The sequence below is a fragment of the Thermogemmatispora sp. genome (genome assembly GCF_042408735.1).
Lineage (GTDB): Bacteria > Chloroflexota > Ktedonobacteria > Ktedonobacterales > Ktedonobacteraceae > Thermogemmatispora.
Genome location: NZ_JBHOQV010000208.1, coordinates 1 through 57,671 on the forward strand (window position 1 = coordinate 1; position 57,671 = coordinate 57,671).

General features: G+C 62.1%; 43 protein-coding genes, 1 tRNA gene and 1 riboswitch (1 of these 45 running past the window's edge). Of the genes, 20 read left to right on the forward strand and 24 right to left on the reverse strand.

Going from position 1 to position 57,671, the window contains the following annotated elements:
• On the reverse strand, positions 1-1,566 hold a 1,566-nt coding region (locus tag ACFMO7_RS21870), incomplete at its 3' end, for an NB-ARC domain-containing protein (protein WP_376797604.1).
• 472 nt (positions 1,567-2,038) lie between these two features.
• Between ACFMO7_RS21870 and ACFMO7_RS21875 the strand changes: the two genes are divergently transcribed.
• Positions 2,039-2,566, forward strand: coding sequence for a hypothetical protein (locus tag ACFMO7_RS21875; RefSeq protein WP_376797605.1), 528 nt, complete (start codon positions 2,039-2,041; stop codon positions 2,564-2,566).
• A gap of 407 nt (positions 2,567-2,973) precedes the next feature.
• On the opposite strand, the gene ACFMO7_RS21880 is transcribed toward ACFMO7_RS21875, so the two are convergent.
• Positions 2,974-3,459, reverse strand: a complete 486-nt coding sequence (locus tag ACFMO7_RS21880; protein WP_376797606.1) for an NUDIX domain-containing protein — start codon at positions 3,457-3,459, stop codon at positions 2,974-2,976.
• Positions 3,460-3,701: 242 nt separating this feature from the next.
• Positions 3,702-4,286 (reverse strand): hypothetical protein, encoded by a 585-nt coding sequence (locus ACFMO7_RS21885; RefSeq protein ID WP_376797607.1) that lies wholly within the window; start codon positions 4,284-4,286, stop codon positions 3,702-3,704.
• Between the two features lie 529 nt (positions 4,287-4,815).
• On the opposite strand from ACFMO7_RS21885, the gene ACFMO7_RS21890 reads away from it, so the two are divergent.
• Positions 4,816-5,505, forward strand: a complete 690-nt coding sequence (locus ACFMO7_RS21890; RefSeq protein WP_376797608.1) for a hypothetical protein — start codon at positions 4,816-4,818, stop codon at positions 5,503-5,505.
• Positions 5,506-5,860: 355 nt separating this feature from the next.
• Here ACFMO7_RS21890 and ACFMO7_RS21895 read toward each other — a convergent pair whose 3' ends face one another.
• The 3 genes from ACFMO7_RS21895 to ACFMO7_RS21905 form a co-directional block, all read right to left on the reverse strand.
• The gene (locus ACFMO7_RS21895) at positions 5,861-6,103 is read right to left on the reverse strand and encodes a hypothetical protein (protein ID WP_376797609.1); all 243 of its coding nucleotides are present in this window, start codon (positions 6,101-6,103) and stop codon (positions 5,861-5,863) included.
• Between the two features lie 333 nt (positions 6,104-6,436).
• A complete protein-coding gene (locus ACFMO7_RS21900) occupies positions 6,437-6,814 on the reverse strand; it encodes a DUF488 domain-containing protein (RefSeq protein WP_376797610.1) in 378 nt (125 codons plus the stop codon).
• A gap of 31 nt (positions 6,815-6,845) precedes the next feature.
• Positions 6,846-8,366 carry a gluconokinase gene (locus ACFMO7_RS21905; protein ID WP_376797611.1) on the reverse strand — a complete coding sequence of 507 codons (1,521 nt, stop codon included), beginning with the start codon at positions 8,364-8,366 and terminating at the stop codon, positions 6,846-6,848.
• Positions 8,367-8,856: 490 nt separating this feature from the next.
• On the opposite strand from ACFMO7_RS21905, the gene ACFMO7_RS21910 reads away from it, so the two are divergent.
• On the forward strand, positions 8,857-11,211 hold the full coding sequence (locus ACFMO7_RS21910) for a xanthine dehydrogenase family protein molybdopterin-binding subunit (RefSeq protein ID WP_376797612.1): 2,355 nt from the start codon (positions 8,857-8,859) through the stop codon (positions 11,209-11,211).
• Between the two features lie 303 nt (positions 11,212-11,514).
• Here the strand turns inward: ACFMO7_RS21910 and ACFMO7_RS21915 are convergent, their stop codons facing one another.
• From ACFMO7_RS21915 to ACFMO7_RS21925, 3 genes are all read right to left on the reverse strand, one after another.
• On the reverse strand, positions 11,515-11,850 hold the full coding sequence (locus ACFMO7_RS21915) for a hypothetical protein (RefSeq protein WP_376797613.1): 336 nt from the start codon (positions 11,848-11,850) through the stop codon (positions 11,515-11,517).
• A gap of 269 nt (positions 11,851-12,119) precedes the next feature.
• Positions 12,120-12,695, reverse strand: a complete 576-nt coding sequence (locus ACFMO7_RS21920; protein WP_376797614.1) for a thiamine pyrophosphate-dependent enzyme — start codon at positions 12,693-12,695, stop codon at positions 12,120-12,122.
• Positions 12,696-12,793: 98 nt separating this feature from the next.
• Positions 12,794-13,318, reverse strand: a complete 525-nt coding sequence (locus ACFMO7_RS21925; protein ID WP_376797615.1) for a thiamine pyrophosphate-binding protein — start codon at positions 13,316-13,318, stop codon at positions 12,794-12,796.
• A 484-nt stretch (positions 13,319-13,802) separates the two neighbouring features.
• Between ACFMO7_RS21925 and ACFMO7_RS21930 the strand changes: the two genes are divergently transcribed.
• Both ACFMO7_RS21930 and ACFMO7_RS21935 read left to right on the forward strand, forming a co-directional pair.
• On the forward strand, positions 13,803-14,600 hold the full coding sequence (locus ACFMO7_RS21930; RefSeq protein ID WP_376797616.1) for an SDR family NAD(P)-dependent oxidoreductase: 798 nt from the start codon (positions 13,803-13,805) through the stop codon (positions 14,598-14,600).
• A gap of 420 nt (positions 14,601-15,020) precedes the next feature.
• Positions 15,021-16,379 (forward strand): hypothetical protein, encoded by a 1,359-nt coding sequence (locus ACFMO7_RS21935; RefSeq protein WP_376797617.1) that lies wholly within the window; start codon positions 15,021-15,023, stop codon positions 16,377-16,379.
• Positions 16,380-16,433: 54 nt separating this feature from the next.
• Here ACFMO7_RS21935 and ACFMO7_RS21940 read toward each other — a convergent pair whose 3' ends face one another.
• The 3 genes from ACFMO7_RS21940 to ACFMO7_RS21950 form a co-directional block, all read right to left on the reverse strand.
• A complete protein-coding gene (locus tag ACFMO7_RS21940) occupies positions 16,434-17,651 on the reverse strand; it encodes an acyl-CoA dehydrogenase family protein (protein ID WP_376797618.1) in 1,218 nt (405 codons plus the stop codon).
• A gap of 79 nt (positions 17,652-17,730) precedes the next feature.
• Complete coding sequence (locus ACFMO7_RS21945) at positions 17,731-18,447, reverse strand: dienelactone hydrolase family protein (RefSeq protein ID WP_376797619.1); 717 nt, start codon at positions 18,445-18,447, stop codon at positions 17,731-17,733.
• A 1,076-nt stretch (positions 18,448-19,523) separates the two neighbouring features.
• Positions 19,524-19,739, reverse strand: coding sequence for a hypothetical protein (locus tag ACFMO7_RS21950; protein ID WP_376797620.1), 216 nt, complete (start codon positions 19,737-19,739; stop codon positions 19,524-19,526).
• A 225-nt stretch (positions 19,740-19,964) separates the two neighbouring features.
• Here ACFMO7_RS21950 and ACFMO7_RS21955 point away from each other — a divergent pair, with 225 nt between their 5' ends.
• On the forward strand, positions 19,965-21,200 hold the full coding sequence (locus ACFMO7_RS21955) for a tetratricopeptide repeat protein (protein ID WP_376797621.1): 1,236 nt from the start codon (positions 19,965-19,967) through the stop codon (positions 21,198-21,200).
• 163 nt (positions 21,201-21,363) lie between these two features.
• Here ACFMO7_RS21955 and ACFMO7_RS21960 read toward each other — a convergent pair whose 3' ends face one another.
• Entirely contained in the window at positions 21,364-23,898 is a 2,535-nt protein-coding gene (locus tag ACFMO7_RS21960; RefSeq protein WP_376797622.1) for a DNA polymerase domain-containing protein, read from the reverse strand.
• A 431-nt stretch (positions 23,899-24,329) separates the two neighbouring features.
• Entirely contained in the window at positions 24,330-25,817 is a 1,488-nt protein-coding gene (locus ACFMO7_RS21965) for a hypothetical protein (RefSeq protein ID WP_376797623.1), read from the reverse strand.
• Positions 25,818-26,750: 933 nt separating this feature from the next.
• Here ACFMO7_RS21965 and ACFMO7_RS21970 point away from each other — a divergent pair.
• Entirely contained in the window at positions 26,751-27,158 is a 408-nt protein-coding gene (locus ACFMO7_RS21970; RefSeq protein WP_376797624.1) for a zinc-ribbon domain containing protein, read from the forward strand.
• Between the two features lie 237 nt (positions 27,159-27,395).
• Here ACFMO7_RS21970 and ACFMO7_RS21975 read toward each other — a convergent pair whose 3' ends face one another.
• Both ACFMO7_RS21975 and ACFMO7_RS21980 read right to left on the reverse strand, forming a co-directional pair.
• Positions 27,396-28,571, reverse strand: coding sequence for a phosphatidylserine/phosphatidylglycerophosphate/cardiolipin synthase family protein (locus ACFMO7_RS21975; RefSeq protein WP_376797625.1), 1,176 nt, complete (start codon positions 28,569-28,571; stop codon positions 27,396-27,398).
• 291 nt (positions 28,572-28,862) lie between these two features.
• Positions 28,863-31,142 carry a protease pro-enzyme activation domain-containing protein gene (locus ACFMO7_RS21980; protein ID WP_376797626.1) on the reverse strand — a complete coding sequence of 760 codons (2,280 nt, stop codon included), beginning with the start codon at positions 31,140-31,142 and terminating at the stop codon, positions 28,863-28,865.
• Positions 31,143-31,816: 674 nt separating this feature from the next.
• Here ACFMO7_RS21980 and ACFMO7_RS21985 point away from each other — a divergent pair.
• A complete protein-coding gene (locus ACFMO7_RS21985; RefSeq protein WP_376797627.1) occupies positions 31,817-33,088 on the forward strand; it encodes an MFS transporter in 1,272 nt (423 codons plus the stop codon).
• Between the two features lie 23 nt (positions 33,089-33,111).
• Here the strand turns inward: ACFMO7_RS21985 and ACFMO7_RS21990 are convergent, their stop codons facing one another.
• On the reverse strand, positions 33,112-35,616 hold the full coding sequence (locus tag ACFMO7_RS21990; protein WP_376797628.1) for a hypothetical protein: 2,505 nt from the start codon (positions 35,614-35,616) through the stop codon (positions 33,112-33,114).
• 758 nt (positions 35,617-36,374) lie between these two features.
• Between ACFMO7_RS21990 and ACFMO7_RS21995 the strand changes: the two genes are divergently transcribed.
• Positions 36,375-38,486 (forward strand): serine/threonine protein kinase, encoded by a 2,112-nt coding sequence (locus ACFMO7_RS21995; RefSeq protein WP_376797629.1) that lies wholly within the window; start codon positions 36,375-36,377, stop codon positions 38,484-38,486.
• A gap of 34 nt (positions 38,487-38,520) precedes the next feature.
• Here ACFMO7_RS21995 and ACFMO7_RS22000 read toward each other — a convergent pair whose 3' ends face one another.
• The 7 genes from ACFMO7_RS22000 to ACFMO7_RS22030 form a co-directional block, all read right to left on the reverse strand.
• Positions 38,521-41,778: an FtsX-like permease family protein gene (locus tag ACFMO7_RS22000; protein WP_376797630.1), complete on the reverse strand. Its 3,258-nt coding sequence runs from the start codon at positions 41,776-41,778 to the stop codon at positions 38,521-38,523.
• A 118-nt stretch (positions 41,779-41,896) separates the two neighbouring features.
• Complete coding sequence (locus ACFMO7_RS22005; RefSeq protein ID WP_376797631.1) at positions 41,897-42,748, reverse strand: SGNH/GDSL hydrolase family protein; 852 nt, start codon at positions 42,746-42,748, stop codon at positions 41,897-41,899.
• Between the two features lie 358 nt (positions 42,749-43,106).
• Positions 43,107-43,469 carry a 4a-hydroxytetrahydrobiopterin dehydratase gene (locus ACFMO7_RS22010; RefSeq protein ID WP_376797632.1) on the reverse strand — a complete coding sequence of 121 codons (363 nt, stop codon included), beginning with the start codon at positions 43,467-43,469 and terminating at the stop codon, positions 43,107-43,109.
• A 389-nt stretch (positions 43,470-43,858) separates the two neighbouring features.
• Positions 43,859-44,335 carry a flagellar biosynthesis anti-sigma factor FlgM gene (locus ACFMO7_RS22015; protein ID WP_376797633.1) on the reverse strand — a complete coding sequence of 159 codons (477 nt, stop codon included), beginning with the start codon at positions 44,333-44,335 and terminating at the stop codon, positions 43,859-43,861.
• A gap of 259 nt (positions 44,336-44,594) precedes the next feature.
• Complete coding sequence (locus ACFMO7_RS22020; protein ID WP_376797634.1) at positions 44,595-45,578, reverse strand: ABC transporter substrate-binding protein; 984 nt, start codon at positions 45,576-45,578, stop codon at positions 44,595-44,597.
• Between the two features lie 146 nt (positions 45,579-45,724).
• Positions 45,725-46,010, reverse strand: a riboswitch (cobalamin riboswitch).
• Positions 46,011-46,138: 128 nt separating this feature from the next.
• A complete protein-coding gene (locus ACFMO7_RS22025) occupies positions 46,139-46,906 on the reverse strand; it encodes a DUF72 domain-containing protein (RefSeq protein WP_376797635.1) in 768 nt (255 codons plus the stop codon).
• Positions 46,907-47,243: 337 nt separating this feature from the next.
• Complete coding sequence (locus ACFMO7_RS22030) at positions 47,244-48,800, reverse strand: protein phosphatase 2C domain-containing protein (RefSeq protein ID WP_376797636.1); 1,557 nt, start codon at positions 48,798-48,800, stop codon at positions 47,244-47,246.
• Positions 48,801-49,105: 305 nt separating this feature from the next.
• On the opposite strand from ACFMO7_RS22030, the gene ACFMO7_RS22035 reads away from it, so the two are divergent.
• From ACFMO7_RS22035 to ACFMO7_RS22085, 11 genes are all read left to right on the forward strand, one after another.
• Positions 49,106-49,196, forward strand: a tRNA-Ser gene (locus ACFMO7_RS22035).
• Positions 49,197-50,399: 1,203 nt separating this feature from the next.
• Complete coding sequence (coaD, locus tag ACFMO7_RS22040) at positions 50,400-50,915, forward strand: pantetheine-phosphate adenylyltransferase (protein WP_376797637.1); 516 nt, start codon at positions 50,400-50,402, stop codon at positions 50,913-50,915.
• A gap of 462 nt (positions 50,916-51,377) precedes the next feature.
• On the forward strand, positions 51,378-52,043 hold the full coding sequence (locus tag ACFMO7_RS22045) for a hypothetical protein (protein ID WP_376797638.1): 666 nt from the start codon (positions 51,378-51,380) through the stop codon (positions 52,041-52,043).
• Between the two features lie 162 nt (positions 52,044-52,205).
• Complete coding sequence (locus tag ACFMO7_RS22050) at positions 52,206-52,745, forward strand: DUF177 domain-containing protein (RefSeq protein WP_376797639.1); 540 nt, start codon at positions 52,206-52,208, stop codon at positions 52,743-52,745.
• Positions 52,746-52,822: 77 nt separating this feature from the next.
• Positions 52,823-53,014 (forward strand): 50S ribosomal protein L32, encoded by a 192-nt coding sequence (gene rpmF, locus ACFMO7_RS22055; protein WP_376797640.1) that lies wholly within the window; start codon positions 52,823-52,825, stop codon positions 53,012-53,014.
• A gap of 199 nt (positions 53,015-53,213) precedes the next feature.
• The gene (gene fabD, locus ACFMO7_RS22060; protein WP_376797641.1) at positions 53,214-54,251 is read left to right on the forward strand and encodes an ACP S-malonyltransferase; all 1,038 of its coding nucleotides are present in this window, start codon (positions 53,214-53,216) and stop codon (positions 54,249-54,251) included.
• A gap of 130 nt (positions 54,252-54,381) precedes the next feature.
• Positions 54,382-54,717 (forward strand): Asp23/Gls24 family envelope stress response protein, encoded by a 336-nt coding sequence (locus tag ACFMO7_RS22065; protein WP_376797642.1) that lies wholly within the window; start codon positions 54,382-54,384, stop codon positions 54,715-54,717.
• A 305-nt stretch (positions 54,718-55,022) separates the two neighbouring features.
• Positions 55,023-55,475, forward strand: coding sequence for a transcription antitermination factor NusB (gene nusB / locus ACFMO7_RS22070; RefSeq protein WP_112431198.1), 453 nt, complete (start codon positions 55,023-55,025; stop codon positions 55,473-55,475).
• On the forward strand, positions 55,475-55,735 hold the full coding sequence (acpP, locus tag ACFMO7_RS22075; RefSeq protein WP_376797643.1) for an acyl carrier protein: 261 nt from the start codon (positions 55,475-55,477) through the stop codon (positions 55,733-55,735). The genes nusB and acpP overlap by 1 nt, the downstream gene beginning before the upstream one ends.
• A gap of 944 nt (positions 55,736-56,679) precedes the next feature.
• The gene (locus tag ACFMO7_RS22080; RefSeq protein ID WP_376797644.1) at positions 56,680-57,510 is read left to right on the forward strand and encodes an RNA polymerase sigma factor; all 831 of its coding nucleotides are present in this window, start codon (positions 56,680-56,682) and stop codon (positions 57,508-57,510) included.
• A protein-coding gene (locus ACFMO7_RS22085) for a hypothetical protein (protein WP_376797645.1) crosses the window boundary here: on the forward strand, positions 57,488-57,671 show its 5' portion. It continues 122 nt past the right edge of the window; the window shows 184 of its 306 coding nt (coding positions 1-184); the start codon lies at positions 57,488-57,490; its stop codon lies beyond the right edge, outside the window. The genes ACFMO7_RS22080 and ACFMO7_RS22085 overlap by 23 nt, the downstream gene beginning before the upstream one ends.

A 57,671-nucleotide genomic window follows, 5' to 3' on the forward strand; every position in this document is an offset into this window, starting at 1 on the left:
CTGGCGTCCCAGCATATAGGCCGCCTCCAGGCCCGCCACGATCACCGCACTCTCTCGCTCCAACAGCTCATAGTCCGCTCGGTGCTCCTCAGCATAATCGATCGCATACTCCATCAGGCGCACAAAAGGGGCCTGGATCGCCTCCTCACCCTGAGCCTCCAGGCGCGTCCGCGCATAGTCCGCAATCACCTGGTGTAACAGATAACGATCGCCCCCATTGCTCTCCAGCAAGCCCGCATCCACCAGCGCATCCAGGTCATCCGTCGAGCAGGCCGCCACCGCCAGGGCCGCCTCCTCTGAAAAACTCGCCGGCTTCGGCGGAAAGACCGCCAGCGCATAGAGGGCTGCCCGCGCCGACGGACTCAGCTGTTCGTCCGAAACCGCGATCACCGACTGCAGCGAGAGGGCCGGCTCGCCAGGCAGACTCGAATGCCCCTCTACCGGTCCCCGCGACTCCGTCAACCCCAAACGCACCCGCGCATCTCGCAAGCGCTGCAGCGCCGCCCGAATGCGCCGCACCTGCCCTGTATAGCTCTCCTTGCGCAAATAATTGCCAATCAGCGTCAAAGCCAGAGGCAGCCCACCGACAGCCCGCACCAAAGCCCGCACCTGTTCCGGCTCCTGATCCACCGCCGCCGGCGCCAACAAGCGCAGCAACTGCACACTGTCCTCCTCCCCCAGCTCAGCGATCGCCGCGGCACCCTCCACCGCGAACTCCGTCGCCACATGCGCAAAGCGCGTCGTCAACAAATGAGCGCACTGCGCGCCGCCCACCTTCAGGGCCAGCGCCTCCTCAATGCGCCAGGCATCATCGATCACCAGCAACATCCGTCGTGGGCCGATCGCTGTCCGCAAAGCTCTTGCCCAGGCCTCCAGGCTCGTCAGGCTGGCCACCTCCGTCGCCGGCAAACCCAACAACGCCCCCCAGCGGCTCAGCAAGCCCGTCATATTGGGGCGCGGCCCCAAAGCCGCCCAGAGAATACCATCGCAGAAATAGGCCCGCACCTCGGGATCGTGGGCCAAAGCCACCGCCAGCGAGGTCTTACCCACGCCCGGCAGCCCGTTCAGAGCGCTCAGAGCTACCGCCTCCCCGGCGAACAAACGCCCCTTGATCCGTTGCAGCTCCTCATCGCGTCCCACCAGGCGCACCGGTGGCGGCAGAGGAATCATCGGATCAACAATCGCCTCGGTTGTGTGTCCGCCCGCAGCCCCGCTCAGAGGACCAGACTCCCCAGCACGGCGCGCTGCCTGCTCATCCTGCCTCGCCCCGTCCTCGCCGCGGCCCTCCCCTTCGGCCTCCCCAGCCATCTCCGCTCTGCGCTGCGGCGTCTCAGGAAGAGCGGGCGCCAGATCCAGCTCCTCCTCAGTCAAGCCAAAAAGCCGACACAACTTGCGCCGAAAATACGGATTGGGCTTCGTCACCCCGCGCTCCCAACGGCTCACATTCACATGCGTCGTCCCCAGGCGCTCAGCCACCTCCTGCTGTGACCAGCCATGGCGCATACGCGCCTCGACCAGACGCATACGTGGCCGTGGTAGCTCTTCCACCGGCCTAGTGCTGCTCATGGGCAGGCCTCCCCCAATGCCCAAAAGAAGAGAACCCCTCGAAATGATAAAGATGTCTAGAGAAATGATAACATAAGTACTTTCTGATGTACATGGCCACTCGGCATAATATAGTAAAGAACACGTAGGGAACGGTGGACGCCCTTTCAGGGACGGGGCGCCCGCCGCCAGGTGAGGCCAATGCCACCCGCCGCAGGACCACGGCGCGTCTCACCCCAGGGACCCTACCATTGACCTCGCCCCCTGCGTGCTCTTCTTTCTTACTTACTTAACTTGCACTCTCGCTCAGCTTCTGGTCGAGAACCGACCAGCCAGCAGGAGCGGAAGCGGATCGCATCCAGGCTCACGGCCATCAGCTATGGCCCACCAAGTCCTTTTTGGTCAGTCACAAGCGCGATGGATCGCCGTCGTGACACCAACGCTGTAACGTCACGATCCGCGTGTCCAGCGGTCAGGGAGTACTGTCAGTCATATGCAGCAACGAACGAGGAGAATCGCCATGCAAATGATCGCCTGCCGAGAAGAAGCCCGCATCGCGCGTAAACTTATCCACGATCGCGAGCACATCACGCATTATACGTTGCATGGCGTGCTCCCAGAAGGGTATGTGCTTGCCCTCAACAGGACCTTTGGCACCCTCTCCTGCCTTACCTATCTCGACAAACAGCCAGCCCTGGTGCTCCAGCAGCAGTTCACCAACAACGAGATGAATGTTCTCCGCCCGCTGTTGGATTCCTACCCCTACTACTGCCCATACGAGGTGCTCTTCGCCCACTTCTACCACGGCGAGGTCACCGAGCACACCATCGAGCGCTGTCGGGCCGACCTCCTCAAGGCCCTTGAAGAGGGCACCTGGGAACAGGCCACCCGTCCCATCCGCAACGTGCTCTCGCGCGTCCGCATCAAGCTACGCATCTTTGGCATCAACATCGTCTCCATCCTGGAGACTGGCTACATTCTCAAAGCAGCACCAGCACCAGCTTCAAGCACGGTGGCCTGAGTAATTCATACATAAATCTATACGTATAGATTGGGATCCAACACTGGCATTTAGGGGAGAGAAGGCAAGGCGCCCAGCAGAGCGGGAAAACCGCTCGCATCCGCCGTGCCAGGCAGATACTTCTCCCTTCTCCCCCGACGACCCGAGGCAGAAGGCTGCTCACCTGGCGTTCGGCCCCCCGCCGAACCAATGGGGAAGGTGAGCAGCCTTCTGTTAGTTCGAACAGTTCGAACAGTCCTGGCCAGGCCGACCCGCTTGCCGCACACGCTCTGCCTCTCACCCACCTATGGCCCTTGCCTGCCTGGGCAGGCGGTCCGTCTTCCCCAGCCCAGACGAGCAAGACGCCAGCCGCCGCCATCGAGCAGGCTCACCCCAGGAGCGACCTCAACACGCGTCAGAGCAAGGCACTACACACGCACGTACGACCAGCCCTGCGGCTGGCCGTTGTGATAAGGCATACAGCCATGAAAGGAACGCGGATCATCGTCGAAAACCAGCGGTAGAAAGTAGCGATCGCCCGGCCAGAGCGGCAGCCTCTCCAGCTCGGCCAGCGGCACCCAGACCAGCGTCCCCTCATGGTTACCCGCATGCGGCTGCCCCGACCAACGCTCAACGAGGAAAATAAAGCCAAACCAATCCTCGCCGTTCTTACCAAAACCTGGCCAGGAGATCGTTCCCCGCAAGACCAACTTTTCCGCCTCCAGACCCGACTCCTCGCGGATCTCGCGCCGCATGCCGCTTACCACATCCTCATGTGGCTCCAGTCGCCCCCCAAGACCATTGTACTTGCCGAAGTGCAGATCATCGGGACGCTTGTTGCGCTGAATCATCAAGACCTGCTGACGATCGGGCGACAGAATATAGCCGAGCGTTGCCAAAACCGGTCTAAACAAGGCCTACTAGCTCCTTTACTCCTGGTATAGTGGTAGTAGTCAAGCCGAATGGAGGGTAGCGCCGCGAAGCAACAGCCAGGCCAGTCGACCGGCCTGATCCCAGCCCTGACCCTTCCACTCAACCAACCCACGCAGACCAGGATCGTCCTCAGCCCTCTCGCTCCGCCCTCTCCCCCTCACCCACCACCACGACTGGCCTGGCCCGGCCCAGACCTGGAGGCCGGCAAGAGCGCCATCCCGGCTTAGATTCTATCAAGCGAGGCAATCTTCCAACTCCCACCCAGGTCCTTAAAGACCAAATGCGAGTGGTAGGCAGCCAGATTGCTGCGAGAAATCGTCATAATAATGACCGCGGGGCTATTGGCATCGACCTCCGCCGAAAAGGCCGTCACCTTGCCCATCGTCTCATCCAAGGAGCGAGCCGTCTGGACAAAGAGATCCCTGGTCAAGGGCTGAGGGCGATCGCCAGTAGGATTAATGGTAACGTCGTTGGCCAGGTAGGTATAGGCCCGAGTATAGTTCTGCGCCTGGACAGCGGCATAAAAGCTGAGAGCCAGGCCGATCAACGAGGTCTGAGCCGGCCTGGTTGGCGCCGCCGTGGCCGTAGGAGAAGCCAGAGGAGCCGAAACAGGAGCCGCGCTCGGCGTAGGTGTCTCACCCCCAACGGGAGCCGAGGCCACAATCTTCGGCCTCAGACCTGGCCCCGCCGTGGGAGAAGCCCCTCCCGTACCAGAGCCACGCAGGGCCGCACCCCCACAGCTGCTCAAGAGCAGAAGGCACGCCGTCCACCAGAAGAGGATCGCCAAGGACAAATTCCACCGTCGCATCTCTCTTTTCCACCCTTCCTTCCTTAGAGTCACCGAACCAGACTGACGCCCCCTGGCCCCAGTCCCGGGAGCGTCTTTCACTTCCAACCATAACACGATTTTCTCACAAAATACTGCTAAAATACAATATCTTCGCCATGCCCGGTACCTCCGGAGAGGCAACAGAGAAGAAAAGAGCCATTTTCGGCGGACAGCCTTCGCTTGACAAGCTCTAGCACATTCGGTTATTCTCGAAGAAAAGCTCTGTTGCTAACTCGCGAAGGCCGGAGCAGGAGCAGGGTCGTCGTCCTATCTGTCTTATCCTTGATCGTTCTCCAAAGCTGGGGTGAGGCTTCTCCAGCCACAACGGAGGAGCGCGGTGGCATGGCTGAAAGGGTCTTCAAGAAACTCTCTATCCGTCAATGCAGATCTTTGTTACCGGTATGTATACCCTCGAACTCAAGCAAGCGAACCGGCCAGGCAGAGACTGCTGACTTGGAAAAGTGTCGTACTGTAGGGTTGTTGAGTCAAGAACAGTGGGGACAAAACGATGGAAGAAACGCTCAGCGAACTCAGCCTCACGGTGCTGGCCAGCTACTGCACCCTCGAGCTGCAGCGCTCGCGCCGACCCAATTCAGGGGATGAGGGCTATTGCCTCGAGCTATTTCGCCGCGCGGTTGAGCAACAGACAGACCAGGCCTGGACGCTGCTACAGCAATGTCTGAGCGAGACGGTGCACCTCTGGCTGCGCACACACCCCAGCATGAGCCAGGCGCTCCAGCACGATTCAGAAGAAAACTATGTTGCCTTGACCTTCAGCCGCTTCTGGCAGGCGGTCCAGGATCGTCCTCCCGAATTTCCCAACCTGAAGGCCGTCCTGAGCTACTTGCACGCCACGCTCCACGGCGTAATCATCGACGTCCTGCGCAGCTATCAACGCCGGCCAGAAATCGCCCTGCCCCAACCAGAAACCTGGCTCCCGCCGCAAGACGAGAAGGGGTCTGACAGCGAGGAAGATGAAAACCAGACCTGGGAATCGATCCAGAGCCTCCTCCCCCATGAGCGCGAACGGCGCCTTGCCTACCTGCTCTACTACTGCGGCCTGAAACCCCGCGAGATCGTGGTGCGCTGCGCTGACGAATTCAGCGATATCAAAGAAATCTATCGCCTCAACCATAATCTGATTGACCGCCTGCGTCGCAACCGTGAACGGCTACGCTGGCTGCTCAGGATCGATTAAGCCCTACCTGTCTGCCTCCCTATCCGTCTGCCAGCAGGCTCACGGCGGTCGCTCCTTTCTCCCGCCTGCGATCCAGTCTCCGCTATCCGGCTGCCCAACCGATCCAATCCAACCCTCGGCCATCAGCTCCTGGCTGGCACGCGCTATGGCCCGAAGCGAGCAGTGCTCTCATGCCGATCGGCGGGCAAGCCCGACAGGAGGCAGCTTCATAAAAATAGGAGACGCGCAGGACCGGGCGCTCAGCCCTGCGCGTCGGCTGTGTGGCCAGAAGTGGGTGTGGTGGGGCGTCTGTGATGGATGGGTGAGTGAAGCCTTCTTTGCCCTGGCTCTTCTCTCAAGCGTTAAAACCTGCTCCTCACTCGTCATCCAGCAGACTCTGCATGATCAGGCCATTCATATCAGAGGAAAATACGTGCTGCCCTCCCATGCAATAGTAGAGTACGTTTCCACGCTCATCCGTGACCGGAATTGACTCGGTCTCCGGATCCACCAGAATAATGCCCTCTTCATGGTCCTCTGAGCAGTGGAGGTACTTGAATTGCTGGATTTTCATATTTTTCTCCCTTTCGTGCTGTTGCTTCACCAGTGCATCAACCACATTCTCTCTGGCGCTACTCGTGAGTCTACCGAGAGAAATTCCAGATTCCAACATTTGACTGGCCAGAGGGATAACAGTACTACCTCCTTCTCAGAAGGACGTTCTTGGGAGACCAATCTATAAGATAGAACGAGGGGGGTGCCCTGGCCAGCGCCAGGGGCGCCAGCCGGGGGCGTCAGACACCCGCCAGCGTGGAGGAAGCGAGGGAAGCAAAGGCCCGCGCTGCTGGCCAGGGGCAGAGGCCGTAAAGGGCATCAGAAGCCGGCCCACACCTCTGAGCAAGAAGCTGAGCCGGAAGAGAGCTTTGGCGAGCGATCGTGGTCAGCAAGACGATCAGCGACCGCCACCTTCTAAGAGGTCGCGCAGAACCACGGCGTTGTTATGCTCGTTATCGCGAGCCGAGTAGAGGAGGGTCAGGGGTCCGCGCGCAGCCAGCTCGCGGAGCTGCTCCAGGGCTGCACGCGCCGCCTCGTGCTGGCGCAGCTCCTGCTCATAGCGTCGGCGAAATTCGGTGAATTTCTGGGGATCATGGGCGAACCAACGACGCAACTCATCGCTGGGAGCCACGTCCTTGAGCCAGAGGTCGATATGTGCCCGTTCCCGCGAGAGACCGCGCGGCCAGAGCCGCTCAACAAGCACCCGCGTCCCGTCGCTTTCCTGCGGCTCCTCGTAGATGCGCTTGAGGTGAACAATCGGCCTCGCACCAGACATGGTAGCCTGCTCCTTTCCCTTCTGATCTGAGTCACGCCTTGCCATCGTCGGACAGGAGGCGATCATAGAGCTGCTGCTGGCGGGCGATGGCCTGGCGATAGCGCTCACCGCGCGCGCTGTCCGGCAGTACGGGAGCAGCCAGCGGAGGCGGAACCTGCGCCACATCGGGGAGCAGCCCGAGGGCTTCCAGGGCCAGCAGGGACACGCCGCGCACGGCGGCCTCGCGCACGCGCAGCGGATAGAGAGGCTCCCCCAGAACATCGGCAATGATCTGCTGCAAGGTCGGAGAGCGCAGGAGGGCCCCGCCGCTGCCAATGAGCTGTCTCCCTCCCTCACGGAGCCGCGGCTGACCTTTGAGGCGCTCATAGACCACAGCCAGGCGGTAAGCCAGAGCCTCCATTGCCGCCCGCAGCAGGTCGATGGGGCGCAGCTTCAGATGCATGCCCGTAATCGTCATACGGGCCTCGGCATGCCAGCCGGGGCTGCGCTCGCCCGCCAGGAATGGCAAGATGGTTAGCCCGTGGCTATCAGGCGGCACAGCCGAGACCAGCGGCTCCACCTCGTCCAGCGGCGGAAGGCGCAGCAGCTCTGTCAGCCAGGATAGGAGGTTACCGCCCTCGCTCAGTGCGCCCCCAAGCAGGGCGCGGCGCGCATCGAGCAAATAGAGCCAGAGGCCGGGCGGCGGCTCAACGCTGTCTGCTGGCACGGTCACCCGCAGCGCGCTGGAGGTGCCGATCGTCAGAGCATAGCGCGCGCTCACCACACAGCCCGAACCAACGTTGGCCGCCGCGCCATCGCCAACAGCGGGCAGCCAGAGCACCTCTTTCAGCGGCGGCCAGCGCTGGGCATAAGCCGGACGCAGCCCTTGCAAGGCCTCCCGCAGATCGCCGAGAGCCGGAAACTGCTCGCGACGAACGGCCAGCGCTCGCAGCAGTTCCTCATCCCAGTCAAGGCTTCGCAGATTGAGCAGACCAGTCCCTGAGGCCATCGAGAGGCTACAGACCGACCGTCCGAGCAGGCGCCGATGCAGAAACTCGCCGAAGGAAAGCCACTGGGCGCTTTTCTGAAGAAGGGTGGGCTGCACCTGGGCCAGCCAGCGGAGGCGGGCCGGCCAGTAGCTGTTCTGCAGCGGAGCCCCCGTGCGACGGTGAACGGCCCGCTCGTCGAGGAGAGCGCGCAGCTCAGCCGCCGCCCCACGCGCGCGCGTGTCTTCCCAGGTGATCAACGGCAGCAAAGGCTGCCCCTGGGAATCAACAGCGATCAGGCTGTGCCAGAAGGTGTCAGTCGCCACGGCAGCAATGGTCTGGGCAATTGCTCCCGCCGCCTCTAACACCCCATCGATGGTTCTGGCAACTAGCTCAACAAGCCTGTCACCGTCGATCGTGGCCTCTCCCTCCGCCGAGGTATTGAGCTGATAACGATACTGGGTGAGCGTCCCCGGCACAGCCTCACCCCGCGCATCGACCAGCATGGCCCGCACAGAAGAGGTTCCCACATCGATGGCCAGCACCGTCGGCTCGGCCAGCGCATCTCTTGATCCGGCACCTTTCACGCTTCCTACGCTCCTTTTCTTAGGCTATTCTCTTCTCTCTCAATCCTTCGAGTGGAATGAGCCTGCTTCGCTGCTGTCCCAGGCAAGCTGCACCTGGAAGGCGGTGACTGGACAGCTCAAGGCCCACCCCGGCCATTCGATCACCCGTCACCGGGGCGGCCTCTCCCCACTTCTAGACCAGCAGGCCCCCTATGCTGACACGTTGCAGGCGCTGCCAGGCTAGTCAGATTTCCTGTTCTTCCCCTGCATCGGTTCGATCATATCATACGCTTCAAGATGCTGCGCACCCCTCCCGCGCGGCCGCGGCGAACGGCAGCCACGGACGGCGAAGAGAAAAACTCAGTCACGAGCAATCGACTAAGCAAGCAGACACAAGCAGGAGATGGGGGGCCAGAGAGGAAGGAGGCGGGCAGATATCTTATAATAAACTACAGCCCCTGGAAGGATTCCACCTCTGGCCAGAGAAACATCACGCGGAAGGATCATTTGCATGAGCACCACCATGAAGCAGCCGGTAGAACTCCGACGCCGCCTGGAAGACTACGACCTGATCACCGGGCGAGCGCGCTTTGTGGATGACATCAGGCTGAACGGACGCCCGCCCATACTGCACGCGGTTTTCGTGCGCAGTCCCTACGCTCACGCCGTCATCGAGGGCCTCCATCTCGACGAAGCGCGCAGCCTGCCGGGCGTGGTAGCGGCTTTCAGCGCCGCCGACCTGAGCGAGCTGCCGCCGATCTTTGCCGTACCTGTGCCTGGTGTCAAGCGTCCAGAGAAGCGTCCGCTAGCTCAGGACAGGGTGCGCTACGTTGGTGAGCCGGTGGCAGTCATCGTCGCCGAGAGCCTGGCGGCGGCTACCGATGCCCTTGACCTGGTCGAAGTCGACTACGAGCCGCTGCCGGCGGTCAGCGATCCCGAGGCCGCTCTGGCCTCCGAGGCGCCCCTATTGTATCCCGAGTTTGGCAGCAACGTGGCCTTCGAGATGCCTTTCAAGGCCGGCAACGTCGAGGAGGCTTTTGCGCGCGCCAGCCACGTCACGCGCCTGCGTCTGGAGAACCAGCGCCTGGCCCCGTCCTCGCTTGAGAACCGTGCCTGCCTCTTTGACTACGATCCAGAGACCGGTCAGCTTAGCGCCTGGCTCTCCTCACAGGCGGTCTACCAGGCCCACCAGGTTCTGGCGGAAGCGCTGGGCCTGGATCACAGCCGCGTTCATGTCCACAACGCCATGAGCGGCGGCGGCTTCGGCGCCAAAACACGCCTTGGCGGCGAAGAGCTGGTCTGCGCGGCTCTGGCCTACCGTTTGGGGCGTCCGGTGAAATGGATCGAGACCCGGCGCGAGAATCTGCAAGCTCAGACGCACGGGCGTGGCCAGATCAACTACGTCGAAGCAGCCTACCAAGACGATGGGCGTCTGCTGGCGCTGCGCCTGCGCAACATCGCCGACCTGGGCGCCTTCCTGCTCGGCATCACCGCCCTCGTCCCGATTCGCACGCCGCGCCTCGTCTGTGGCGCCTACCAGGTGGAGGCCGTCGAGAGCACCGTCATCGGCGTCTTTACCAATAAGGTGCCGACGATGGCCTACCGCGGCGCGGGCCGTCCCGAGGCCACCTATATCATCGAGCGCGTCATCGACCGCATTGCCGCCGAGCTGGGCCTTGACCCTGTCGAGGTACGGCGGCGCAACATGATCCCACCCGAGTCTTTTCCCTACGAGACCGTGACGGGCCAGCGCTACGACAGCGGCAACTACCAGGCGGCCTTTGAGCGCCTGCTGGAGCTGGCCGACTACGAGGGCTGGCGCGCCCGCCAGCGCGAGCGTCGCGCCTCCGGCCACCCGCGTCTGCTTGGGATTGGGTTAGCAACCTTTACCGAGATCTCTGGTGACGAGGGGAACCAGCCGCGCGAGGCCGCCACCGTGCGCATCCGCCCCGATGGCACCGTCGTGGTCGAAAGCGGCGTCTCATCGACCGGTCAGGGTCATGTCACCGCCTTTACCCAGATCGCCGCCCAGGTTCTGCAGGTCGCGCCCGAGCGGGTCGAGGTGCATCTGAACGATAGTCGACTGCCGGCCTTCAGCATCGGAACCTTCGCCAGCCGTGTCACCCAGATGGGGGGCTCGGTAGTCTGGCTAGCCGCCCAGGCCGTGCGGGAGAAGGTCCTGCGCCTGGCCTCGCATGCCCTGGAGGCCGCTCCCGCTGACCTGGTGCTTCAGGACGGGCATGTCCTGGTCCAGGGGGCGCCAACGCGCTCGGTAACCCTGGGAGAACTGGCACGTCTGGCCGAGGAAGAGCCAACGCTTCTGGAGGCAGAACCTCCCGATCCGCTTACCGGCCAGCCGATCACCGGCCTGGCTGCTCGCCGCGACTTCGCCTCCGGTCCCACCTTCTCCTTCGGGGCCCACATGGCGGTCGTCGAGATCGACAGCGAGACCGGTGAGGTGTACCCGCTGAGCTACGTGGCCGTCGACGATGCGGGGCGCATCCTCAACCATACGCTGGCCGAGGGCCAGCTACATGGCGGCCTGGCTCAGGGCATCGGTCAAGCCCTCTATGAGCAGGTGCTCTACGACGAGAACGGCCAGCTCATCAGCGGCACCCTTCAGGACTACGCTCTGCCGCTGGCAACGATGGTCCCGCCCTTTACCAGCGATTTTGTAGAGTCGCCTTCACCCAATAACCCACTCGGGGCCAAGGGGATCGGCGAATCGGGTACCATCGGGGCCCCGCCGGCTCTCGTCAATGCCGTCCTTGATGCTCTGGCTCCCCTCGGCATCAAGGAGATCGACATGCCGCTAACGCCGGAAAAGATCTGGCGCACGCTACAGGCGGCACGCTCCTCATCTTGAGCCGGGCCGCCCGAGGCTGACCCCCTGGGGAGCTGGCCAGGTGCTCAAGCAGCCCGGTCAGCCAGCCGGCCCATCCCGCCTACAGCGACGCCTTTTCCTGAAACCAGGCAGGTACGAAGGCAAGAAAGCCAGAAGGCGCGCTCCCCCGCGACCAGGCCATCTGCCAGGCCCAGCGCGGCAGGCGAGCGCGCCTTCCCCTGCTCCTCGCCGCGGCCTGCCCAGACAGCGGCAGCACGGTGGGGCTGCCCTTCGGAGGAAGTCGGGCGCGGGCGAGAGGGCACCGGGCAAGAGGGCACCCCTCCCTTAGCTCTGCAGAGACTGTTGGGTCGGCGTTGGGATCTCTGGTCCCGCAAAGCTATAGATCAACAAGCCAATCACGGTGAAAAAGAAGACGACGGCGAACCATCCCCAGAGACCAAGCTGCGCCGTGCGTATCAGCGCCCCAATCCAGGCGATCAAGAGCAGAATAATCGCCGGTATCAAGGCCATTGGCGAGAGAGCAACCAGCAGCGAGCTTGTCCAGCCAGGCGACTGGGAGCTGGTAAGGACCATCGCGATTGACACCAGCAGTAGCACCAGGCCGATGATCAGCAGGGCCAGACCGATCAGACTGAGAAGGCGAGTAGTGGACTTCTTCATCTCTCCTCCTGACGTCCGAAAGCCGATCGTTCTCCGGCAAAACCTTCGTTGCTAGAGAAGCATCGATATACCTCTCTTTTAGAGAGACGATCAAGAGCATTAGCAGCTAAAATGATCTCTTCTCGCCCTGGGATAGATTTCTTATCCAGAAAAGGGTCAGGGGACCAGAAGGCCAGATGGCAAAGACACAAACCTGAGCAGCAGTGGATCCCATTCGGCCTTTGCCACCTGGCGCAAGCTTCTTCCAGGAGTGAGCAGTGAAGGGATCTTCAGGAGGAACGTCGCAGAGAGTCGAGATAGCGCTTGAACTGAAAACGGTTCTCCAACAAATCCAGATCGAGGCGATATGAAGGTGGGCTGCTTGCCTCCACCCTGGCAACCAGCGTCGTCATCACTCGACGACCCAGGGCCTGGGTCACCGCCGTGCGAAACTGGGCAGGCGTCTCGGCCTGCATCACCAGCGGCACGCCAGCCGCCCGCGCCATCTCAGCCAGATTGGTGCCGCTGGCGGTCGCTGTTGGGAAGCCTCCCACCGAGACCAGACTGCTATTGTCAAAGACGATATGGAGCAAGTTTGGGGGGCGATAGCGAGCCAGCGTCGTCAGGCTACCAAGATTCATCAGGAGCGAGCCATCGCCGTCGAGGACGATCACCTGCTGCTCCGGCAGAGAGAGGGCCAGGCCCAAACCCAATGATGAAGCCAGCCCCATTGAGTGCTCCATATAGAAAAAGTTGGGTCGATGGCCCAGAGAGTACAGCTCAGCAGCAACTGCCCCCATAATGGTGACGACAACGCATCGTTCAAGCTCGGAATAGATCTCCCGCAGGGCCTCCGCGCGCAGCATGTTCCAGGCTCTCCTTCCGCTCTCAGACAAACAACTCTTTAGCAAGAGTCCAGGCGCTTCTTCCTTGCCACCGTAACCAGGCCGGAGCAAACCGGCCCTTACGACCCGTCATCATCCTCCCAGAGCAGTTCCCGGGTGAGCAAGAGCGCCACCGGCTGCAGGGCCGAGAAAGCCAGCGTCTGGGCCTCCTTGAGGCGACGGGCGACATCATCCTCGCGCCCTAGACAGTAGTAGGGGATTGTCAGCGCTCGCAGCACCGGCTCCGTGACCAGGCCCCCCTGCGTCTGCCAGGGGTCTTGCTCGCCCCAGTGGCCCCGATAGCTGACCAGCAGCAAGATGGGGATCTTGTAGAGCATAGCCAGTGAGACCAGCGGATTAATGGCCGCCAGGAGGCCGTGGTTCTGCATCATATGAACCGAAGGTACCCCTCCAAAGTAGGCTCCCGCCGCAATGCCGATCGACTCCTCCTCTCTGGCCACCTGCACCAGGCGCATCTCCTGATCAGCTTCGACCAGGCGCAATAAGGGGACAAGCCAGGTCTCCGGCAAAGCCGAAACCAGCCGGATATCGCAAGCCTTGAGGGCCTCGTAGACGCGGCGCGCCCCAGCTAGAGAGACTGGCATGGTTGTTCTCCTCCTCTCAACAAATCAGAGCCTGCCTGAGCTGAGAACCAGGCATTGACGGGCATCAAAGCAGAAGAGAAGTTCTGGCCTTCAGCTCTTGCTCGTCCCGTGGCTAGTATAGAACATCGGCGAAAGGTCTGCCAGACGGCACAGCTCTTGATAGAGAGCGGACCTCGACTGGCAAAGCAGCGGTCCCTGTGGCATACTGCAAGAGGAGCAACGGTGAGCGCCGTCGCAGTCCAGAGGAGGAGCCGGCCAGGCCAGCCAGGGCCTTCGCTCTTATGGTGCGGCCAGCCAGTCAGCAAGCCGGGCAGGTAGTTGGCACGGCCCAGGAGGCTCATCATTTTCTGCACGCTGCGCCTTGCAGCCTAACCCACCCACCACACTGCCGATCAGCGAGTGAGCCTCAGCCAGCTCAGGACGATGGCCTCACACAGGACAGGTCACAGTGACGACTCATTGGACAGGAGAGGATCAGCCAACGATGACTGACTTACTGCAGCAGCTTCCACTCACCGGCAAGCGAGCCGTTGTCACAGGTGCCAGCAAAGGCATTGGGCGAGCCATTGCCCTGGCCCTGGCTGAGGCCGGGGCTGACGTTGGCATCTGCGCGCGCAACAGCAGTGAGCTTGAACAGCTCGCGGCCCAGATCGAAGCCAAAGGCCGACGCTGTATCTTTACGACCTGCGACGTGACCGACCCGGCTCAGGTCGAGCGCATGGCCGACGAGCTGCGCACGGGTCTGGGCGGCGTGCATATCCTGGTCAACAACGCAGGCATCGCCGGCAGCCACAAATTCCTCAACCATCCCGACGAACTCTGGCATCGGCTGCTGGCTGTCAACCTTACCGGCGTCTACTACGTCTGCAAAGCCTTCGTGCCAACGCTCGTCGAGCAGCGCTATGGGCGCATCATCAACATCGCCTCCATCGCCTCGCGCGTCGGAGGGCGTTACATCGCCGCTTACACGGCCTCCAAGCATGGCGTCCTCGGGCTAACGCGCGCCCTCGCCGTCGAGCTGCTCCCCTACAACATCACGGTCAACGCCATCTGCCCCAGCTACGTCAACACGCCCATGACCGACGCCAGCGTCAGCAACATCGTGGCCCACACCGGCATGAGCGAGGAGCAAGCCCGCCAGACGCTGGCGCGCAGTAGCCCGCAGAACCGCCTGATCGAGCCAGAAGAAGTAGCGGCTATCGCCGTCTTTCTGGCCCTGGACAGCAGCAAGGGCATCAACGGCCAGGCCATCAACATCGACGGAGGCGGCGTCATGTCCTGACAGGCGCGGCGTCCGCGCCACGGGCAGGCTCAGCCAGCAGTCGTCCCGCTGCACCTGGCCGCCCTGACCTTCACTGCCTACTTGTTGTTCGCTCTCCCGCTCGTCAGAGCTGCCTGCCTTTCCGCCGAAGAGGCCAGGCTGGTGGGAGAGCGCTTGTTTGAAGACCTGCAGTCCTTTTTACTGCCCCCAGACTGCACTGCAAGCAGTTGCGCGCCGGCGGTCAAGGTTGACGCTGCTCCTTCCGATCTGCTATGCTGAAAGAAGAAGCGCCTGAAAGCGCGCAACTGCCTGATCTCCCCAGGCACCCGACCCGGCGCCATGCAGCCAATCGAACCGCCACAATCATGCATGCACATCCAAACAACCCATCCTGCGACGTCATCCATCTCCGCCAGCTAGCTAGAGAAGCAAGGAGTCATCATGAGACATCTTGCAGCACTGCTTGCCGCTTGCAGCCGGGTTCTGATCGCAGGCCTCCTTTGGGTAGGCGTCCGGCTCTTTCACAAGATCGAGTTTCACGGACTGGAGCACCTACCCGCACGTGGGCCTGTTTACTTTGCCATGGCCCACAAACGCGACGTCGACCCGATGATCGAGGTTCCCACCATTCTGGCGCGCTGGAAGTGGCGAGCTGTCACCCGCGAGGTCCTCTTTGCCATTCGCAGCGATGCCTTTGCGCCACGCTTCCTCAGCCGCATTGTCCCAGAGCCGGGCTGGCTTGCCCGCCTTCTGGGGCTGCTCTCGCTGGGAGGGCTTTTACGCTTCATCGGCCTGCGACCCATCGAAAACATCCACTTGCGTCCGATCGAACTTTGGCTGCGCAACGCCCTTCAGAGTGAGGGAGACCGTCCGGCGGGCCAGATCCTCAGTCCAGCCTTTCTGCAGCAGTGGGCGCGCAGCGCTGGAGAGCAGGCCCAGCGTCTGGCCAGCCTTCCTGTATCGCGGCTCCTCTCCTGGCATTATCGAACCATTTTGCGTCGTCTCAGCGGGGCTGAAATCTTCCAGCCGGAGGTCTACCTGCGCGTCAAGAACCAGGTATTGGAGGAGCTACGCCAGCAGCTTAGCGCTCTCTCGGCCTGGCTTGCCCGTGGCGGTTCGCTGTGGGGGGCTCCGGAGGGCCAGCTCTCGCCTGACGGGCGCATCGGTCCGATTACCGCTGCTCCTCACCGTCTTCTGCGCGGGGGGCCGCCCGACACGCGCGTGGTGCCGATCGCCGTCATGTATGACTTCATGACCGTGCGCCGTCGCAAGCGTGTCTTTGTCAGCCTGGCTCCCAGCATCGAGCGCGCGCCCCAGCTTGCGCAGCGCGAGCTGCACGAGCGGCTTCGGCGTGCCTGGCTCCTGAGCGCGCACTTCACCTGTACCCAGCTTGCCAGTGGCTTCCTCGTCCAGCGCAGCAAGGAAGGGCGTCCCTCGTTCACACTGGACGAGCTGGTCACAGCCCTCAACCGCCAGGCGCTACAGTTAAAACGGGCTGGCAGGCATGTCGATCGGCGCCTGCTCAAAGCCCGCAGCGTGCGCCGTCTCGCCCGTCACTATCTCAAGTATGCCGCGCGCCGGCGACTGGTACGCCGGACCGGACGGCGCACCTGGAAGGCCACCATCGGCAGCCTCGGTATCCAGGTAGGGCGCGGCGAGCCGGGCTACCGTCAGGCCCCGCTGGCCTACGCCTGGAACGAGCTGCAGGACCTGCTCAGCGTTGGCCTGGTCAGCCCGGCCTCCGCCTCGCCGACAGGCGCAGCCCGTCCAAGTGGCCAGGCAAGTGGTCAGGCAAGCTAAAGCTGGCAGGGGAGCCGGGCTTTGGGAGCTAGCCGCCTTGCCTGGGAAGGGCGGCTAGACCTGCGGAAGGCGCTGTTCGCGCAGGAGCAGGCGCGCCAGCGAGCGCTTGTGCACTTCATCGGGGCCGTCGACGATGTGCAGAGTCCGCCCGTGGGCCCACATGGAGGCCAGGGGGAAATCATCGCAGAGGCCAGCCGCACCAAAAACCTGGATGGCCCGATTGACTACATTGGTCAGGACGGTCGGCGCGACGATCTTGATCATGGCGATCTCCTTCTGTGCCGCCTTCTTGCCCAGGGTGTCCATCATCCAGGCAGCCTTGAGTGTCAACAGGCGCGCCTGCTCAATTTCCAGGTGCGACTGGGCGATCCATTCCTGAATAACTCCCTGCTCCGCCAGTGACTTGCCAAAGGCCACCCGCTCCTGCGCACGGCGACACATGAGTTCAAGGGCATACTGAGCCGCTCCAATCGCCCGCATACAGTGATGGATGCGGCCCGGCCCCAGACGTGCCTGCGCAATGGCGAAGCCGCTGCCTTCTTCACCTAGCAGGTTGCTGGCCGGCACACGTACGTTCTCAAAGCGAACCTCGCAGTGGCTCTCGTTGTCCAGATAGCCCATCACCGGCAGGCTGCGCACAATAGTCACCCCCGGCGTGTCGCGCGGAACCAGAATCATGCTCTGCTGGCGATGGCGGTCGGGATGATGTGGGTCGGTCTTGCCCATGACAATGAAGATCTTGCAGCGCGGGCGCGCCGCCCCCGAGATCCACCACTTGCGCCCGTTCAGCACGTACTCGTCTCCCTGACGCTCGATGGTCAACTGGATATTGGTGGCATCCGAGCTGGCTACGTCCGGCTCAGTCATGGCAAAGGCCGAGCGGATCTCTCCTTCCAGCAGCGGCTTGAGCCATTGCTCTTTCTGCTCTGGCGTGCCGAATTCCGCCAGAATTTCCATATTGCCGGTGTCGGGCGCCGCACAGTTGAAGACCTCCGAGGCCCAACCGACACGCCCCATGATCTCGGCCAGGGGCGCATATTCCAGGTTGCTCAGACCCGGACCGTAGCGTGGATCGGTCATGAAAAGGTTCCAGAGGCCCTCGGCCTTCGCCTTCTCTTTGAGTTCATCGACAATCTCGGCGTGATGGTGGGGATTGCCAGAGGCCGCTATCTGCTGCCGATAGGTCTCCTGGTTGGGGAAAATATAGCGCTCCATGAAGTCAAGGAGCCGCTGACGCAATGCGTTGACCCTCTCGGAATAGGTGAAATCCATCGCTTCCTCTCCTTGGCTGGGGACAGAATAAGGCCCAGGCAGGCCCAGTGTCTTGCATCTTAGCCCACTCGGGCACCAATCAGAGCGCCTGCAGGTGAGGCCCAGCTAGATGCTCACGGAAGAAGGCGAGCACGCGCTCCCAGGCATCATGGGCTGCCGCAGGGTGATAGTTGGGGCCGCGATCGTTAAAAAAGGAGTGCTTCGCTCCCGGATAGATCTTGATGTCGTGTGGGATCTGGTAGGTGTCGAGAACAGCGTCGAGCTTGCGAGCTGGTCCGGCGGTAAAGTCCTGTTCAGGATAGGAGCCGACTACAGGGCAGGACCGCCTGACGGCTTCCAGGGGGCGCGGATTCATACCGTAGAATGGGGCGATGGCTCGCAAACGTTCGTCCGTGCAGGCCCAGGCGATGGCCAGGCTCCCCCCCATGCAGAAGCCTATGGCTCCCAGCCGCTGACTGTCAACCGACGGCTGTTGCGCCAGGAAGTCAAGGGCATGACGCAAGTCGCGCAGACCACGATGATTGAGCGAGTTGAAGACCAGCCCGCTCATCATACGAAACATGCATATGGTACGATTGCCGGTCGAGAAGAGATCAACGGCCAGAGCGGCATAGCCTTCGGCAGCCAGACGCAGCGCGATATCCTTGATGTTGTCGTTGAGACCATAGATCTCGTGAATCACCACCACGCCGGGAAAGGGTCCCTCCCCCTGGTCGCCTGCAGGCAGCGCCAGGAAAGCCGCTAACTGCCTCCCCTCAGAGGGAAATGTGACCATCTGCGTCACAGGCTGAACCATTCTCGGGTCTCCTTTGCATGGCTGAAAATTTCTCTGCCTGCTCAAATTATAGCCTCTTCCCTCTGACCAGCTTCAAGCCTGACCACGCTCATCTCAGGGGGAAACACGCCGACAGCCGGCCTCACTGGTCCAGCGAACCCCGAGCCAGACCAGAAAGGAAGCGCAGCACTTCAACAGGCTGACCCGGTCTGGCCGGCGGTAGACAGGGCTAAGCGAGACCGGAGAGCCAGAGATCTCTAGCTAGAGAGAGCGCCGCAGCCACCGCCAGATCGGCGAGCGCTGTGTCCAACCAGAACAGATCTTGCATCGGCGAACAGGCCCCCGCGAGAAGTCCCACCAGTTCGCAGGGAGCAACAGCTATCGATGGATGGAGGCGAGGAGAATAGAAAGACTCGCTGCTGTCCGCTGGGGCCTCCTATCCTGCTGTGTGAGGGGCCGCTGCGGCGCTCCACACCGGCTCGCCGTTGATGGCGCACGCCGCCTGGGACAATGGCTCGTCCCTGGTGAGGCCAGGGACAGAGCCGACGGCCGTCAACGATAAGGGACGGCTCTTCTGGATGATCACCCTTCTCCTCTTTTACTTTTGTTGTCCATAGCACGCCGGCCGGCAAGACTCCCAGTCCACCAACCCGAGCATGGCGTCCAGAGATAGCGGGCCAGCAAGTCGAGCAATCCACCGATGACTGCAGAACAAAGCATCAAAAAAACCTATCTTTGATGCTATTTATGTATAGATATAGATAGCTAACCTTATAGTATAGAGAGCGATAGAGTGGTGAGCAGAGGCGACAGCTTTCAGCGGATTCGGGTCGGGCTGCCAGGAGACCAGGCCGTTCGATCTGCGGCCAGGCAAGCAAGCGGGGACCACCGGCAGTCTTCGGCCTGGCTCGGCTCGACCTGGTCTGGGGCCTCCATCCCGGCAAGCGAGCCAGCGAGGGCAGGTGATCCCCTCTCTGTCATCAGCCGACGGCGTCTGACCTGGTAGCCGCCAGAAGAGAGAAATAGATAGATAGAGGGATGGCATGAGTATAAGGGCCGAACGAGACAGATCTCCGTCAGAGTCAGCCGCGGACAAGCTACCTGATTCGCCAGACCTCCAGAGCGATGGCCGTCGCACGCTCCTCGCCTACCAGTCGGGCCAGGCGCTTATGACAGCGCTCCATGTTGCGGATGCGAGCCGTAATAAAGCGGTGCTGGGCCGTACCGGCAGCCAGGCCTGTCAGGCCGCGGCGGGCGGCCTCGTACTCGTCCTCCAGGCGTTTCCTCAGCCGGGCAACCTCGCTCTCATGCATGTTTTTGCCTCCTGTTACACAAGATACCCACAGAGAGCATAACTTTTCTATCGTCGCCAACTATGCTACAATCCTCATCGGAGCATGCGATGGCTTCTATTTAGAAGCATAGAATCCCTCTACATCTTTGCATACAAACAGACTAGTTAGTATGGAACGAGGTCCCTGGGGGAAGACGAACCCGCTATGCCGTCAAGCGCAGCGAGCAGAAGAAAGGAGAGCAGCATGAGCGCGGGTGGCTATCACTATGGCAAAACCATCAGGAAGTATCGAGAGCGGCGTGGCCTGACACAGCAAGAACTGGCGGAGCGCTGGCCACGGGCCCGAGGCGGGACAGGCGTCGACTGGCGCTACGTGCAGGCCATTGAATATGGCAAGAAGCGCATTGCCGATCCCCAGACACTACGCTGCCTTTGCGAGCTGCTAGAGATCCCCCCCTGGGAATTTGGCCTTTCCTTCTACGACCCCTTCCATCCCCAGACCCCTCTGCCCACCAAAAACCACTTCTTTGAAGAAAGCCTGGAGGTGGCCGAGGCCCTGCTCAAGCAGACCCTGGCCATACGGAGGCTGGCACCGCTCCCGGAAGTGGAGCGACACCTTCACAGCCTTGGGAACTTTCTGGCGGCCTGCCGCAGCGAGCTGCCGCCACCGTTGCGCCTGGAACGCCGCCTACAGATGCTCAGCATCCAATACCAGAGCCTTGCTGGCCTGATGCATTACGAACATCGCCGCTACGAGCAGGCGCGCCGAACCTTTCAGGAGATGCTGGCCAGCGCGCGGCAAATAGCCGACCCGGTTTTGACAGCCCACGCTCTGCAAAAGCTCGGCGTCGAGCTGAAGCGCATCGGGCGTCACAAGGAGGCCATCGAGGCCCTTGAAGAAGCGCGCAACCTGGCACTCAAGACCAGCAAGCCGCTGGCGGCCTTCACCAGCGCCTACCTGAGCCAGATGTACGCCAGCGCCGGCGACGCCCTGCGCTTCGAGCGCACCATTGAGCAGGCCATTGCCCTGGCCGAGCCGCTCAAAGGCGCCTATGGCGATGGAACTGACTTCGTCTTTCACAAACTCAGCGGCATCTTTCTCTTGCGCTGCCGTGGCTATCTCTATACCAGCCAGCCACGGAGAGTGCTGGAGGGCTATGAAGAACTGCGCCGACAAATTTCGCTCGACACCAATCTCTGGCTCGACTACCGCCTCCACCTCTATCGCGCCCAGGCACTCTTGCGCCTGCGCGAGATCGAAGCCAGCCTGGAAGAGGCCCGCGCTTTCCTGCAGGCGGTCACCGGCTGGCAATCCCCCCATCGCCTCACCAAAGGCTACGAGTTGCTCAACGAGATCGAACGGGCTGGTTACGCAGACCTCCCAATCGTGCGAGATTTCCGACAAGAGCTGCTGGAGCAGCTCAAGCATGCCTCGCATCAGCTTCCGGGCGACTCCGCTCAGGACCAGGCCGGCCCATGAGCCGGCTGCCGGGAGAAAGCCACAGCCAGCCGAAGACCAGCCAGCGTCAGCGGCGGACAGTCGTCAGGAGGCCCCAACTCGGCCTGGTCCAACCGGGCCCGGAGCCGTCGGCTCGTTCCGCCGCTGGCCCAGGGTTCTGGCCCTCGCTCGAGCGCGCGCGCCGCTATGGCAACTGGCAGCGAATCCAGCGCGGCTGAATCTGCTCCAGCGGCTTCGACTCAGCAAACAGCGAGAGCTGGCGATCCTCGCGAAAGAGCGCCTCAAAATCCTCGGGAGCAAAAGCCTTGCGCAGACGGGCAGCGTAGGAGCTGGTCAGCAAGCGGATGTAGTACTCGACATCGTAGTCGCGGCGCTCGGCCAGTTCCCTGCTGCTCTGGCGGGCATGCTCGGTCGTCGCCAGCGGCGCCTCGCCAGAGGCGGAAGCAGGGGCCAGAGCCAGCCAATCCTCACCAGCAGGCACCTCCTCCGTATTCTCGTCCGGCAGCCAGACATAGCGCTTTTCCGCGCTGCGATAGAAGCGCACGCGCTCACCGGGAAACCACTGACGTCGACCTGCCCCAATGAGGGCTTCATAAGCCGGCTCCTGATGCGTCTGACGAGCGGCAAAATAGGCCTCGGGCGTCTTCGTCAGGCGCACCTGAGTCGCCACATCTGCCGCCGGCAAAGCCCGCGCGCGCAGAGCCTCGACCGTCTCCAAATAGGCGGCTCGCACCTCATGCACCCTCCCCAACATCGTCGCCAACAAGGCCCGCCGCAAGAAACGCTCGCCGAAAGGCTCCGCGCGGCTGGAGCGGAGCGCCACCCCGTGGACAATCAAGCGGCCGTCGTAGGTCAGGAGGGCGTAATTCTTCACCTCGTGGCTAAACATCGCTCGATAGCGTCCCTCGTACTCAAGGCGAATGCCCGGGGGCAGGCTTGCCCCGATCTCAGCCACCAGGGCCCGCTCCTGCTCCTCATGCCACGCTGGAGGAACAGCAAAATAGACGCCATCGGTATCGGCCTCGATCAGAGCCAGCCCGCGCGCGCGCAGAGCCTGCAGGACCTGGTCCAGAATCGCCCGGCCGCGGCGCGTCACCTCAGCCGCCGCCTCGGTATCGGCGAAGAGGGCCATCTTACCCGCCCCCATGTAGCCATAGGCCGCATTGATCAGAATCTTCATAGCCGCCTGGGTCGCCGCATGATGATTGGCCTCGACCGAGCCAGGGGGAGCCTGGCGAGCGGCCTCCTTATGATAGAGGCGCAGATCCGTCAGGCGTCCCAAAATACTCAAGAGCACCCCCAGGCGATCGCAGCGCGGACCGATGGCAAAGGAGCGCATCAAGGAAGGATAGAGCGAAGCCACATCGGCCTTGACCACATGCTCGGCCACTCCCGTAGCAAAAAGGTGCACAGCCCCCCCCTCGTGCAGGCCCTTATCCTCAGTCCCCTCGGAGGAGGGACGGGGCAGTGCTGCCCCAGCCCGCAAATAGCTGCGCACCAGAATCGGCTCCAGGACCCCCATCGCCGGCCCTGCCGACACCAGGCGCTCATAGCGGCGCGGCGCCATGCTCGCCAGGGCAAAAGGCGCCCCCAGCAAGCGACGCGACAGCCCATCGACCTCTTCCACATCGTCCAAAGCATAGCGGCGCACCCGCTCGGGATCGCGCCGATAGGTCTCCACAATCTCCATTCCAGCAATATAGGTGCGCTCTGCCGAAGCAATGCCAAAGTAGCGCGCCACATCCTTCAAGGCATAGCTGGGCATATCGCGCACCACAAAATCATGGCGGCGCACCGCATCGAGCGTATCGACCAGCTCACGGCCCGCCACACTATAGCGGAGGCGCCGGCGCGTCTCCGGCCCGATAGCCAGCGTCTCCTGATAGCGGCGCAGCCGCCGCGCCTCCTCTGGCACCCCCTGGCGCCCAAGCAACAAGGGGATCCCCAGCACGTGCGCCCGCTCTTCCAAAAACGGTAGATCAAAGCCAAACAGATTATGATTCTCAATCACATCGGGATCGCGCTGGCAAATCAAGGAGCACAAATCGCGAATCAGGCCCGGCTCATCCTCCTCACGCGGAGCCTCCAAGACCCTTGCCAGGCCGCGATTATCGCGCACCGCCGCCAGAAAGATGCGTCCCCGATGGGGGTCGAGGGCCGTCGTCTCCAGATCGAGCTGCAGGCGATGCAGCTGCTCATAGGCCAGGCCGCGGAAATAGACCTGGCCCGTCTGCATCAGATACTGCTCCACCGGGCCGACGGCGTAGTATCCCTCCAACTCAGCAAGCGACCTTGGGCGCTGTCCCAGGCGACGAGCCGCTCCGCGCAAGAGGACCCGCTCCAGCCGGTTCAAATCCTCGCAGCAGAGCAGAAAACGATAGGTCCCCTCCGGCCCATCCAGCTCGCGGTAGTAGATCGTCCCCGACGGCTCAGCAGGCCGGACGGGAGGCCAGGTCGCGACAGGGCGGAGACGCTGGCCCGCCGCCTGCAGATCGGCCAGAGAGGTTGCCAGCACCCAAGGCCAGAAACGCCTCTGCGAACAGAGCACCCGCTCGCCCTCGCGGCGCCAGATCACCGCCTCGCCGCTGCGATTCGCCCAGACCGAAACGATCCCTGGCACAGGATCCCAGCCAAAGAGGTACTCATCCTCTTGTCCTCGCGAGCAGAGCGTTGCTGTCTCTCTCTTGCCAGCAGCACTCTCAGCACAAGCCATAGCCATCGGCCTTCTCTTCTCACCGCTAGCTAACGCCAGTTCACCTACAACACAGCAGGATCTTTGACCTTTGTTCTAACTCTAAGCTTAACACGCCTCGGCGACAGAGCGCAAGCGAGCTAAAAGAGCGATAATCGGATCTCATGAGTGTCCTTGTAGAGGAAAATCTATTCTTATAAAAAGATAAAAAAAGTCACCAGAGAAAGGAAGAGGTAATGATAGGGAAGGCCGGAGCAGAAGGCGTCAGCAGAAGCAGGCGCCATTCTGCTCCGGCAGTGGAGAGGGAGGCAGACCGCCGGGAAACCAGTTAAAGGAGTAAGGGCATCTGCTCAGGGCCTGGGGGCAAGGCCGTGGCTTTCATCCAGGGGAGAGCCTTCGCCCCCAAGGGCGGTCTGCCTTCTATGGCTCAAACCATCTGCCTGGCGACTGGCTCAGCTCTATTGCGGCTGCACAGTGCTCCGGCGCGAGCACTGGATGACCACCTGATGGTTGGCCTGATCGAGCGTGAACGTGCAGGGGGCCCCATTGATCGTCACCGTGCCAGAGCAGCCCTGAACAAGGCGCCCATTCACGGTGCAATTGACCGCCGTACCGTTGCCATTGCCATTCCCCCCACCATTGCCGCCACCGGCGGGGACATTGATGGTCGCATCCACCGCCACGCCGTTGGCATCGGTCGTCACCGTAATCGGATCGGGCAAATTAATCAGGGCCTGACAGTTCAGCTCCTGATAAGTGGTCACAAAGCGCTGAGCCAGGAAAGTAAAGAGCGAGTTGGCCGCGCCCGCGTCGGGCGACGGGCTGGCCTGAGTAAACTGCTGATCCAGCTTCAGGCGAGCCGGAGCCACATTGATCAGGTTCTGGCAGTAGGTAGCCGTGCTGGCCTGATTGAGCGAACCCACCGGGGCCTGGTTAACCCCGACGCGATAGGCATTCAGCTTGCGCAGATCGGGCTGATCGTTGTTAAGGACCATGGGATCGCCGGCCGGCACGAGGGCCACAGGCTGATTCTGATAGAGGGCGGCCTGCAGCTCATTGAGCGGCAAAGCAGCAACCATATGGCCCGGATCAGCCAGATCGGGGGCCATCCAGGGCGTACAACCGAGAGCGTTATCGAGGCCAATCGAGAGCAGCCGCTCATCGCTGCCATTGACCTGGACCTGAGCCCCTTGCAGAGCCGCAGCATTGGCGGCGGTCATCTGAGCAATACGCCCGTCGGCGGTCACCAGATATTCGGTCACCACGTTGTCACTCTGGTCCTGATCAACCAGGCTGAAATCGCGCGTCGTCGGGCAAGGCTGGCCGTCTTTGGCCATACCAATTGGAGGGACCTTCAGGCGTCCGCTGCGGATAGCATAATTGGCGGCGGCGAAGAAGGCGGGAGCATTACAATAGGCAAACTGACCAAAGATACTGCCATTGACACCGTTGACGCAGCGTCCCTGTCTCAGGCTCCCGTTGTTATCAACCAGGGTCAGATTGTCGCCGTTGAAGCCAAACCAGAGCGCGACCACCGCCCCTTGCGGCAACTGAGGCGGCGTTGGCTGAATAGCCGGCTGCGTCCCCTGATCGACAACGACCGGATTGTAGATAGAGATCTGACCGGTACGAGGGTCCAGAATGGCCCCCTGGACAAAGGCCGCCTGCGCCGGATTGGCCTCATGACATGGCCCATTGGCGGGATTGGTCGCCACAAGCTGGTAGGGAGTCGCCAGCCCCTGGGCGCTCAGTGGATTAGGCGGTACGATGAGCGAACAATCGGTATTGTCGTCAGCCGCCCGCGAGGTCAGATGAGGGAACACCAAAACTCCCGCCGCGATCAGCAGGAGCAGCAGGGGGATGCTCGCCCCCACCAGAATTGGCCAGCGGCGACGTGCTCTCCGTGAGCTTTCGTAGATCGATAATGGTGCTTGCTTCCGGGACATAAGCCTGCTTACCTTTCCTTACTCACAGGATGAGACCGCACCTGAGCGGATAGCGCCAGCGTCATCCAGGACAACTGGTCTGGAAATAAATGAGCGCGAGACCTACGGACGGGCACCCTCTCCGCTCGCGCCCCTTCACCATCCCTTCTCTTCCTCCTCTTACCCGCTCGCTCTGCTCCCCACCACCCATACCTCAACCCCACAGGGAGCAGTACGACACAGGCTGGTTTCTGTTCAGCCAGCCCTATACAAGGATACTGCAGGTGATATGATCTATGTGCATCTACCAATCCGAAGCTAATAAAAAAGTACCGGCGCAGAGTTAAGAAATCTTAACCTCTCCCTCCGCTTTTTCAGGAAATCAGTACCAGGGAAAAATTTCCTGCAAAGGGCCTGCGATTTGAACGTGTAAGGAAGAGCTTTCTGCGCTCTCCATGGAGAGGGAGAAACCAGGCCAGAAGCGGCGGCACAGAGGCCCCGCAGCCTGGCCTTGAGCTAACCAGGGGGAGGATGCTGTTCTCGAGAGAGCGGGAGTGTGGGGCGCGGCGGAGGGAGAGAAGAAGCCGGTCAAAGGAGTCGGCTAGGCAAGTGCTGGCCCTGTCGATTGGCTTGCTGGCAGCCAGTCGGGGGACAGCGGGGTGAGGCGACCCAAAGTGGTCCTCCGAAATTCACGCAAAGTTAACGTCTGGGCTGATTGTATTTTAGGATGGGCGTGGTATAATGTGAGTGTGATCGGGGATCTGACAATCCTTCAGTAGCAGTTCAGGTGCTCCTCACCTGCCGCTCAGGACTTCCCCATAAGAGATCACCACAGGCAGACCTTCTGGCGGGAACCAGGCGAATGATAACTGCAGCCGGACCGTAACAGTCGGTTCATTCAGCCCAGTGTGTTCAGAGGAGCGAACACAGAGTACAAAAGAGGTTTTTTTACCCATGATGTCTTACGAGGATTACCAGGATCGTGTTCTTACCTGCCGTGATTGTGGTCAGGACTTTGTCTTCTCTGCCGGCGAGCAGGCCTTCTTCGCCAGCAAGGGGCTAACCAATCCCCCGGCGCGCTGCCCTGATTGCCGCGCCGCCCGCCGCAATGGCTCCCGAAGTCAGTCTTCGCCCCGTTCCTCGCGGGAGCAGTACGAGGCTGTCTGTTCCAACTGTGGACGACAAACAACCGTGCCTTTCCTCCCCCGCGATGATCGCCCCGTCTATTGCAGCGACTGTTACCAGGAAGTTCGCTCTTCCCGCGGTGGGCGTCGCGACGAAAGCCGGAGCTATAGCTACTCGGGCAGCTATGAAGGAGGTCACGGGCGTGGCCGCGAGCGCCGCGGTGGGCGCCGCTGGTAGTTGATGCCCCGCTCCTCCGCTGCACGGCTGAGGCTTCTCCCTTCGGTCAGCGACAGGCGCTACCTCTGCGCTGAGAGCTGCCTGAGCGCGCCTGATGCTTTAACATTACCCTCAACCTCCACAGCAGGCAGGAGCGTCCCCTCCGAAGTCAGTAGATCCGTTCAGAGCAGAACCAGAAGGCAGGACAGGAGCAGCGGTTCTCTGTCCTGCCTTTATCGTCGCTGCCTCACTCCCACCTCACCTGTCCCAGGTCAGCGCTCGCTGAGGTGAGGTGAGCCAGCCTGGCCATGGGTCTGCCTCGCCCTGGCGCCCCTGAACCCTCAGGGAAAGCGTTTGCGCCACCTGCCAGTCAGCCTCAAAAGTCCTCTGGAGCGTCGCCAGCACTGCTTCATCGGAGACCAGGATGCCCACTTCCCGATTGCGCTCCAGGCCCGACGGCGAGCAATTCTCCGAGCCGACAAAGGCTTCCTGCCCGTCTACAAGAAGCATTTTGGCATGCATATAGAGCTGGCCATCCTCGCGCACCGCGACTCCTCCCTGCAGCAGCGCGGCAATCCCCTCCGCGTTGGGATCATTCTCACCGCGGGATGCCGGCAAAATGACCTCCACCTTCACGCCACGCCGCTGGGCCGCGACCAGAGCGCCCTCGATCTGCTGATCTTGCATTTCTTCCTCCTCAACCAGCAGTGTCTGGCGTGCCGCGGCCACCAGTCCTTGCAGAGCCGCCCGCGCATTGCCCGGACTAATGACCAGGTGCGCGTTGTTGCCTGGAAAGACAGCCTCCGCGCGCTGCCAGTCGGCCTCGAACAGGGCACTCAGGCTGCTCACATCCTCCGGCAGAGGATCGATAATGCCATACTCCCGGTTAGCGACGCGACCATTCCCTCCAAGCGCGGCGCGGGTGAGGTTACCGGTCATGATATAGGCGCGCAGGCCATCAACGATCATCAGCTTGGCGTGGGTGAGCGGGAAAGCCGGATTCGTATAGCGCGCCTCCACACCGGCAGCCTCTAGCTGCTGGATGGTGCGAGCGGGCGAGCCGCCCCCATAGGGATGAGGCTCCAGCATGACGCGCACCGTCAGGCCCCGCCCAGCCGCCGCTTCCAGGGCCTGGATGACGCGGCGATCGGTGAGCAGGTAGATTTCGATGGCCAAGGAGCGCCGGGCCCCAGCGATGGCCTGCAACACAACCTGCTCGCCGGCTTGCGGCTCAACGAAGACCTGAAGACCCCTGGCTCCTGAGCCGGTGGAGCTTCCACCGGGCAGGGACGAGAGGCGGATAGCGGAGGGCTGGCCAACCGCCAGGGCTGCCATCGCCGGAGAGAAGAGTGCCGGCCAGCAAAGGAGGCAGAAAGAGAGCAAGAAGAGGACAGCCGGCCACCGTTGTCGGCCTCTACCGTGAAGGTGCAACATTGCCATTCCTCCTGGCGCCAATGATAGGCATGGAGTGGGTCGCCGCAGCCGACATGCCTGATTGATCAAGGATTGATCGAAGCCGGGTAGGCTGTCTGCTGCGGGCACTACAGCCAGTATAGGGGTCCTTTCCAAACCAGAGGAGAGGCGCCAGGTTCCGCCCGTCATCGGCTAGGGCCAGCCGTTGGCCCGGCTAGAGGGGAAGGAAATGGAAGGAGGGCGGAGCACCGGTGCTCCGCCCTCCGCTCTGGGAGGCAGGCCCACGCGGGGCTGCTTCTACGATCAGGAGGCTCAGGAATGCGTATCGTTCAGAGCAACGTCATCCACGAAGAAGTTGGTCACTAGCGAGGAATCCGTCGTCCCCTGGAAGTAGACCTGAATCTGCTTCCCGTAGTAGCTGCTCAGCGCCGAGGTCAGATCGAAGGTGTACTGCGTCCAACCCGAGGCGTTGGCATTACACCTGGTCTGCACTGTGGTGATCGTCGAGCCACTGGAGTTACGAATGCGAACGTAGAAGTAGTCGTAGCAGGTGCTACCCGACTCCTGCGTGCTGATATACAGCCAGTAACTCAGGACCACCTTGGTCGTTGTGCTGGGCAGAGTGACCGTCTGCCAGATCTGATCATTACAGCCATTATAGCCGCAGAGGTAGGCACTGTAGCTGCCCGTATGGGGATTGGTAGAGTCAACAATCTCGTAGCCTCCCGAGGACGATTCCTGCCAGGGAGAGCTGCCGCTCTCAAAGCCCGGATTACTCAGGAGCTGCGTGGTGGTGCCGCCGCCACCGCCGCCACCGCCGCCACCACCGCCGCCAGACGAGCCGGCCACATCGCGGGCAAAGTTCCAAACATCGGGCGAGCCGATACCGGTTGCCAGATCGTAGCCCGTGGTGGCTGAGTAGTAGAGGTTATTGCCGCTCGTGATATCGTGATAGGCGCTATAGGTCTGGGTCGTATTGTAGAGGTGATAGATGGTCGCGCTGGCCGAGCCGAGGGTGGCCTTGCCCTGCGAGGCCAGGTACTGGTTGACATCAGCTGCCACGCCGGCCCACAGCGGAGCCGCCGCGCTCGTGCCGCCGACCGTCAGCCAGCCCGAGCTAGAACAGCCAGCCGCTGCCACGGTGCAGTAGACCGAGTAGCCGGTGGCTGGATCGGCGTCAGCCGAGACATCCGGCACCATGCGGTTGGCATTGGTCAGATTGGGGCCAGTCTGATAAGATGGGCGGGCGAAGTAGGAGCTGATGCCGCCGCCGCCGCCCGAGCCATGTGGGCTACGCTGCGTATCGCTGGGGTTCGACCAGGCCGACTCACTGCTGTAGGTGCCGCCGCTGCCGGTGACCAGATGAGTCCCGCCGACACCTACCACGTAGGGATCGTCGGCAGGCGAGTCGACCGCCAGACTGTTGTTGTCGCAGTCGTAGGCGCCCGAGTCACCGGAGGCAGCGAAGAAAGCCTGGCCCTGGGCCGCCCCCTGCTTGAAGATGTTATCCAGCGTGGCCAGCTCGGAGGTTCCCGCCGCCGCCTCGCACTCGCCCCAGCTAATGCTGACCACCTTGGCCAGGTTGTCGGTCACAATGCGATTGTAGGTATCGTTGACCCCCGTGATCGTATTGGGTCCAATATAGATCTTCTGGTTCGCCCCAGGCGCGATGGCCGAGACCACTTCCATGTCCAGCTCGACCTCGATCGCTCCCGCGCCCGCCGTGTTGGTCGCCCCATCTACCAACACATTGGAATACTTGGCTGAACCGAGGCCATAATAGCTCAGGTAGGCGTTGACGTCCGAGGCGCGATAGCCGTCCAGCTCGAAGATGGCCACGGTCTGGCCACTGCCGTTGCTTCCCCCGTTGATCAGCGGGTTCATGTCATAGGCGGTACGCAGCTCGCTCGGGGTGTAGCCACCGCCCGGGCCGGTATGAGGCGTCTGGCTGCTGGTGAGACGCTGCAGGCCCAAGGGACGATAATGAGCCACATTGTCCAGACCGGCAATGTTAAGGATGAGGCCACCCAGCTCCGCCGGCACGGATGGTTCTCCGGTCGGGGCGTAAACGGTGCGATTCCCCATCTGATAGTCGGCCAGAGTGATGGCAAAAGCCTGCTCAACCTGGGCCACGCTTCCGCTGGCGTTGATCAGTGTGCGGTTAGGCGAGACACTGTTGACTCGCAAACCCTGAGCCTGCAGGTAGGCCACCACACGGCTGACGGTCGCGGGCGTCGGCCCAAACAACTCGGTGAATTGCTGCGGCGTGAGGTAATGATGGTAGAGTGGGGACTGCGGATCGTTCTGAGCTGCCAGTAGGGCATCGAGTTGGGCTTCGTTGCGCAGCTTGAGCGCGATCGAAAGCTGAAGGCTGCGGTTGGCACTCTCGCTGTGGAGCGGCTTGTGGTTCCTTAGCAGCGGAACCATATGACCACGAATAAGGCTGCGATTAGTCGGGTCCTCTCCATGCAGCTGGGCATAAGCAGCGGACGGTACGACGAAAAGGAGTAGGGCCACCACCCCACTGGCGCTAAGAGCCGCCAGGACGATGGCCAGCCGGCGTGCAGATTGGAAGAAAGTTGCGATGTTCATCGGCACCTCTAGCTTGTAAGCTCGGTACGACTGTGTACCGCACGACTTGGCCGGACAACATGGTCAGAGACAGCCTATCATCAGGTAGTACAGGCAAAAGGTGGTCAGTATGAGAGGTTGCCTAAAGGTCAACCTCCGGCAGACGACCGGAATATGATCCGGGGTAGAGGTGGACACCTCCTTTGCTTGATAGGGCAATCGCCTTCTTCTTGCCCGTCAGCTCAATAAGCTGGACACCTGTAGCAGAAGAGGCCACAGCTACCGAAGAAAGCCCTATTCGCGGTTCAGGCAACGGAAGCAGCTGGCACCGGGGAGCTATCTTCCCCGCTTGCTTCCTTATACAAGACGAGCCTATAGTTAATAGTACCGATGCAGATCACGTCTGTCAAGTATATAGGACCCGGGGCATAGATACCGTCATCTCTTCCGTTTGCACAGAAACGCTAAAAAAGCGCAAGGAGGCCACGAGAAGGAAAGGAATGCAGCCGATTGGGACCTGGCGACGGGCGCTTTTCCCCGGAGATGAGCCTGTCGGGGCGGGGCTTCTGCCCGGCCGAAACGAGCGAAAAGACGTATAATTATTATCAGATTCAGAGATTCCCACCTGAGTAGGAAAGAGAGAACCTTCCACGTCCGTGAACAGATCGCCTGCTACAGCCACGTCGGGTGGTAACTTGTCCGCCACCGGTCGCAAGCGGCCCAGTACCTTTCGCGCCCTGCGTCATCGCAACTATCGTCTGCTGTGGATCAGCCTGATCGTCTCCTCCGTGGGAACCTGGATGCAGATTGTGGCGCAGAGCCTGCTCGTGCTCAAGCTCAGCCATAACTCTGCTCTGGCATTGGGAATCGTCTCGTTGGCCCAGGCCAGTGCCTTTCTGCTCTTCGCCCTCATCGGGGGAGGGGTAGCTGATCGCCTTGATCGTCGTCGGCTGCTGCTTTGTACGCAGAGCATCTCAATGGGACTGGCCTTTCTGCTCGGAGTGCTGACCCATCTGGGGGTCATCCAGGTCTGGATGATCGTCCTCATCGCCTTCTGCAACAGCACCGTCCTCAGCTTTGACCAGCCGGCCCGCTCGGCGCTTATTCCTCAACTGGTGCCGCGAGAAGACCTCATGAATGCCATTTCGCTCCAATCGGCAGTCTTTAACGGAGCGGCGGTCATCGGTCCCTCGCTGGCCGGCCTGACCATCGGCCTCATCCACTACGCTGGCAACTTCTTCCTTAACGCCGTCAGCTATCTGGGGGTACTGGTTGTCCTCTTCCTGATGCGCGTTCCTTCGGAGGGGGAGGAGACGGCTGACCCGCGGGCCAGGGTTCCCAACCTGAGACGCTCGATTCAGGAGTCGCTGATCGTCATTGGGCGAGATGCCGTCTTACCCTGGGTACTCGCGGCCTATGGGGCTTTGCTCTTCTTCAATCCCTCGGCGGCCATCATTCTGCCCTATTTCTCTGTCCAGGTGCTCCATCTGACTCCGTTTGAGCTTGGTCTCCTCTTCTCGGCTTCTGGGATCGGGACCGTGGCGGGTGCGCTGGGGCTGGCCTCGCTCGGCGAAGTCAAGCGCAAGGGGCAGGCCCTCATCCTGGCTTTCAGCCTGTGGACCGTGGCCTTGCTTGTCTTCGCCTTCAGTCGTCTTTTCTGGCTCTCGCTGCTCATGCTCTCGCTGGTTGGTGCCATGCAGAACGTTATCGCCGCCACCACAATTACGCTGATGCAGACTCGCGTCCCGGCCCAGATGCGCGGGCGTGTCATGAGCCTCAACACGTTGATGATTATGGCGATCAGGCCGCTGGGCGACTTCGCTGCCAGTGGCCTGATCGCTCTCATCGGTGGCCCCCCGACCGTGGCGCTGGCCGGAGCCATTGTCGGCCTGATCAGCCTCTCTCTCGTTGGCGGGCGCTCTGCCGTGCGCCATCTCGCAGAACCTGGCGCCTTAGGAGAGAGATGAGATCAGTCCGGGCTGACTCGCCATCAGCCTGGACTCACGGTGACGGTGACCACCTGGGGACTGCTCTGCAGAGGGTTCTGTCCCCCATCGCTGGCCGTAATGGTGATCTGTCCGCGCAATGTCTTCAGCAGCAGGCGCGGCGGCGTGACGTAGACCGTGAGGGACGTTCCCGAGCCGCTCTCGCTGCCGCTGGTCTGACTCAGGTGCAGCCACGAGGTGCTATCGCTATCGACGGTAGCGTTCCAGGAAACCGGACGGGGGCAGCCGCCGTCGATGCGCAGCGAGAGCACCTGCGGCGGCGGATTCGGCTGGAGCAGCGAGCTGGTAAAGCTCAGGCCGCTCGGCGTTACTTCGAGCACACAGGGAGCCAGAACTGTTAAGTTGACCACCACGACCTGCGTGAGCTGAGCGGGACTGGCCGCCCCATCGGCCGGTCCCAGTGAGACCGCAAACTGCCCGCTATAGGACCCCGGGGTCAGGCCCGCCATATTGACGCTGACGCTCAGCCGCGCCGTCTGGCCAGCCGCCAGCGTACCGCTGAGCGGTGTCACGCTCAACCAGGGAGCTGAGGCCGTATTGAGCGCCACCGACCATTGCAGTGGGTACTGCAAAGCGCTCAGGAGCACGGAGCGTGCAGCCGGCGGCTGTCCTCCCTGCTCGGCGGTAAAACTCAGGCTACTGGGCGAAAGGGAGGCCCCCAGGGGGGGACGGTTCGGCGCCTCCGTGGCTGTGGTCGCCGAGCTGCTGGCTCCTGTTCCGCTCGGAACCGCCGCGACCAGCAAATTCAAGAGGACCGCCAGCGTTTGCGTGCGTTGCTGAGTGGAGAAGAGCACGAAGCCGCTATAGGTGCCGGCATTCAGCTCGTTGAGCGCCACACTGACACGCACACTCATCCCGTGGCCCGCCTCGACTCGTCCGCTGGCCGGGTCGACCTTGAGCCAGCTCGCCGAGGTAAAAGCCTGCCAGCTCAAGCCGGAGGCGCAGCCTGGAGCCAGTCCCAGATCAAGCGACTGACCGCTCTCCTCACCCTGTCCTGAGCCGATGGTAAAGGTCAGGCTCTGGGCGCTCAGAGCCAGGCGACAAGAGGGCAGAACCGTCAGCGAGGCCGCCAGCACCTGGTTGACGGTTGAGGTCGAGGAGTAGGAGCCGCTCAATTGGACTATGGCCAGGTAGAGGCCAGGCAGCAGATGGCTGCCTTGAGCTGTGACCTCCACCGAGATGCTCTCACCAGCCGCCAGCTTTCCCTGAGCCGACTTGAGCTGGAGCCAGTCGGCCCGGACAGGCAGCGGCTCCTCCTGGCTTCCTTCGGGCGGCACCAGGCTGCGGCTGGACCAGGCCAGCGTGGCACGAGCGGGATTCGTGAGGGTCACAAACTGGGCGGCGGGCGCCGGCCCCCCATCCGTCAACGAGAAGGCCAGCGCCGCTGGCGTCACCCTGAGCGGCCGCCTCTCTAGATCAGTTGCGCCCACAGGAGCCGCCTCGACCCGCATGGAGACCATAACCCGCAAGGTAGTCCCACTATCGGCACTGAAGGTAATACTGCCATGATAGAGGCCAGGCGACAGGGTAGCACGCGACCCGGCGATCAGGATGGCCTGGCGCTCGCTGAGGACTCCCTGGGTCGGTGTGATCTGCAACCAGGGTTGGTCGCTACTGGCCGTCCATGAGAGGCTTCCATCGCCGCCATTACTTAACCAGAGCGGTACCACGCTGTTGAGGCCCTGCACCCCCGCCCCCAGATCCAGGCTGCGGCGATTCACCTCCAGGACCGGTGGCCGGAGCGGCCCACTGGCTACTACCTGAATCGTCGTGCTGGCCGTGTAGTGCGTTGCGATATCTTCAGCCTGGATAGTATGATCGCCAGGACTCCAGTCGCGCCCAATCGCGACCGTGAGATCCGCACTCCCTGCCGCTCCCAAATGAACGAGGGGAGCCATACCCACAGGCGTCAGAGCCTGACCAACATCGTAGCTGAAATAGACCTGGGCGAAAGCCGGAAAATGATCCAGATGGAGATGCACCGCCTGGCCGGCCTGGACCAGGGTCGGTGTCGCCATCAAGAACGGCGGCTGCCCCGCTGGTGAGCCTGGCTGATGGACTCCCGAGAAGCGCGAGCGGATCAACCAGCCATTCAGACCAATGAGCAGCAGGGCCAGGACCGTCAGTCCCGCGAACAGCCAGCGTAGCCAGGCTCTCTGTCCCAGCGCCTTCCGCCAGCGCGGCCAGATCTGGCCTCCCGAGAGCCAGCGATCGGCCTGGTCCGTCCTGAAAGCGCGGCGAGGAGAGGGCGAGCCAGCCTGGCGAAGCTCACCCCCCCGCGAGACAGGCAGCTTTGCTATCGACGTGGCCCGTCCGGAGGCGGAGGCGGAGACGGAGCGCGCGGCCTCCTGGCTTCCGCCTCCTCTCCCTGGCCTTGGGCTGGCCGCTTCTTCCTGAGAAGGGGCCTCCAGGGAAGTCCATTCTGCTGACCAGCCCTGGCGGCGCCGGACCGTCCACGACCAGCGCCACGAGGGCCGGACCTGACTCATTTCATCTTGCCCCAGAGGAGCACAACCCTGCTGGCCACCATCACCATCTTGATTTCTGCCCTGATCCGCTCTCGACGCCAGCGAAGATCGCGCCAGGAGGTCAGAACGGCTTTCCTCCTCCTCCCAACTTCCATCGGTAACACTCATGGGCACCGTTGGAAAGCCGCGCGGCCCAGACGGAGGCCAGTCCTCAGCAGCTGATAACCCAGCCACCTGCCACCCTTCAGCTCGCGGGGGGAACTGCACTTCTTGCTCAGCGAGGGCATGACGTTGCAACAACAGCGCCCGACACTCGTCACAGAACACCACCCCATGCTCACATGGCCTGTTGCAGTAGAGGCACCGATTCATTGTCACCAGACCCTTCCTACACTCTCAAGCCGCATCCTGTAATCAACTCTGTCCAGATGAACAGTTCCAGCACTGCTATGAATAGATAACGAAGAATTCACGGGTGAGTCACTCTAGAAGAGGCTACAGCCCATTTGTCTTGATATTATCAGGCAGAGTGAGCTATTGTCATCCCCCATTTCTCTCTTTCATTGACACCAGGCAGAAGGGCCGGTTATACTCTCCTTGCTCTGGAAAGAGGCTGTCCTGTGAGTGCGCGCCTAAGAGCAAGCAGGCGAGGAAAGAAGAGGGGAAAGCAAGATGTGGCAAGAGGCAGAAACAGTACCCCTGGTCAGACGGAGCAGTGACCTGCGAAAAGAGCAATGGCCGTCTGTGGATGAGAGCTTTCAGGCCCCGGCGGAGGAGCTATGCGTGAGCGCAATCGCTACATCGATAGAGTGATCGGTCACTATCGGATCATAGCCGGCCTCGGTAACCGACCAGCGAGCAGCGCCTACCTGGCTCAGCACCTGACCACTCCCGGCCACATGGCGGTGATCAAGTTTTTCCACCCGCCTTTTCCCCGCAACCGCGAGCAGTATTTCCGCGAAGTACGCCTGCTGAGGATGCTGCGGCATCCGCATCTGCTTCCTCCGCTCGAGAGCGGTCTCGACCAGGACGAGGTCTACCTGATGAGCGAATACGCGCTGCGCGGCTCGCTGCGCCAGCGGCTGGCCCATCAGGGAAAGATTCCATTGAGCCTGGCGGAGGCCGGTCCTTTGCTGCAGCAGGTTGCCGATGCCCTGGCTTATGCCCACCATTTCAACGTGATGCACGGCAACCTGAAGCCCGAAAATATCCTTTTCAACCTCAAGGGGGAGCTATGGCTCAACGATTTCAGTTGGGCCACGGCGACCGATGGTGAGCCGGAGCAGCGCCCCGGCAGTTGGCCCTATATGGCCCCCGAGCAGTTCGAAGGGATCACCACCCGCGCCAGCGACCAATACTCCCTGGCCTGCATCGCCTATGAGCTGCTGACCGGGCGTCCCCCCTTCAGCGGCACCGATTTCGCGACTCTGGCCCGCCAGCACGCCCACGAGCATCCTGTGGCCCCGACCCAGCTCAACCTCCTACTGCCACGGCGCGTGGACGAGGCGCTCTTGCAAGCCCTGGCCAAAGACAGCGAGCGGCGCTTCGCCGACATCAAGGAATTCATAACGGCTCTCCTTCCTGCCGCAGGCTCCACTCCAGCCGCTACCCTACCTGGGGCGAGCGAGGGGCGCCTCCTCGCAGCCTGGCGACCGAAGCCGCTCCCCAGCGAGTTCTCGCCGGCGAGCGGCGAGCAGCTCCGCCCCAGCGAGGCAGGTCGTGGCCTCGAGAGCGGCAGTTCCGGCACCCCTGACGCTGGCGAGGGAAGCAGCACCAGCCAGGCCGGCCTCTTTCAGGAGTCGGCTGGCGCTTTCAGCAGCGGCCCGGCGACCGAAGAGAAAAGCCAGATCTACGAGCAAGAAACCATACCGTACCCGGCGCTGTCCCTCTCAGGTCAGCCACAGCCCTCAGAGAGCAGTCAGAGCGAGGCAGCCCACTCTGCCAGGAACAAGCAAGAGGAATCGCTCTCCCTCAGCTCGCCGGCGGCCTTCGCCTCTACAGCGGCGGCCAGCGACGCCAGCAGCCTGGCGGAGAGCAATCCTCCGGCCCTCCTCCAGCCCGTCGGGCCTGGCACAGCCTCCGGTTTGGAGCCGGCGGAAGTGCCGCCTCAGCCTCAGCCAGGCAGCCAGGCAGAGCGAGGGGAGGCCTCTGGCCTGCCACTTCTTCCCTGGAACGAGCAGCCCACCCTGGTCAGCGAGAGCATCAGGCCCGCCTTCGGCAGCGTAGCGACCCTGACCGGCGCTGGCGCTGGGGCCGATGCAGGTTCAGGGTCTCGGGGTAGTCGAGGCGTCAGCTACCAGCGCGAGGCCAGGCAAGGGCGCTGGCTCCTCTTCGCCGCGGTCAGCATCGCCGTCATTTTGAGCCTGCTCGTCATCATGCTCCTGCCGCTGCTCTCCGCCGGTCTCTGGCGTCATACCGCCCAACTGACTCCCAGCGTAGCGACGAGCACTGTCATCGTGACAGTCACGCCCTCGCCCTCACCTACGCCCAGCCCAACCCCCTCGCCCTCGCCCACTCCCACGCCGTCGCCTTCGCCCTCACCTACGCCCAGTCCCACTCCCTCGCCCTCGCCCACCCCCTCACCGACACCCACACCTCCACTGCTGGCTGTCAGTCCAGCCCACCTCAACGGATCGGACAACTGCAACCATGACGGCTTCACCTTCCGCTGTCAGGTAACGCTCTCGCTCTCCTCCTCGGCCAGCGACACCACCCAGTGGTCGGCCAGCAGCTCTAACGTGCGCGCCTTCTTTTCGCCGCAGCAGGGCTGGCTAGAGCCAGGCAGCCAGCAGCAGGTCATCATCTACATCTACGCCTCCTGCCCCCGCACCGGCCAACTGCTCTTCCGCACCCAAGACGGCACATCCGCCAGCGTCACCTGGACTTGCTAGCGAATCCCCCCATGGCATCGGCGCAGCGATCGCCTTACTGATAGCGCAAGGCTTCGATCGGCGTCACTCTCCCCGCCTGCCAGGCCGGCAAGAGCGCCGCCAGCAACGAAGCAGCAAGCGCGATACCAACAATCAGAGCAAGCTGACCCCAGGGGACCACAAAGACCAGGCCGGTCTGATAGCGCTCAAAGAAGTTGGCGGCGAAGAGATTACGCGCCAGCAGCAGGCCCAACGCCAGACCGATCAGGCTCCCAAGCACCGCCACCAGTACGGATTCCCCCAGGAAGGCCCCCCTGATCAGAGCACGGCTGCAGCCCAAGGCGCGCAGCATCCCAATCTGCTGACGCCGTTCGATGACAGCACGCGTACCGGTAATGGCCAGAGCCGCTACCCCCAGCAGCAGCGCCAGCCCCACAATGCCGATCATCAGATCGCTGAGGAGAATGCGCGGTCCCCGCACCTCCCAGATAGCATCTTCCAGGACTGTCGTCTCGAGGCCCTCGTCGAGAAAGGCCGACCCCAGCCGAAGAGCCAGCGCCCGCTTGTCCTGGCCGGGAGCCACCTTAAAGTAGTAAGCCTGGACCTCGGGATTGTTGGCGTCGACCGCGATCGAGCCATAGAGGCGCTGCGAGATGTAGAGGCCAAAATGATCGCCGTTGCTGTTATCGACCACACCAATGATGGTCACCTTAGCGACCGAGGCATTGAGCAGGGCGGAGAGATCGTCGCCCCCTGGCGAGCGCGTCACCCAGAGACTTTGTGGCGTGAAGCTGGTCTCTCCCAGCGAGACCCCGCTGAGGGAGAAGGTATAGTAGGGATCCAGACCGGGTGGCGTTAGCGGCACCCCGGCCTCGCTGGCTGACGGGGCCGAGGGATCGTAGACACCAGGCGCGCTGCGGGCCCCCAGGCTGGCCTCCAGGGCACTGCTATCGATCAGAGCGTAGTTCGGATGCTCTTGCAAAGCCTGCCAGACGGCGGCATCGCTCTTGAAGCCGCGCGCACGCGCTACCAGATGCAGACCATACCCCTGCAGAAAGCCTCCGCTGATGACCTGAGCTGGATACAGCCGCCAGGCCGGTTGAGGAGCCGTCGGCTGGATTACCCCCACCAGCGTCGTGGTGCGCACCCCAATGGCCGAGAAAGCCCCCGGATCGATTCCGCGCCTCGCCAGCATGCTGCGCAATTGCTCATCGGGGTCCTGTCTTCCCTTCCCCTGCGTCGAGAGCAAGGGACGGAAGTACGGAACGGCCTGAATATCATAGCCGCCCGTCTGCAGATTAATGTCGGCATAACTGTGCTGCATGGCCGCCGTGATGACCGTCATCACTGTCAAGGCGAAAACCACAAGACTGAACATCATCACGCTCAGCCCCATGCGAAAGCGATAGTGCAGCGGATAGGAGGCTATCAGGCGCGCCAAAAGATAGGGACGTGGACGCAGATGCGAGAGCGCGAGCAACGGTTTGACAAGCAGCTCAGCGTTTGAGATGAACGCCCAGACTACCCCCAAAGTCATCATGAAGCCGGCCAGGAAGAAGACCTCGATGCTGGAGCGGAAACGCACCAGGCCAAGCGAGGCAAAGAGATCAAAAGGGACCGCCCAGTAGGCACAGATCGCCAGGCCCGCTATGGCCGGGACCAGCCGCTCACAAAGGCGACGCACTCGCGGCCTCTGCCCGGTCGGACAGAGGGCGACCACGCTGGCTTTGAGAAGCAGACAGCCACCAATAATCAAGAGCGAGAGGCCCAGGGAGAAAGGAGCTACCAGACGCTCTCTCAGGCCATAAGAGAGCAGCCAGAGACCCACCAGGAGGGGAAGCAGGCCGACAAGGACCAAGGCCCGCCCCCCTTCAATGAGCAGCTCGCTGAGATAGCTAAGCAGGCGGCGACTGCGCTGCCGCAGGGCTTTCCCTACCAGGAGCAGCAGCTCTCGCAGCTCCGCCAACCGGCGCGGGCGCCTCTCCGGCTCCGGCAGATTGCGCAGGGCTTCCACCACGGTCATGCGACTCACCAGCCAGGCGGAGACCGTCACAGCGCAGAAAGTGAAAATGGTCCCAAGGCAGTAGGCAATCAGCAGGCTGCGCGGCTGAAAGGTGAGCCTGAGAGGAAAATCGAAGCGCTCCAGAACCGGCCCAAGGAGAAGAACCAGCAGAGCGCCAATGGCCACACCCAGCGCCAGGCCGATAAAGGAGGCCAGCAAATCGTAGACCGCTCCCTCAAAGAGGAAGGTCAGGACCAGATGACGCCTCAGCACCCCAACGGCTCGCGCCATCCCCATCTCGACCCGCCGCTCCGCCGCCAGCAGGACAAAGATGAGGAAGATGAGCAGCATCCCTATGGCTATGATGAAAAGGGCGAACAGAGCAAAGATGCGCGAGAAAATATCTTGCGCCTTCTCTGAGTTGAGAATAGCCAGCTTCTTGACCTCAATGACGTGGACATTGCGCGGAATCAGTCGCTCGAGCTTCTCTTCAACGCGGTCAGAGATGGCGATGCTCTCGGGGCCATCGCTGCCACGGTTGGCGACAAAGATCTGCGTGATACCGTCGCTGCGCCCCTCGATCCAGCGAAACAACTCTACCTGGCTAACTATGAATGGAGTATCGCCGATCATGCCGCTGCTCTCGGCAATGGCCCGCACATGGACCTCATAGCGTCGTCCGGGCCAGCGCTGCGAGTAGAGATAGAGGCGGTCGCCGGCATGAGCGTTCAGTAGCTGCGCCAGCGTACGATTGAGATAGACCTCGTTGCGGGCGAGCGAGGAGAGATGCAGATGGCCCTTACCGTCCTCCGCCACGATCCCCCCAAAACCGTCCTCGCTGCCCGGCAGCGCCGCCAGAGCGGTCACGCCCGAGCGCACCTGACGCGAAGTCTGGTCAGCCACCAGCAGATCATGCTCCATAATGGCTGCCCCCAGGGCAGCGATATCGGGGTCGCCACGCACCTGCTCACGCAGTCGATAATAGATCGCCTCGTCGAAGAAGCCCAGATCGCCAGAGCCACCTTCGATTGTCTCATCGACATTGCCCACATTGTAGGTGGCAACGCTGCGCACAGCGCCCGTCACCACGTCGCCGGTCGCCAGGGCGCTAGAGAGCAGGGTGGTCGAGAGCATGAGCGCAAAGATGATCAGGACCATCTGTGTGCGCCGCCGCGGGATGTTGCGTATTCCGATCTTAAAAAAAAGCCGATTGCTCAGCGCCAGTCCCATGACCAGCGCCACAATCGCCAGGGTCAGGATCAGCAGGCTCGTGCTAAGCGTATCAAGCGAGATGCCAAAGAGTTCTGTCATGCCACTCTCTTGCAAACTGACTGAGCTTGTCCGCTACCTCCTGTATGGGCCGCTCCGTCCCGCGGCAGCTCGGATCTATTGACAGGCAGGATGGATCTCTCTTTCATGACTCCCGAGGCTATTGACCTGCCCGGCGCAGCGCCTGGTAAAAGAGATCGGCCAGCGCTATATAGCCGATGACACTCGGATGGAGTCCATCGCTGCTGACGTACTCAGGATGACGAGCCAGGTTGTAGCCCTGCTGCGATAGATCAACCAGAATAAGATGGTGCTTCCTCACGCTCTCGGCAATGGCAGCGTTATATAGCCGGATCTGATCGCTCAGCCACTGCTGATCGTAATAGTGAAAGTGAGGAAGCAACGTCAAATCGGGCACATTGGCAATGGCAATTCTAGCCTGCGGCACCCCGGCCTGAAGGCGCGTAAGGAGCAGATCCAGATCGCGCGCGTAGGCCGTCACTGGCACATGGTCGGCCAGATCGTTGACCGCCAGCCAGATGGTCACAATGTCGGGATGAACGTCGAGCGCAATCGGCAGCTCCAGATTCAGGGCCTGGTGGAGATGGATGCCGGGAATGCCGAGATTGACCAGGTGGACGGAGGGGCCCAGCTTATGAGCGAGATCAATGGGCCAGTTATCGGCGTAGGGATCAGCGGTGCCAAAGCCAAAGGAATCGGAGGCCCCAATGGCCACATAGACAAGACCTCTATGAGAGGCTCCCAGCTCATCGGCAGCGACAGGTCCTTCATCCGCCGTTGCGCAGGCGCTGAGCAGCCAGAGACCACAGAGGAGCACGATGGTCAGCAGCCAGGGGCCGCCTTTGACCAGAGATGTTCGGCCCGACCAGGACGCGGACCGCGTGTCGCTTCCCGGCCAGAGCCACTTGCGGCTATCCTTGCCTTGTCGGCTGCCACGCTCAGATTCGCGCAGGCCAGCCAGGACGCTCCAGACCTTCGCTTTCTTCCTCATGCACAGGCAAGCCTGAGTTTCGCTCTACTCCGCTGAACAGTTACCTCTCCAGATCGATTATATCATCCTTTTAAATATCATACTATATCAATGCGTAGCACTCACCATCCGCGTCGTCTCCTCGAGCAGGACAAAGGTACTGGACGCGAAGAAGGCAAGGGCCAGCCGAAGAGAGAAGGAGACAGGCCAAGGATGCCAGCCCACGGAGGCCGGGAGAGGTAGCGCTGAGGCGACTTCACGGGCTGCCCTCCCCGACCAATCCAGGGCCAATAGAGACACTGGCCCGCGCGGGCTGAGGCCGCTGGCTCCTCCGTCCATGACAGACGAGGGGAGCGGCCAGCGGAGCGGGCCAGTGCCGCTAGGAGGTCTTGCGACCTTCGGCCTGAGCAAAGGCAGCCTCGGTTTTGGCTGCCATAATAAAATCATTCTGATGCAGCCCACCCACCGCGTGGGTCCAGAAAGCAACCGTCACCTTCCCCCACTCCGTCACGAGCTGCGGATGATGATCCTGCTCCTCCGCCAGCGCACCAACCGCATTGGTAAAAGCCAGAGCGTGAGCGAAGTTATCGAAATGGAAAGTCTTTTCGATGCGCTTGATCCCATCCACCTCGATCGCGCGCCAGCCTGGGAGCTGAGAGAGCAAGTTGGCGATTTCCGCCTCTGTCAAAGCCGGCTCACCGCCGCGGCAGGGCACACAGCGCATTTGGGCCAATTCCTGCATAGGTACCTCCTGTTTCCCCGCGAGAGGAACCTGACAAACAAGGCCAACAAGCAAGCAAACTGCGCAGGGTCGCGCCGTTCAAGCAAGCAAAAGATGCAGCCTGCCCGAGTTACCGGCTCGGTCCTGCTCTAGAAGAGTATAGCCGAGAGAGTCCAGCCCTGCCATCTCCAAAACAAACAAAAAGGGGAGCGCGCGGGCACCCTGGTCCTGCCTGGTCTAGCGAACCGGCAAGCCGACCTTGGCCTCGGCCTGCAAGCCCATGCCAGGGATCATGACAGGGGTTTGCCCGACACGCTCCCCTACCATTCCCGACCACCCACACCCTCCCGATGGCATCGCGCCAGAGACTCGAAAAGAGCAGCCCATTGGAGGCACAGGCCAGCAATCGCTCAGCGCTCACCCGTCCCCAGGGGATCGCCCAGCATCCGCCGGGCCAGCGCCAGACTATCAACCTCGTAGGCGCCCGCAGCCACACGTACTCTCAAAAGTGCCACACGTTCCGCGCGTTCCTGCTCGATGCAGGCAGCCAGCTCCGGCCCAGAGATCTCCATCCCATCGAGGGCAGGAGGCGGCTCCTTGAGTGCCTCACGTTCATCTGGCCTGCTCTGAGCAGAAGAGGAACGTCGCCGGCGCCGCAGAGCAGGCTGCAGATAGCGTTCCTCATCGTGAGCGCCCAGCCAGGGCTGCCAGCCCGGTCCCTGTCCCTGTAGAGACGTGGGCGTGGGCTGCCAGCTCTCTCCCGAGGCGCTCGCCCGAGCCGCGCCGGCGCTCGAGCGAGCCACTTCCCTGTCGTCCGACTGTCTGCGCGCGCCAGTCACCCGCCGAATGCGCATGATGATCGGGACTCCTCTCTTTCTTTCAGCCATCCATCCTTCCTTCACCGCCCCACCAGCGACAGCCGGGGAGCGCCTGCCACAGGCAGCGGTGACGAACGGAACCTTTCTTTCTCCCCACGGGGGCCTATGCCACCTTTCAGTGTAGGGACCGGCCCCCATCGCAGGTAAGAGGTATTAGTCGCTAAATCGAGAGACCAGAAGTCCCTAATTGCAGCCGAGGGCACCAGCCTGTATCCTATATCACCGCTCTCCAGGCTAGCTCACTGGCCCCAGCTACCACCAGCTCCCGCTACTGGCAATAGGAAGGCAAAGCGCTGCTGAAGACTTCTGGGTGCAGGAGCTGGGCCAGACACTGCAGGCCATCGACCAGGCGCGGTCCGGGGCGCTGCATCAAATCGGTATTGAGATGATAAACATGGTGAAGCTTGACCGCCGCGATCTGGCCCCAGTTGGAGCGGCGATAGACGAGCTGCGGATCACCCCCGTAACGCGGGTCCTCCGTGAGGATAATATACTGGGGATTGGCACGGATCACGGCCTCATCGGTAACCTGTGGATAGCCGCCATTGCTGGTATTGTTGTGGAAGACATTGATGGCATTGGCATCCTGGAGCAGCTCATCACCAAAGGTTCCCCCGCCAAAGACGTAGGGCTTGCCTGGCGTGCTATCGTCCGCCTCCAGCATCACCGTCGGCGGGGTTGTCCCTTTAACGGCCTGACGGACCTGAGCAATGCGCTGCTCTAGCTGCCTGACCAGCGCCTGCGCTGTGCTCTCGGTAAAGGTCAGGCGACCCACCGTCTGAATCTCAGCCAGCATGAGAGCAATGGTATTATCGGGCAGATCAACAACGTGCAGACCCAGGCGCGTCAGCTGAGCATCGTACTTCTCAGTGAGACCGCCGGAACTGAGCACGAGATCGGGATGCAAGGCCACAATCCGCTCTACGTTGTAGTTGCCGTTGGCATCGGAGATCCGTGGCAGGCGGGTTAGCTGGGCCGGATAGTCCGTATAGTAGTCAACAGCCACCACACGGCTCTCCAGGTGAAGCGCGGCCAAAATCTCGCTGATGCTCGGCACCAAAGAAATAAGACGCTGCGGAGCCGTCTTCGGGAAGACCACCGGCGTGCCATAGATATCGCGCACTACCGTTGGCGTGGGGCTTGGCTGCGCCGCTCCGCCGCCAGCCTGGCCCTGTCCACAGGCAGCCAGCAACAGGAGGCTCAGTACGAACAAACAAGGAAAGAGTCGTCTGGAGATGACAAGGATGCGCATGAAGCTCACTCCTCCCCAGCAAAAGATAACCGTCCATTGTCACCTCGCGTAGAGGGGGCGCAACCACAACACAGAAGGACCGGAGAAGCGTGGGTCAGCTCGGCTCGGTGGTTGATCGTACGCCTGCTCCTTTGACGCGAAGGAACATGGTCCCACAGGCATCAGGCAGGTCTCCTGGCTTCTGGCTCAAGCGCACCTCGACGCGCCTTCCCATTCCCTCCAGCGGCTCTGCAGGGTTCCCACAGATGCTCGCGCATCAGAAACAGTGGCTTGCTCGCTTACTTGCTCGCACCCGTCCGCAGCGGAGAACGGACGGGGCATCGAGGTGCTCGCCAGTCACAGTAGCGCGACTGCGCCGGATTCTCACCGGCTTCCCTATTCTGCCGGAAATGCTCGCCAGCCTTTCCGGCCACCTGATGCGTCGCACATTTCACTACTAGCAAAGGAAGTATAGGTTCACTGCTAGCAGAAGAAGTATATGCAAGAGGTTGCCTGGCTGTCAACCCGGAGCGGTTGCCGTTCCGGGACCGGAGCAGCCAGCCGGCGCGGCGGAGAGCGCGCTAGCAGGGAACTACCCCGGTTCCCAGGCGGGAGGCCACCAGCTCCCGCAGGCGTACGGCGTTGCGCAGGGCATACCCCTGGCTATCGTTATTGAAATAGACATAGCACTGGCGTCCCGCCGCGGCTTCCCTGAGCAGCCACTCGGCCCAGAAAGACAGCTCTGCCTCGCTAAAGCAGGGGCCTTGCTGACCAGCATGGAAGCGTAGATAGCGAAAGGCTGCCGTCGCTGGCAGCTCCACAGGCGTGGAGAGCGTCCCACCGACAGCCATTACCAGAGCGCAGCCATGCTCTGCCAACAGAGCGCCCAGGCGTTCCCCCTCGGCCCCCTGCAGCCAGGAGGGGTCACGAAACTCAAAAGCCACCTCCAGCCCGGGCGGCAGCCCATGGAGAAAGGTCGCCAAACGCTCCAGGTCGCTCCGCCAGTGGGGCGGAAGCTGATACAGGAGCGGGCCAAGGCGTTGACCCAGGCCACGCACCGCCTCTAGCAAGCGCGCCTGCGGCTCAGCCACATCGCGCAGCTTCTTCATATGCGTCAGATAGCGACTGGCCTTGACAGCGAAGCGGAAACGCGGATGAAAGGCCACTTGCTCGGCCCAAAGCTGAAACTGGGCACGCGAAGGCAAACGATAGAAGCTTCTATTAATCTCCACTGTCGCAAAATGGCGCGCATAATAGGGCAGATACTCCTGTGGCGGCAGATCGGATGGATAAAAGCGACCAACCCAGTGCCGATAAATCCAACCGGAAGTACCAATCCAGATCGTCATCGCTCGCTCTCCGCCAGCCAGTAGGCTATGGGGAGGTCTCCGGCTGGCCCTGCAAGACCTGCCGGGCGCCAGGGCAGAGCAGCAAACCAACAACCAGCAGTCCGGCAGCTACTCACTGGGGTCTGCCCACCTCAGCCCAGTAGCTGCTCCATCCACACCCCTCCCTCGTAGCGACCTAATCCGGATCCCGATTATCCATAGTATTCCACAAGGCCAGAAAGCGGACAAGCCTGCTCCGGAGCGAGAGAAAAGAGAAGTTGAGCGAAGGAGAGGCAAGCTGACAGCCACGACGGGCCGGGCCGGCAGAGCGACCAGGGGTCAGGCGGCGGGCAGCGTCCTAGGCGCTCACCTGGAGCACCTCAACCACAATCACGCTCACATTATCATCGCCGCCCCCGTCGAGGGCGGCCTGAATCAAACACTGACAGATCGTCTCTGGACCGCTATTGAGGCCCAGCAGATGCTCGATTTGAGGATCACGCACCATTTCCCACAAGCCATCGGAGCACAAGAGCAGCTTATCGCCTCTCAGCAGCGGCACCGCGAAGACATCAACCTCGACCACCGCCCGGTCCCCCAGGCAGCGATAGATCTGATTGCGCTGCGGATGATGATAGACGTCCTCCTGAGAAATCGACCCTGCGTTCAGCAGGCGAGCCACCACCGAATGATCCTGGGTCACCTGGGTCAGGCCCCTGGCGGGACGATAGAGATACGTGCGACTATCGCCAACATTCAGCACGTAGGCGGTTCGATCGAGCAGGAGGGCCGCCGTCACCGTCGTGCCCATATCGGCCTTCTCGGCGCGATTGCGCTGATAGAGCTTCAGGTTAGCGTGCTGGAGAGCATCGACCAGGATGCCGGTCAGGAAGGACTCGTCGTTCTCTACCGAATTTGTCAAGGCAGGCAGCGTCAGCTCACAGAAGGTTTCTACCACCAGGCGGCTCGCCTCGCGCCCATTGGAATGGCCTCCCATTCCATCGGCCACCACACAGAGACCAAAGGTCTGGCCGGTATGCGTCCGCCGCTGCTGAATAGCGGCCAGATTGTCCTCATTCGGCTTATGCCTGCGTTTCAGGCCAGGATCAGTGGCCGCCCCCATACGAATAACCAGCGCACCTCGGGATGAGAGGCCCGCCAGCGTCTCTGTCCGGCGCTCTCTGCCACCCTCGGCGACCGACGTCTGAGAGAAGGGCTGAGGCGTCTCAAGACTCTGAGCCTGCACTTCAGAGGGAAAAGCGAGCTGCTTCTCGACAGGGGAAGCCATAAGAGCGGAGAAAATAGCTGGCGTCGAAAGAGGGAGATTGGTCTGAGTAGGGAAATCGGCCCACAGCGACCGCCGCTGCTCAGGAGAGGGAGGAAGGCCCGAGGCGAGCGGGGGAGAAGGAGCAGCGCCAGGTACGGATGAGTCCAGCGATCGAGCGGCCGAGTCGGGAGCGCTGGCCCGGGAGGAGCCTGGCGCCATCGAGGAGGTCGCCAGGGGACGCGAACGCACCCGCGACCTGCCACCAGGACGGTAGTCCTCCACAGCTCGCTGCGCCTGCGCCTCAGCCTCGCGCAGCTCCTGCAGTTCCTGCCTGGGCAGCCGGCGCTCTTGCCATTCACGCCAGCAGGCTCGCCAGAGGCGCCAGCCAATGACCAGGACTCCCACCCAGGCGGCAGCCAGGAGGAGGAGAAAGATCACCAGTCCCAACAAAGGAAGAAGAAGGGCAGGCCCGCGGACCTCCCACAGCGCCGGAAGCTGCCGGAGCGTTTGCCAAAGCAGCAGCCAGGCCTGGGGAAGGAAAGTACCTGAAATCCAGACCAGGAGACCCAGCGCCGCGAGCCATCCCAGCAGCCGCACGGGCAGCGGAACCTGACGAACCCCGTAGCCGATGTTGAATTGCCCCAGCATCGCTTCGCTATCCTCTCTTTACCAGGCCGTGCCGGGCACTCACAATCAGCTCAGCATCGTGCGTTTTCTGCAATTCTTGCCAACAATATTAAGTATACTCACCACTTCGCACAGTGTGCAGCATGACCATCCAAAATTCCTGGTACAGGCGCCCGCAAAAGTGACAGAGCCGCTCCGTAGGCTCGCTGCTCCCGCTGCGCTGCTCTCCCAGGACCTCCCATGAGAGTTAAACAGGGACTTGACAAACTCACAAGAAGTGAAGTATCCTAGTGGTGACAAATGGCAGAGAAGCCATCAACCAAGAGGGAGAGGTCGCATAGAGGCCTAGTGCGGCGGTTTGCTAAACCGCTAGGGATCAAAAGTCCCTCGTGGGTTCGAATCCCACCCTCTCCGCCAGGCCAGCGATCGCTGGCCTGTGTACAGGGGTGTAGCTCAATCGGTAGAGCAGCGGTCTCCAAAGTGCGCCCCTGTGGTGCTTCTGTTCTTGTTGCGGCAGCGCAACATCACTGAAGCGGATGTGATTAAAGCACGACCTCACCTGGCTCCCGAAAGGGAGCGGGGACAACAGCATGGTCGAAAAGTCCGGCGGCTCCCTCCGCTAACCACGGCAGGCGGGAAAGCAGCCCCGGGCAGCTAGGCCGGGCATGGTGAAGGCTGGATTGCTTGAACCTCAGTCGCCCGCCTCCCTGGATTGCCAGTCGTAATTTGGAGGGCTGGCAACCGCTTCTCCAGCGAGGCTCTCGTCGGGTGCAAGACCCTCCGGCGAGTGTGGCGGCGAACGGGGCACCTAAACCCGGAGCGGAGCAGAAGCGCAACTGGGGGATCGCCTAAACACCGCAAGGTGCATGGCGACGGAGCATCCATAGTACTCAAAGGCTCAGGGTAACGCCTGAGACACGGGGAAGGGATGCAGGAGGTCCACCCCAAAAGGGGCACGTGGCGCCAGGGTCAGCTCACCCGGCCCAGTGCAGACCTCTGGAGAGCCGGATGCATCGAAAGGTGCACGTCCGGTTCGGGGAGACATCGCCAGCGGCCCGCCCAACAAGTGCGCGGCGCGGGTTGCGGTCGAGCAGCTCCACACCGCAGGTTGCGGGTTCAAGTCCTGCCGCCCCTGCCTGTAGATAAAGAGGCCGGTGCTTCATCGTCACAAAGCACCGGCCTCTTTATCTACCTGACCCTCTTCCCACCTATCCCAGGTCCTACCTCCCCCCTCCAGCAGACGCTGCTCGCCTGCTCTCAGGCGAAGCCAGAGCCTGATGCATTGCCCCATCTCCAGCCAGTATGGTATCATAGGCAACAGAGCAACATGCCAGACGGCAAAGAAAGGCAGCAGGAAGGGCAGCGCGCAAGCCAGGCCAAGCCAGGCCGTAGCAGACCAGGTCAAGGCAGGAGCAGCCCTGAGGCATGCTGGGGAAAGAGATCTGCTTTCCCCTGAGCACCAGGCGCTCACCACGCTCTGACACGCTGCGCCTGACCGGACTGGCCTCCTGTCTGTCCGCCAGGCATACCTACCCTGGTCCCGCTGGCAGGCACAGCGGTCGGTCGCTCAAGCAAGAGAGATAGACAATGGCCGCTTCAGCATCGTGAAGGGATGTTCGTGTGAGCAACGCAGAGAAACGTCAACGGATTGCCGTTTACCCGGGCAGCTTTGACCCGCTCACGCACGGCCACCTGGATATCGCGCGGCGCGGCGCCCGCCTTTTCGATACGCTGATCGTGGCAGTCTATGCTGTTCCCGATAAGAACCTGCTCTTCTCCGTCGATGAGCGGGTGCAGCTCTGGGAGGAGGTCATCGCCGCCGAGGGCCTCACCAATGTCCGCGTGGAGAAATTCTACGGTCTCGTTGTGGAGTTTGTGCGCTCGGTGGGCGGCTCAGTCATCGTCAAGGGCCTGCGCTCGCCCAACGACTTTGAGGCCGAGTTTCAGCAAGGGCTGATGAACCGCAAATTGGCCCCAGAAATTGAAACTGTCTGCCTGTTGACGAACTTGCAGCATCTATTTGTCAGCTCCTCTCTGCTCAAGGAGGTGGCTCGCCTCGGAGGGAACGTCAGCGACATGTTGCCTCCAGCGGTCATCAAGGCCCTGCAGCGCAAGTTTGGCCAGAGCGAGACCTGAGCCACCAGGATCATCGTTCGCCTGCCTCCCAACTTCAGCCAGGCTGGTCGGGCGCGAAGCTGGCCAGCCACCCAGGCACAGGCACAAAGCAGGCTGCCCCGCCTCTGTCTGGGCCAGCCGGCCCAGCCCAATCGAATCGGCGAGGACGAGACCACAAACAGGGCAGAGGCCACAAACAGGGCAGCGGAGGACAGAGGACAGTGACAGGCTCCCCGACCGCGCGGGGGTCAGGGGAGAGAAAGGCCGGTCAGCCTGGGCAGGCAGGTAACTGGATAGGACAGATGGCGGCGAACTGGCCCGCAGGCCGTCAAAGGAGCGGGGCCAAACCAAAGGGACCAGGGATCCGTCCCGCCCCACGAGCGAGCCGAGCCGGCCAGCCCAGGGGCCTGATACCTGTCTGCCCGCTCATCAGCGGCCCCAGCAATCAGCCGCCAGAGAGCATGAGGAAGAGGAAGGGTCAGTGTGGATATACTCTATTTGATAGATCGCCTGGAAAACCTGATCGCCAGCAGCCGCAGGATGCCCCTTGTCAACCAGATCATGGTCAGGGAGGCCGAGATCCTGACGATCCTCGATCAAATGCGTGCCGCGATCCCAGAAGAGGTCAAGCAGGCCCGACGCCTCCTGCAGGAGAAGGAGCGCATCCTGGCCCAGGCCCAGGCGGAGGCCGCCAGCATTCTGGCCAAGGCGCGTGAGGAGTCTGAGCGAGTCATGGATCGCGAGGGACTCCTGCGGCAGGCCGAGGAGCGCTCTCAAGAGTTGGTACGCCTGGCAGAAGAGCAGGCCCAACAGCTCAAGAGCGAAGCCAACATCTATGTCGCAGAAACCTTACGCTCCCTGCATGAGCACCTGACGGCCATCGAAACAGAGATCAGTCGCACCATTTTGAGCATCGAAAAGGGACTGGAGAGCCTGGAAGCCTCGCCCTATCTCGAGGAGAGCGAGGGTCAGGTCGCTGAGGAGGTACCCGAGGAGGACTACGCCCTCTACGCCGATGAGGAAGAGGCGGAGGATGCCCTCCCCCCCCATCCTTCCCCCCGCCGCTCTTCCCTGGCCGCCGATACGATGGGCGGCCCAATGCCCGGACACCCCGGCCAGCCACCTCGCCGCTCCGAGCCAAGGGCTTGACACACCTTCTCAGAGTCACCTATAATGAACCAGCGTACGTGAGAAGCTGAGTATCTTCCAGACTTGCGCCATCGACAGACAGCCTGACCTGTTCAGCACTATTTGTAGCCCTTCTCCCGTTCAGTCGTCTACTTTGGGGCAAAAAGTGAGGTTCCGTTTCTTATGCAGTACAACGTGGCGCAACTGCTGAAGGCGTCCATCGGCACCGCCTTCCAGGCAGATATTCACGAAGAAGATGTTCAGCTGGATAGCGATCTCAAGATACTCGGCGCTATCAACGGCCACGTCCGCATGCGACGCACCGACTACGGGTTGCTGGTCGATGGCTGGGTGGATCTTACCCTCCCGCTGGTTTGTGACCGCTGCTTGAAGCCCTTCGAGCAGCCCATGCATATTACCTTCGAGGAGCTGTTCTATCCTACCATCGATGTCACCAGCGGAGTGCCTCTTCCCCCACCCCTGGGTGAGGATGAGGGCTTCCCTATCGACGAGCATCACCATCTCGACCTGAGCGAAGCCGTGCGCCAGCACCTGCTGCTGGCGCTGCCAATGCGCGCGCTTTGCCGCGAGGATTGCCCGGGTCTCTGCCCGCAGTGCGGTCACGATCTCAGTTTAGGCCCCTGCCAGTGCCAGCCGGAGATCGATCCGCGCTGGAGCGCACTGGCTGAGCTGCTGCAGGACCGTTTGCCGTCGCAAGCTTGACGTGCTCGCTGGCGCTGGTCATCCAGTCCGTTCTCGCCAGCTAGCCCGATTAGGAGATAGAGGAGGAGCCTTGTTCTATGGGCGCATTACCAAAACAGCGAGTTTCCCATGCGCGTAAAGGCGAGAGACGCGCGCATTTTCATTTGAAGCTGCCTAAGCTGGTGCTCTGCCCACAGTGCCGCTCGCCACGCCTGGCACACCACGCCTGTCCGAAGTGCGGCACCTACCGTGGTCGTCAGATCTTCTGGCCCAAGGAGCGGAAGCGCTAGAGGCTCGCAGCCCCTGCCCTGCAGGTAGCAGATAGGCACCGCACTGCCAGAAGAAACGAGCACCTTGAGACGATAACTGACAAACGAACGAGAAGAGGAGAGAGCGTGAGGACAGGTCCGCGGGCGGGCGAGGTCAGGCCAGACAGGCGGTGCATACTTCGCTCGTGCCGCGCTTGCCCTTCGCGTACACTGTGACTTTATGGCAACATCACCACAAGGAATAGCTTTCCTCTTTCCCGGACAGGGCAGTCAGACGGTAGGCATGGGAGCCGATGTCTACGAACAGTCGCCGGCGGCGCGCCAGGTTTTCGAGCGAGCCGATCAGGCTCTGGGAATGGCGCTGAGCACCCTCTGCTTTCAGGGACCGGAAGAGCAGCTCCGCGAAACGATCAATGCCCAACCCGCGATTGTCACTGTCAGCCTCGCCCTGTTGGCCGCTCTGCAGGAGCGGCTTGCTCCCCGCTCTAGCTGGTCGTCACCGTTGACCCCCACTTTCACCGCCGGCCACAGCGTCGGCGAGTACGCGGCCCTGGTCGCCTCCGGCGCGCTTGATCTGGAAGACGCCGTCCGTCTGGTTCGAGAGCGGGGACGCCTGATGCACCAGGAAGGGAGGGCCTGCCCGGGCGGTATGGCGGCGATCATCGGCCTGGACGAGGCAACGCTTCAGGAGATCTGCCAGCAAGCCAGTCAGGAGGCCCAACAGGAAGAAGGGCAGGCGGAGAACCGGCACCCCGGTTGGGGGAAGGTGAGCGTGGCCAATCTGAATGCCCCTGGTCAGATCGTCATCTCCGGTGAGCAGCGGGCCCTCGCTCTGGCAATGGAGCGAGCCAAGGCCCGTGGCGCAAAGCGAGTCATCCCGCTGGCTGTCAGCGGCGCCTTCCATTCGCCGGTCATGGAGCCTGCCGCCGCCGGTCTGGCCGAGGCGCTGGCGACAACGCCCCTGCGAGACGCCACCATTCCCATTATCAGCAATATCGAGGCCCGTCCGCTGAGCGAGGCCCAGGCCCTGCGTCAGGAGCTGGCCCAGCAGATCGTTGCCCCCGTCCAATGGATTCGCAGCGTCGAGTATCTGGCCGCCGCCGGCATCACCGTCTACCTGGAGATCGGCCCGGGTGCGGTCCTGACTGGCCTGGTCAAGCGCATCGTTCGTCAGGCCACTACCCTGACGGTCAGCAACGCCCAGGAGCTAGACAAAGCGGTCACTACCCTGCGCGAGCAGGGTCTGCTCCAGCTCTGATGCGCTATAATAAACAAGGGTTCCTGCCCGCAGGAGCCAGACAGCGAGCCGCCGAGGTTCCAGAAAGGCCCTCCGGCGCGGCCAGCGTCCCAGCAGCCTGCTGCAGAAGAGTAGAAGGGGAGCAAGAGATATGACGACCAACGAGCCTCCAGGCGTGGTGCGCGTCGCCCGCCAGGTTTTGACAACCATCGTCTCGAACGCCGCCCTGGGGGTAGATGGCGTTGTGCGCCTGGCCCACGGAAGCGAGCGCTGGCCGGCCTTTGCCGGTCGGGAGGTCCCCCGTCAGGGCGTGGCGCTGACGGTCAAAGACAACACCGTCAGCGTCGACCTCTATCTGGTCCTGGCCTCCGGCGTCAATGTCGTCGAGGTCGCGACCGCCGTGCAGGAAGAGGTAGCCGCCGCGCTGGAACACATGGTTGGGATGCAGGTGCGCGAGATCAATGTCTACATCCAGGATGTGGCTTAGGTCCGCCCGGACAGCGTTCTGGAAAGAGGCAGGAGGACAAGATAGCAGGGTGATCGATCGCGCAGCCCGATCAGTCAGTCAGTCAGTCAGGCAAGCAGGCAGGCAGACAGACAGACACAGGAAGGAGTAGGACTAGGAGTTGTTGTTGTGTTGTTGTCGCTAGGTAGGTAGGTAGGTCGAAAGGTAGAGAGAAGATGTGGAGCGTACGATGGCGTCTTCGACAAAGGCTGGCTTCCTGCTCGCGCGCAAGTGCAGACGGTCGGGCGAGGCCAGTGAGCTAGACCAGCGATTGGGTGAAAGACACTATGCCGGTAGGGATACGCAGACAGGCCCGAATGGTGGCGCTGCAGGCGCTCTATGAGTTCGATACGGTGCGGCACCCGCCCGTCGAGGTGGTGCGGCGCCATGCCCAGGAGCGCAATCTCCATCCCCGGGTGGTGGATTATGCCCTTGAGCTGGTTGAGGGCACCTGCGCCCACCTGGAGACGATCGATGCGCAGATTCAGAGCGCTGCACGCGAATGGCCACTTTCACAAATGGCTCGCATCGATAAAAATATCCTCAGACTTGCAATCTATGAGATTCTGTTTAATAATACGGTACCAGCAAAGGCCGCCATTAATGAGGCGGTCGAGCTAGCCAAGCTCTTTGGCAGCGACTCGTCGAGCCGCTTCGTCAATGGGGTCCTTGGTACAATATTTGCACGGGCACAGCAACAGCAGCCCACTCCAACAGCGGAAAGTGAGGTGACATCATAATGGCTTCTGGCTCTGGCTCCGGCTCCGGCTCTGTCGCCGAGCGCCTGAAGCGGATTATCGTCGAGCAGCTCGGCGTCGACGAGAGCGAGGTGGTCCCCAGTGCCTCTTTCGTCGATGATCTGAACGCGGATTCCCTGGATCTGGTGGAGCTGATCATGTCTCTGGAGGAGGAGTTCAAGCTCCAGATCTCGGATGAGGACGCCGAGAAGATCACGACGGTGGGCGAGGCCCAGGAATATATTGAGGAGCATCTGCGCTAGGCTCCTCCGAGCGGCGCCGATCGACCTGACCTGGCGATGCTGCGACGGCTTTGGCCCGCTCTCGGCTCCGGGCCTCTCCAGTCCCACAAGTGAGCCGGACGCCTCGCGGGTTTTGCCGCCCTCGAGAGCAGGTGCAACGGCAGCTATTGCTTGACAGCAATCACTCCCTCCTGCGCCCTTGAGGGCAAGAGGCGAGTGAAGGTGTCTCTGGGGCTTAGCCCCAGGAGTTGGAGTGATGGCACCTCCCACGGGCGTGTGGCCCCGTCCGCGCGCTCGCGTCGCTCGCCTGGAGTTTCTCCCGGCGAGAAACCGCTCTGTGGCGCGGCTGCACGGCTTCTCGCCAGCAGGAGCCGCGCGGTTTCCGCCGCGGCGGAGTGTCACTTGATCTTAATCCGACTCGGCCCTCCATGGGCGCGAGAGGCAAGCGGAAGACAGGAGGCGGCGCGATGGCCGCAGTGCAACGGTTCTATTTGTCGTCTCTTCCCTGCCCTCTCCGGGAGGGAGATGGGGAGGCTACCCCGCATCCTCTCATACCGTGCACGCGCTCGTCGCGTCGGTTGGTCTGCTGGCAGACAACCGGTCAAACCGCCTCTCTGCTTTTTTGCTCGCTGATGGGTCCGCTTGCAGAGAGGTGCGGTCAGGCGACGCTCAGCCTTGCCTTCTTCTTTTGCGACCAGATCAGATGGCCTACGTGGCTTGGGATGGGTGGGGCGGTGGTCAGCACTCGTTTCGTTTCTCCCCCCTCACCTTTCCCTCTGTCACATTTCCCTCTTCCCAGGCATCTCACTTAAAAGTGAGGGAGAGATCTCTCCCTTCGGCCGGTATCCCCGGCTCCGATCGCTGTCGAGCAACTGAGCTGAGCGAGCGAGTGAGCGAGTGTGTGTGCGGAAAGAAGCGAGGGAGCCAGCCCTTGCGGGATTGAAGTCGAAACAGAGATGATAAGGATGGTACCCGCGGCACAGGCCGTTGAGGCGTTGATCCAGCAGTACGGCAAGCTGGTCTTCCATACGATCTATGGCCTGACCGGCGATTGGGAGGAAAGCCAGGACCTCACTCAGGATACTTTTCAGCAGGCGCTGAAAAGTATCGAGGCCGCTCGCGCCTCCAGCGGCCCTCACTTCAATGCCCGTGCCTGGCTGCTGAAAATCGCTCTCAATACGGTCCGTATGCAGGAGCGCCGTAAGCGCCTCTTCCGCTTTGTGCCGTTTTCCTCCCTCGGCAGCCAGAGCCGACGCGACCAGGAGCCGGAGGGCGAACGCTTGAGCGAGAATCTCGCCGCCCAGGCGGTGCCCGTCCAGCCCCAGGGCTACGGGGCCAGGCCCGGCTCCGATCCCGGTGAGCTGATTGCCGAACGCGATGCCGTCCAGCGAACGTTACAGCGTCTGCCGGAGCCTTTGCGTGTCTGCCTGCTGCTTTCGGTGGTGGGCGATTTCTCTAGCGCAGAGATCGCCCAGATGCTGGAGGTGAGTGAGCCGGCGGTGCGCCAGCGCCTGGTACGCGCCCGCCGCCAGTTTCAGCAGCTCTACGCTCTGGAGCGTGGCGAGGGCCCGCGTGGCCGGCCCGATCTGGCACCTGCCAGCCAGAGTGGCTCGTCACCGGCAGCAGGGCCGGCCTCTTCCCCACCTGAAGGCTTGGAGAAAGCCGTATCGCCACAGCCCAGGCCCGAGCAGACCTTTCAAACAGGAGATGCCGCCAGACAGGAGAGGCCCGAGAGGCTGGCCTCCGCTCCTGCCTGGCCCAATGGGAGACGCTATGCAGCCTTTGGACTCTGTTGAGGTTCTGCTCTTGCGCCACTACGGTGAGCAAGCTCCCGCTCCACCCGATCTGGAGGCCCGCCTGCGCGCAGGTGTGGCCAGGGAGGCAGCTTCTCTAGAAAGTGGCCAACGTCTTGTTCGCCTGCTGGGAGAACAGCGCCTGAGCCGTCGCCGCGCTACCG

Bases quoted from the DNA above. Each gene is read 5' to 3' on its own strand.
- ACFMO7_RS21940 (WP_376797618.1), bottom strand. From the start codon at position 17,651: ATGGATTTCACCTATTCCGAGAGGGTCAACGCATTGCGTCAGCGGCTC.
- ACFMO7_RS21950 (WP_376797620.1), bottom strand. From the start codon at position 19,739: ATGCATGAGAGCGAGGTTGCCCGGCTGAGGAAACGCCTGGAGGACGAG.
- fabD (WP_376797641.1), top strand. From the start codon at position 53,214: ATGGCAACATCACCACAAGGAATAGCTTTCCTCTTTCCCGGACAGGGC.
- nusB (WP_112431198.1), top strand. From the start codon at position 55,023: ATGCCGGTAGGGATACGCAGACAGGCCCGAATGGTGGCGCTGCAGGCG.
- ACFMO7_RS21875 (WP_376797605.1), top strand. From the start codon at position 2,039: ATGCAGCAACGAACGAGGAGAATCGCCATGCAAATGATCGCCTGCCGA.
- ACFMO7_RS21955 (WP_376797621.1), top strand. From the start codon at position 19,965: ATGAGCGCGGGTGGCTATCACTATGGCAAAACCATCAGGAAGTATCGA.
- ACFMO7_RS22020 (WP_376797634.1), bottom strand. From the start codon at position 45,578: ATGCGCATCCTTGTCATCTCCAGACGACTCTTTCCTTGTTTGTTCGTA.
- ACFMO7_RS21965 (WP_376797623.1), bottom strand. From the start codon at position 25,817: ATGTCCCGGAAGCAAGCACCATTATCGATCTACGAAAGCTCACGGAGA.
- ACFMO7_RS21975 (WP_376797625.1), bottom strand. From the start codon at position 28,571: ATGTTGCACCTTCACGGTAGAGGCCGACAACGGTGGCCGGCTGTCCTC.
- ACFMO7_RS22065 (WP_376797642.1), top strand. From the start codon at position 54,382: ATGACGACCAACGAGCCTCCAGGCGTGGTGCGCGTCGCCCGCCAGGTT.
- ACFMO7_RS21885 (WP_376797607.1), bottom strand. From the start codon at position 4,286: ATGCGACGGTGGAATTTGTCCTTGGCGATCCTCTTCTGGTGGACGGCG.
- ACFMO7_RS22030 (WP_376797636.1), bottom strand. From the start codon at position 48,800: ATGCTGGGGCAATTCAACATCGGCTACGGGGTTCGTCAGGTTCCGCTG.
- ACFMO7_RS22015 (WP_376797633.1), bottom strand. From the start codon at position 44,335: ATGGCTGAAAGAAAGAGAGGAGTCCCGATCATCATGCGCATTCGGCGG.
- ACFMO7_RS21945 (WP_376797619.1), bottom strand. From the start codon at position 18,447: ATGGTTCAGCCTGTGACGCAGATGGTCACATTTCCCTCTGAGGGGAGG.
- ACFMO7_RS21980 (WP_376797626.1), bottom strand. From the start codon at position 31,142: ATGAACATCGCAACTTTCTTCCAATCTGCACGCCGGCTGGCCATCGTC.
- ACFMO7_RS21990 (WP_376797628.1), bottom strand. From the start codon at position 35,616: ATGAGTCAGGTCCGGCCCTCGTGGCGCTGGTCGTGGACGGTCCGGCGC.
- ACFMO7_RS21900 (WP_376797610.1), bottom strand. From the start codon at position 6,814: ATGTCTGGTGCGAGGCCGATTGTTCACCTCAAGCGCATCTACGAGGAG.
- ACFMO7_RS21925 (WP_376797615.1), bottom strand. From the start codon at position 13,318: ATGCCAGTCTCTCTAGCTGGGGCGCGCCGCGTCTACGAGGCCCTCAAG.
- ACFMO7_RS21920 (WP_376797614.1), bottom strand. From the start codon at position 12,695: ATGCTGCGCGCGGAGGCCCTGCGGGAGATCTATTCCGAGCTTGAACGA.
- ACFMO7_RS21890 (WP_376797608.1), top strand. From the start codon at position 4,816: ATGGAAGAAACGCTCAGCGAACTCAGCCTCACGGTGCTGGCCAGCTAC.
- ACFMO7_RS21910 (WP_376797612.1), top strand. From the start codon at position 8,857: ATGAGCACCACCATGAAGCAGCCGGTAGAACTCCGACGCCGCCTGGAA.
- ACFMO7_RS22080 (WP_376797644.1), top strand. From the start codon at position 56,680: ATGGTACCCGCGGCACAGGCCGTTGAGGCGTTGATCCAGCAGTACGGC.
- ACFMO7_RS21915 (WP_376797613.1), bottom strand. From the start codon at position 11,850: ATGAAGAAGTCCACTACTCGCCTTCTCAGTCTGATCGGTCTGGCCCTG.
- ACFMO7_RS22025 (WP_376797635.1), bottom strand. From the start codon at position 46,906: ATGACGATCTGGATTGGTACTTCCGGTTGGATTTATCGGCACTGGGTT.
- ACFMO7_RS21930 (WP_376797616.1), top strand. From the start codon at position 13,803: ATGACTGACTTACTGCAGCAGCTTCCACTCACCGGCAAGCGAGCCGTT.
- ACFMO7_RS21960 (WP_376797622.1), bottom strand. From the start codon at position 23,898: ATGGCTATGGCTTGTGCTGAGAGTGCTGCTGGCAAGAGAGAGACAGCA.
- ACFMO7_RS21995 (WP_376797629.1), top strand. From the start codon at position 36,375: ATGCGTGAGCGCAATCGCTACATCGATAGAGTGATCGGTCACTATCGG.
- ACFMO7_RS21970 (WP_376797624.1), top strand. From the start codon at position 26,751: ATGATGTCTTACGAGGATTACCAGGATCGTGTTCTTACCTGCCGTGAT.
- ACFMO7_RS22005 (WP_376797631.1), bottom strand. From the start codon at position 42,748: ATGAGGAAGAAAGCGAAGGTCTGGAGCGTCCTGGCTGGCCTGCGCGAA.
- acpP (WP_376797643.1), top strand. From the start codon at position 55,475: ATGGCTTCTGGCTCTGGCTCCGGCTCCGGCTCTGTCGCCGAGCGCCTG.
- ACFMO7_RS22010 (WP_376797632.1), bottom strand. From the start codon at position 43,469: ATGCAGGAATTGGCCCAAATGCGCTGTGTGCCCTGCCGCGGCGGTGAG.
- rpmF (WP_376797640.1), top strand. From the start codon at position 52,823: ATGGGCGCATTACCAAAACAGCGAGTTTCCCATGCGCGTAAAGGCGAG.
- ACFMO7_RS22000 (WP_376797630.1), bottom strand. From the start codon at position 41,778: ATGACAGAACTCTTTGGCATCTCGCTTGATACGCTTAGCACGAGCCTG.
- ACFMO7_RS22050 (WP_376797639.1), top strand. From the start codon at position 52,206: ATGCAGTACAACGTGGCGCAACTGCTGAAGGCGTCCATCGGCACCGCC.
- ACFMO7_RS21935 (WP_376797617.1), top strand. From the start codon at position 15,021: ATGAGACATCTTGCAGCACTGCTTGCCGCTTGCAGCCGGGTTCTGATC.